This window comes from Endozoicomonas sp. SCSIO W0465 (assembly GCF_023716865.1).
Classification (GTDB): Bacteria; Pseudomonadota; Gammaproteobacteria; order Pseudomonadales; family Endozoicomonadaceae; genus Endozoicomonas.
This window is the reverse complement of the sequence record NZ_CP092417.1, coordinates 1,597,132-1,654,399: the sequence shown is the minus strand read 5'-3', so window position 1 is coordinate 1,654,399 and position 57,268 is coordinate 1,597,132. Positions and strand designations below refer to the sequence as shown.

General features: G+C 48.8%; 56 protein-coding genes, 2 other RNA genes, 1 pseudogene and 1 riboswitch (2 of these 60 running past the window's edge). Of the genes and pseudogenes, 35 read left to right on the top strand and 24 right to left on the bottom strand.

The window, feature by feature from the left end:
• Positions 1-1,752: pseudogene (locus MJO57_RS07040) on the top strand (host specificity factor TipJ family phage tail protein); it begins 1,323 nt to the left of the window's first position.
• 54 nt (positions 1,753-1,806) lie between these two features.
• Here MJO57_RS07040 and MJO57_RS07035 read toward each other — a convergent pair.
• Positions 1,807-2,121, bottom strand: a complete 315-nt coding sequence (locus tag MJO57_RS07035; protein ID WP_252024039.1) for a helix-turn-helix domain-containing protein — start codon at positions 2,119-2,121, stop codon at positions 1,807-1,809.
• 605 nt (positions 2,122-2,726) lie between these two features.
• Here MJO57_RS07035 and MJO57_RS07030 point away from each other — a divergent pair.
• A complete protein-coding gene (locus tag MJO57_RS07030) occupies positions 2,727-3,002 on the top strand; it encodes a hypothetical protein (protein ID WP_252024037.1) in 276 nt (91 codons plus the stop codon).
• Positions 3,003-3,161: 159 nt separating this feature from the next.
• On the opposite strand, the gene ssrA (MJO57_RS07025) is transcribed toward MJO57_RS07030, so the two are convergent.
• The 3 genes from ssrA (MJO57_RS07025) to MJO57_RS32665 form a co-directional block, all read right to left on the bottom strand.
• Positions 3,162-3,527, bottom strand: a transfer-messenger RNA (tmRNA) gene (gene ssrA, locus MJO57_RS07025).
• Between the two features lie 197 nt (positions 3,528-3,724).
• Positions 3,725-4,204 (bottom strand): SsrA-binding protein SmpB, encoded by a 480-nt coding sequence (gene smpB, locus MJO57_RS07020; RefSeq protein ID WP_066014543.1) that lies wholly within the window; start codon positions 4,202-4,204, stop codon positions 3,725-3,727.
• Between the two features lie 409 nt (positions 4,205-4,613).
• Positions 4,614-4,736 carry a hypothetical protein gene (locus MJO57_RS32665; RefSeq protein ID WP_256493244.1) on the bottom strand — a complete coding sequence of 41 codons (123 nt, stop codon included), beginning with the start codon at positions 4,734-4,736 and terminating at the stop codon, positions 4,614-4,616.
• 80 nt (positions 4,737-4,816) lie between these two features.
• On the opposite strand from MJO57_RS32665, the gene MJO57_RS07015 reads away from it, so the two are divergent.
• The 3 genes from MJO57_RS07015 to MJO57_RS07005 all read left to right on the top strand — a co-directional run bounded on the left by MJO57_RS07015 (position 4,817) and on the right by MJO57_RS07005 (position 7,009).
• Complete coding sequence (locus MJO57_RS07015; protein WP_252024035.1) at positions 4,817-6,175, top strand: sodium-dependent transporter; 1,359 nt, start codon at positions 4,817-4,819, stop codon at positions 6,173-6,175.
• A 68-nt stretch (positions 6,176-6,243) separates the two neighbouring features.
• A complete protein-coding gene (locus MJO57_RS07010; protein WP_256493243.1) occupies positions 6,244-6,681 on the top strand; it encodes a type II toxin-antitoxin system RatA family toxin in 438 nt (145 codons plus the stop codon).
• Positions 6,674-7,009, top strand: coding sequence for an RnfH family protein (locus MJO57_RS07005; RefSeq protein ID WP_252024031.1), 336 nt, complete (start codon positions 6,674-6,676; stop codon positions 7,007-7,009). The genes MJO57_RS07010 and MJO57_RS07005 overlap by 8 nt, the downstream gene beginning before the upstream one ends.
• Positions 7,010-7,050: 41 nt before the next feature.
• Here MJO57_RS07005 and MJO57_RS07000 read toward each other — a convergent pair whose 3' ends face one another.
• Positions 7,051-7,425, bottom strand: coding sequence for an outer membrane protein assembly factor BamE (locus tag MJO57_RS07000; protein WP_252024029.1), 375 nt, complete (start codon positions 7,423-7,425; stop codon positions 7,051-7,053).
• Positions 7,426-7,545: 120 nt separating this feature from the next.
• Here MJO57_RS07000 and fur point away from each other — a divergent pair, with 120 nt between their 5' ends.
• The 3 genes from fur to MJO57_RS06985 all read left to right on the top strand — a co-directional run bounded on the left by fur (position 7,546) and on the right by MJO57_RS06985 (position 9,371).
• Positions 7,546-7,956 carry a ferric iron uptake transcriptional regulator gene (gene fur, locus MJO57_RS06995; RefSeq protein ID WP_305881909.1) on the top strand — a complete coding sequence of 137 codons (411 nt, stop codon included), beginning with the start codon at positions 7,546-7,548 and terminating at the stop codon, positions 7,954-7,956.
• Between the two features lie 390 nt (positions 7,957-8,346).
• The gene (locus MJO57_RS06990) at positions 8,347-8,631 is read left to right on the top strand and encodes a DUF2158 domain-containing protein (protein WP_252024027.1); all 285 of its coding nucleotides are present in this window, start codon (positions 8,347-8,349) and stop codon (positions 8,629-8,631) included.
• Between the two features lie 455 nt (positions 8,632-9,086).
• On the top strand, positions 9,087-9,371 hold the full coding sequence (locus MJO57_RS06985; RefSeq protein WP_252024025.1) for a DUF2158 domain-containing protein: 285 nt from the start codon (positions 9,087-9,089) through the stop codon (positions 9,369-9,371).
• Positions 9,372-9,433: 62 nt separating this feature from the next.
• Here the strand turns inward: MJO57_RS06985 and recN are convergent, their stop codons facing one another.
• Entirely contained in the window at positions 9,434-11,143 is a 1,710-nt protein-coding gene (gene recN / locus MJO57_RS06980) for a DNA repair protein RecN (protein ID WP_252024023.1), read from the bottom strand.
• A gap of 235 nt (positions 11,144-11,378) precedes the next feature.
• On the opposite strand from recN, the gene grpE reads away from it, so the two are divergent.
• The 8 genes from grpE to uvrA all read left to right on the top strand — a co-directional run bounded on the left by grpE (position 11,379) and on the right by uvrA (position 22,215).
• Complete coding sequence (gene grpE, locus MJO57_RS06975; protein WP_252024020.1) at positions 11,379-11,996, top strand: nucleotide exchange factor GrpE; 618 nt, start codon at positions 11,379-11,381, stop codon at positions 11,994-11,996.
• A gap of 184 nt (positions 11,997-12,180) precedes the next feature.
• A complete protein-coding gene (gene dnaK / locus MJO57_RS06970; protein WP_252024018.1) occupies positions 12,181-14,115 on the top strand; it encodes a molecular chaperone DnaK in 1,935 nt (644 codons plus the stop codon).
• A 324-nt stretch (positions 14,116-14,439) separates the two neighbouring features.
• Positions 14,440-15,582, top strand: coding sequence for a molecular chaperone DnaJ (gene dnaJ / locus MJO57_RS06965; protein ID WP_252024016.1), 1,143 nt, complete (start codon positions 14,440-14,442; stop codon positions 15,580-15,582).
• Positions 15,576-15,845, top strand: coding sequence for a hypothetical protein (locus MJO57_RS06960; RefSeq protein WP_371924867.1), 270 nt, complete (start codon positions 15,576-15,578; stop codon positions 15,843-15,845). The genes dnaJ and MJO57_RS06960 overlap by 7 nt, the downstream gene beginning before the upstream one ends.
• A 102-nt stretch (positions 15,846-15,947) precedes the next feature.
• Complete coding sequence (locus MJO57_RS06955; RefSeq protein ID WP_252024012.1) at positions 15,948-16,985, top strand: CNNM domain-containing protein; 1,038 nt, start codon at positions 15,948-15,950, stop codon at positions 16,983-16,985.
• 323 nt (positions 16,986-17,308) lie between these two features.
• A complete protein-coding gene (locus tag MJO57_RS06950) occupies positions 17,309-18,373 on the top strand; it encodes an IS630 family transposase (RefSeq protein WP_252018707.1) in 1,065 nt (354 codons plus the stop codon).
• Positions 18,374-18,454: 81 nt separating this feature from the next.
• The gene (locus tag MJO57_RS06945; RefSeq protein WP_252024010.1) at positions 18,455-19,315 is read left to right on the top strand and encodes a hypothetical protein; all 861 of its coding nucleotides are present in this window, start codon (positions 18,455-18,457) and stop codon (positions 19,313-19,315) included.
• Positions 19,316-19,353: 38 nt separating this feature from the next.
• The gene (uvrA, locus tag MJO57_RS06940) at positions 19,354-22,215 is read left to right on the top strand and encodes an excinuclease ABC subunit UvrA (protein WP_252024008.1); all 2,862 of its coding nucleotides are present in this window, start codon (positions 19,354-19,356) and stop codon (positions 22,213-22,215) included.
• 80 nt (positions 22,216-22,295) lie between these two features.
• Here uvrA and MJO57_RS06935 read toward each other — a convergent pair whose 3' ends face one another.
• Positions 22,296-23,810 (bottom strand): IS66 family transposase, encoded by a 1,515-nt coding sequence (locus tag MJO57_RS06935; protein ID WP_252024006.1) that lies wholly within the window; start codon positions 23,808-23,810, stop codon positions 22,296-22,298.
• Here MJO57_RS06935 and MJO57_RS06930 point away from each other — a divergent pair.
• The 10 genes from MJO57_RS06930 (at position 23,809) to modC (ending at position 29,709) form a co-directional block, all read left to right on the top strand.
• Entirely contained in the window at positions 23,809-23,967 is a 159-nt protein-coding gene (locus tag MJO57_RS06930; RefSeq protein ID WP_252024004.1) for a hypothetical protein, read from the top strand. The two genes, MJO57_RS06935 and MJO57_RS06930, sit on opposite strands and share 2 nt — an antisense overlap.
• A gap of 35 nt (positions 23,968-24,002) precedes the next feature.
• On the top strand, positions 24,003-24,458 hold the full coding sequence (locus MJO57_RS06925) for a YcgN family cysteine cluster protein (protein ID WP_252024002.1): 456 nt from the start codon (positions 24,003-24,005) through the stop codon (positions 24,456-24,458).
• A 135-nt stretch (positions 24,459-24,593) separates the two neighbouring features.
• The gene (locus MJO57_RS06920) at positions 24,594-25,172 is read left to right on the top strand and encodes a molybdenum cofactor guanylyltransferase (RefSeq protein ID WP_252024000.1); all 579 of its coding nucleotides are present in this window, start codon (positions 24,594-24,596) and stop codon (positions 25,170-25,172) included.
• A gap of 76 nt (positions 25,173-25,248) precedes the next feature.
• On the top strand, positions 25,249-25,785 hold the full coding sequence (gene moaB / locus MJO57_RS06915; protein WP_252023998.1) for a molybdenum cofactor biosynthesis protein B: 537 nt from the start codon (positions 25,249-25,251) through the stop codon (positions 25,783-25,785).
• A 2-nt stretch (positions 25,786-25,787) separates the two neighbouring features.
• Positions 25,788-26,345: a cyclic pyranopterin monophosphate synthase MoaC gene (gene moaC, locus MJO57_RS06910; RefSeq protein WP_252023996.1), complete on the top strand. Its 558-nt coding sequence runs from the start codon at positions 25,788-25,790 to the stop codon at positions 26,343-26,345.
• Entirely contained in the window at positions 26,342-26,593 is a 252-nt protein-coding gene (locus tag MJO57_RS06905; RefSeq protein WP_252023993.1) for a MoaD/ThiS family protein, read from the top strand. The genes moaC and MJO57_RS06905 overlap by 4 nt, the downstream gene beginning before the upstream one ends.
• A 32-nt stretch (positions 26,594-26,625) precedes the next feature.
• Positions 26,626-27,069 carry a molybdopterin synthase catalytic subunit MoaE gene (gene moaE, locus MJO57_RS06900; RefSeq protein WP_256493242.1) on the top strand — a complete coding sequence of 148 codons (444 nt, stop codon included), beginning with the start codon at positions 26,626-26,628 and terminating at the stop codon, positions 27,067-27,069.
• A gap of 34 nt (positions 27,070-27,103) precedes the next feature.
• Positions 27,104-27,943 carry a molybdate ABC transporter substrate-binding protein gene (gene modA / locus MJO57_RS06895; protein WP_252023991.1) on the top strand — a complete coding sequence of 280 codons (840 nt, stop codon included), beginning with the start codon at positions 27,104-27,106 and terminating at the stop codon, positions 27,941-27,943.
• On the top strand, positions 27,944-28,636 hold the full coding sequence (gene modB, locus MJO57_RS06890; RefSeq protein ID WP_252023989.1) for a molybdate ABC transporter permease subunit: 693 nt from the start codon (positions 27,944-27,946) through the stop codon (positions 28,634-28,636).
• Positions 28,636-29,709 (top strand): molybdenum ABC transporter ATP-binding protein, encoded by a 1,074-nt coding sequence (modC, locus tag MJO57_RS06885; RefSeq protein WP_252023979.1) that lies wholly within the window; start codon positions 28,636-28,638, stop codon positions 29,707-29,709. Before modB ends, modC begins: the two co-directional genes overlap by 1 nt.
• Before the next feature lie 270 nt (positions 29,710-29,979).
• On the opposite strand, the gene MJO57_RS06880 is transcribed toward modC, so the two are convergent.
• The 7 genes from MJO57_RS06880 to MJO57_RS06850 all read right to left on the bottom strand — a co-directional run bounded on the left by MJO57_RS06880 (position 29,980) and on the right by MJO57_RS06850 (position 36,097).
• Entirely contained in the window at positions 29,980-30,510 is a 531-nt protein-coding gene (locus tag MJO57_RS06880) for a general stress protein (protein ID WP_371924794.1), read from the bottom strand.
• A 425-nt stretch (positions 30,511-30,935) separates the two neighbouring features.
• Positions 30,936-31,145 (bottom strand): cold-shock protein, encoded by a 210-nt coding sequence (locus MJO57_RS06875; RefSeq protein WP_101745061.1) that lies wholly within the window; start codon positions 31,143-31,145, stop codon positions 30,936-30,938.
• Between the two features lie 315 nt (positions 31,146-31,460).
• Entirely contained in the window at positions 31,461-31,991 is a 531-nt protein-coding gene (locus MJO57_RS06870) for an NYN domain-containing protein (RefSeq protein ID WP_252023975.1), read from the bottom strand.
• On the bottom strand, positions 31,984-32,664 hold the full coding sequence (locus tag MJO57_RS06865; RefSeq protein ID WP_252023973.1) for a TVP38/TMEM64 family protein: 681 nt from the start codon (positions 32,662-32,664) through the stop codon (positions 31,984-31,986). The genes MJO57_RS06870 and MJO57_RS06865 overlap by 8 nt, the downstream gene beginning before the upstream one ends.
• 169 nt (positions 32,665-32,833) lie before the next feature.
• A complete protein-coding gene (locus tag MJO57_RS06860) occupies positions 32,834-33,397 on the bottom strand; it encodes a response regulator transcription factor (RefSeq protein ID WP_252026970.1) in 564 nt (187 codons plus the stop codon).
• A 2-nt stretch (positions 33,398-33,399) separates the two neighbouring features.
• Complete coding sequence (locus MJO57_RS06855; protein ID WP_252023971.1) at positions 33,400-34,524, bottom strand: sensor histidine kinase KdpD; 1,125 nt, start codon at positions 34,522-34,524, stop codon at positions 33,400-33,402.
• A 400-nt stretch (positions 34,525-34,924) separates the two neighbouring features.
• Positions 34,925-36,097: a Na/Pi symporter gene (locus MJO57_RS06850; RefSeq protein ID WP_252023969.1), complete on the bottom strand. Its 1,173-nt coding sequence runs from the start codon at positions 36,095-36,097 to the stop codon at positions 34,925-34,927.
• Positions 36,098-36,386: 289 nt separating this feature from the next.
• On the opposite strand from MJO57_RS06850, the gene MJO57_RS06845 reads away from it, so the two are divergent.
• Positions 36,387-37,697 carry an AAA family ATPase gene (locus MJO57_RS06845; RefSeq protein ID WP_252023967.1) on the top strand — a complete coding sequence of 437 codons (1,311 nt, stop codon included), beginning with the start codon at positions 36,387-36,389 and terminating at the stop codon, positions 37,695-37,697.
• 13 nt (positions 37,698-37,710) lie between these two features.
• On the opposite strand, the gene moeA is transcribed toward MJO57_RS06845, so the two are convergent.
• On the bottom strand, positions 37,711-38,949 hold the full coding sequence (gene moeA, locus MJO57_RS06840) for a molybdopterin molybdotransferase MoeA (protein WP_252023965.1): 1,239 nt from the start codon (positions 38,947-38,949) through the stop codon (positions 37,711-37,713).
• Positions 38,950-39,393: 444 nt separating this feature from the next.
• Between moeA and MJO57_RS06835 the strand changes: the two genes are divergently transcribed.
• On the top strand, positions 39,394-40,674 hold the full coding sequence (locus tag MJO57_RS06835) for a hypothetical protein (protein ID WP_252023963.1): 1,281 nt from the start codon (positions 39,394-39,396) through the stop codon (positions 40,672-40,674).
• Between the two features lie 32 nt (positions 40,675-40,706).
• Here MJO57_RS06835 and mobB read toward each other — a convergent pair whose 3' ends face one another.
• Positions 40,707-41,258 carry a molybdopterin-guanine dinucleotide biosynthesis protein B gene (gene mobB / locus MJO57_RS06830; protein WP_252023961.1) on the bottom strand — a complete coding sequence of 184 codons (552 nt, stop codon included), beginning with the start codon at positions 41,256-41,258 and terminating at the stop codon, positions 40,707-40,709.
• A 426-nt stretch (positions 41,259-41,684) separates the two neighbouring features.
• Positions 41,685-41,829, top strand: a riboswitch (molybdenum cofactor riboswitch).
• On the opposite strand from mobB, the gene moaA reads away from it, so the two are divergent.
• Positions 41,818-42,810 carry a GTP 3',8-cyclase MoaA gene (moaA, locus tag MJO57_RS06825; RefSeq protein ID WP_252023960.1) on the top strand — a complete coding sequence of 331 codons (993 nt, stop codon included), beginning with the start codon at positions 41,818-41,820 and terminating at the stop codon, positions 42,808-42,810. (Overlaps the previous riboswitch by 12 nt.)
• Before the next feature lie 284 nt (positions 42,811-43,094).
• On the opposite strand, the gene MJO57_RS06820 is transcribed toward moaA, so the two are convergent.
• Positions 43,095-44,153 carry an aldose epimerase family protein gene (locus tag MJO57_RS06820; RefSeq protein WP_252023958.1) on the bottom strand — a complete coding sequence of 353 codons (1,059 nt, stop codon included), beginning with the start codon at positions 44,151-44,153 and terminating at the stop codon, positions 43,095-43,097.
• Between the two features lie 148 nt (positions 44,154-44,301).
• Between MJO57_RS06820 and MJO57_RS06815 the strand changes: the two genes are divergently transcribed.
• The 3 genes from MJO57_RS06815 to MJO57_RS06805 all read left to right on the top strand — a co-directional run bounded on the left by MJO57_RS06815 (position 44,302) and on the right by MJO57_RS06805 (position 46,912).
• Positions 44,302-44,529, top strand: a complete 228-nt coding sequence (locus tag MJO57_RS06815; protein WP_252023956.1) for a hypothetical protein — start codon at positions 44,302-44,304, stop codon at positions 44,527-44,529.
• A gap of 93 nt (positions 44,530-44,622) precedes the next feature.
• Positions 44,623-45,012: a transfer-messenger RNA gene (gene ssrA, locus MJO57_RS06810) on the top strand.
• Positions 45,013-45,478: 466 nt separating this feature from the next.
• The gene (locus tag MJO57_RS06805) at positions 45,479-46,912 is read left to right on the top strand and encodes a hypothetical protein (RefSeq protein ID WP_252019822.1); all 1,434 of its coding nucleotides are present in this window, start codon (positions 45,479-45,481) and stop codon (positions 46,910-46,912) included.
• A 58-nt stretch (positions 46,913-46,970) separates the two neighbouring features.
• Here MJO57_RS06805 and MJO57_RS06800 read toward each other — a convergent pair whose 3' ends face one another.
• The 4 genes from MJO57_RS06800 to MJO57_RS06785 form a co-directional block, all read right to left on the bottom strand.
• A complete protein-coding gene (locus MJO57_RS06800) occupies positions 46,971-47,240 on the bottom strand; it encodes a hypothetical protein (protein WP_252023954.1) in 270 nt (89 codons plus the stop codon).
• 102 nt (positions 47,241-47,342) lie between these two features.
• Positions 47,343-48,200, bottom strand: coding sequence for an IS3 family transposase (locus MJO57_RS06795; protein WP_252026969.1), 858 nt, complete (start codon positions 48,198-48,200; stop codon positions 47,343-47,345).
• Between the two features lie 11 nt (positions 48,201-48,211).
• Complete coding sequence (locus MJO57_RS06790; protein ID WP_252023952.1) at positions 48,212-48,514, bottom strand: transposase; 303 nt, start codon at positions 48,512-48,514, stop codon at positions 48,212-48,214.
• Between the two features lie 432 nt (positions 48,515-48,946).
• Positions 48,947-50,077, bottom strand: a complete 1,131-nt coding sequence (locus MJO57_RS06785; protein WP_252023950.1) for a hypothetical protein — start codon at positions 50,075-50,077, stop codon at positions 48,947-48,949.
• Between MJO57_RS06785 and MJO57_RS06780 the strand changes: the two genes are divergently transcribed.
• The 3 genes from MJO57_RS06780 (at position 50,067) to ilvD (ending at position 54,937) form a co-directional block, all read left to right on the top strand.
• Positions 50,067-50,900, top strand: a complete 834-nt coding sequence (locus tag MJO57_RS06780; RefSeq protein ID WP_252023948.1) for a hypothetical protein — start codon at positions 50,067-50,069, stop codon at positions 50,898-50,900. The genes MJO57_RS06785 and MJO57_RS06780 overlap by 11 nt on opposite strands.
• A gap of 477 nt (positions 50,901-51,377) precedes the next feature.
• Complete coding sequence (locus tag MJO57_RS06775) at positions 51,378-52,598, top strand: hypothetical protein (RefSeq protein WP_252023946.1); 1,221 nt, start codon at positions 51,378-51,380, stop codon at positions 52,596-52,598.
• A gap of 497 nt (positions 52,599-53,095) precedes the next feature.
• Positions 53,096-54,937 (top strand): dihydroxy-acid dehydratase, encoded by a 1,842-nt coding sequence (ilvD, locus tag MJO57_RS06770; RefSeq protein WP_252023944.1) that lies wholly within the window; start codon positions 53,096-53,098, stop codon positions 54,935-54,937.
• A gap of 166 nt (positions 54,938-55,103) precedes the next feature.
• Here ilvD and MJO57_RS06765 read toward each other — a convergent pair whose 3' ends face one another.
• From MJO57_RS06765 to MJO57_RS06755, 3 genes are all read right to left on the bottom strand, one after another.
• Complete coding sequence (locus tag MJO57_RS06765; RefSeq protein ID WP_252023942.1) at positions 55,104-55,460, bottom strand: hypothetical protein; 357 nt, start codon at positions 55,458-55,460, stop codon at positions 55,104-55,106.
• A 211-nt stretch (positions 55,461-55,671) separates the two neighbouring features.
• On the bottom strand, positions 55,672-56,721 hold the full coding sequence (gene holA, locus MJO57_RS06760) for a DNA polymerase III subunit delta (RefSeq protein ID WP_252023940.1): 1,050 nt from the start codon (positions 56,719-56,721) through the stop codon (positions 55,672-55,674).
• Positions 56,718-57,268 carry the 3' portion of a hypothetical protein gene (locus MJO57_RS06755; RefSeq protein WP_252023938.1) on the bottom strand. It continues 28 nt past the right edge of the window, so only the last 551 of its 579 coding nucleotides appear in the window; its start codon lies beyond the right edge, outside the window; it ends in the stop codon at positions 56,718-56,720. The genes holA and MJO57_RS06755 overlap by 4 nt, the downstream gene beginning before the upstream one ends.

Below are 57,268 nucleotides of genomic sequence, written 5' to 3'. Positions count from 1 at the left end.
CTGATGACCATGCACAAGCTATGGGAGCAGCGGGGCGATAAGTTCTCTATGGTGTTTGATACCCGTGGCTCGCTGCTGGATACCCTGAAAACCATTCTCGCCTGTGGCCGGGCTACGCCAGTGATGAGTAATGGGCAGCTGCTGATTATTCGGGATCAACCGGCAGTGGCCAGGCGGCATTTGTACTCACCGGCCAATATGACCGAGGGCGGGGTGACGGTTGAACGGTAGTATCGCAAACCGTTGGATACGGATTCGGTGATTGTTGAGTACACCGATACCACTACCTGGAAGCCTGAAGAGGTGCTGTGTCAGTTACCGGGGCAATCCGCTAATAATATTGAGCGGGTGAAGATGACCGGGATTCAGGACCGGGCTCAGGCGTTTCGGGAGGGGTGTTTTCTTTCGGCTAAAAAGCTGTATCGGAATGTGCAGGTGAAGTTTTCTACTGAGTTGGATGCTTTGAATTCGGATTTTGGGGATACGGTGGGCGTTGCCTGGGAGATACCTGGGTGGGGCCAGTCCGGTTCTATTGTTGCCAAAAACGGGATGACGTTAACCACGTCTGAGCCCGTGGTGTTTGGTGCTGGCCAGCACTATGTCAATCTTCGTCGGGCTGACGGAACGGCTGCTGGGCCTTATCGGGTGATGCCCGGCAGTAATGACTATGAGCTGGTATTGCAGCAGTCTCCGGATTTTACGGTTTATACCGGGACGGAGATGGCCAGAACCATCTATCAATTTGGCACTGCCGATACGCTCTGCAAAAACTGTGTGGTGACGAACATCAGCCCCAGTTCCAACAAAGTTGGATTAATAGCCTTTATTGATAATCCGAAAGTTCATTCCTATGACGGGCTGGAAGTGCCTCCGGTTGATCTGCCCAGTGATTCTTTGATTCGGCCTGTGTTGCCTTCTATCAAGTCGTTTGTGGTGCTGCAGTCTGCTGAAGTGAAAACGGATTTGATTTTGTCTTGGTTGCCTGAGCCCGGGGCGCGGTCGTTTGTTGTTGATCAGTCGGCGGATGGTTCTAACTGGTTTCGGTTGGCTACTCCGGTTTATAACACTATGACGGCCAGTAATATTCCTGCTGGGTTGCATTACTTCCGGGTAGCGGCGATTGGCGGCGGCCAGGGGGCCTGGTCGGAGGTGTTCAGCATTGAGGCGGGTAAGTGGGCGCTGCCGCCTGAGCAGGTAACGGACCTTATTCTGGCTGAGCCGTTTGCCGGTTCACTGATTCGCCTGCGCTGGGTGGCCAGTGAGAAGGCCGACAAGTATCGGGTTGACCTGCTGGCCAGTGGCGTTGTCACTGAATCGGTTGACACCGTGCACCCTGAAGTGATGATGGATACTACTCTGGCCGAATACGATCTGAACAACCTGACAGCCCGTGTGTATGCCGTGAATACCGTGGGAGAATCCGCAGGTCTTGAGGTAGCGGTGCCACTGGTAGACAGTAAACCGGATGCCATTACCGGGTTAACGGTCACTGAACCGTTCACTGGTGACGCGCTCAAGCTGGCCTGGACCGACAGCACCAGAGCCGATGGGTACCGGGTTGAAGTACTGACTGAAGGCGCGAATATTCGCACCAGTGAAACGTCTGTAACCAGTGCGATGATGGACCTGAGTCAGTTTACCGGTGATAAAGCCGCGCTGGTGGCGAAGGTGACGGCATTTAATGCAGTGGGTACTTCGGTGGGGGTAGAGATTGCCATTCCGTATCAACCCCCCGCACCTGATGTGGCTTAACGATGGCGCCCATCATGGCCTGAAGGTATAAAGCGGCCTACCCTCTCAGCCGCTTTACGTCCCCCGGTAGTCCTCCACCAGCTTCTGCAGCCTGGACAACTCCACCTGCCGCAAATCCTCTGGCAACTGCCTGAGCAGTTCCACAATCTGGCTGATCTCATGACCGGCCAGCCCCAGCAATTCATCCGTCGTTACCTGCAGGGCTTCGGCAATATCCACCAGCTCCTGCAGGTTTCTCAGTTCCTGTTTGCCATTGAGCCAGCGGGAAATGGTTGATCTGGACACGCCTACCTCTTCTGCAATTCGTCGATCCTGCCAGTGGTTGCGTCTGAGTATAGCTCGCAGTGCAGCTGCAAATGGCTGATACATTCATGGCTCCACCCCCGTATTTTCTTATTCATAAAATTCAATGGTCGTTATTGATCAACGTCACCCTTTTTTAAAAAGTTGCGACCCTCGCAACTATTTTTTCCTGATTGATTCAGGTCAGGTTTTTATCTGCCCAAATGGTGACACTGTTACCAGGCTGTAAGGGGAACAGGTGTCGTATGTTGCAGACAGAAAAAAACCGCAACTTCCTGGAAAGTGCGGTTCAGAACTCCATTTCATACTGGAGCCATGACACAGGCGCAGGCCTGCATCGAATGGGGTTGGGTGCCGGGGCATTGATAAGAGTTGCTAGCACTCCCCACTGCTTCCCGCCTTCAGGCAATACCCAAAGGCACGGCTTGACCCACCGTTCACGGTTTTTTATCCATGGACGCCCGGCATAAGTGCCGTTTGTCCTGATGGGTGGCTCCCACCTAACAACTGTTATCAGCAGCGCAGATGATGGGAGCCAGTCTGGCCTATTGGCCGGACACCCGTCAAGGTAGACCAGAAAATATATCCCGCCTAACTGGCAGAAGCCCAAACTTGCAAGATCTGTAAATCTGGCAAAATGGACAAAAGAAAGAAAAACCCCGGGGGAATGGATGGACCATCCAACGTATCAGCAATACCTGGTGACAGGAAAAGCAAGGCTGGACAGCTCAAAAGACACCATCATGCTGGTGGATCCAAACACCCCCATCCAGAACCGTTCGACTGTTTTGCTGGCAGTGGAAGGCCATCTCATGATCGGCGAATACCGCCACGACAATGGCCAGTACATATTCAGGCCAGAAGGGGAACCCAATACCGATATCCAGCTACCGGATCTCGCTTCAATCCGGGGTCGAGTGGTCGGCCGGTTTGAACCGGAAGAGTGAGGGAGAGCAGGAAGAAATGAGCACAAAAATAACAGCATTCTTGAAAGCCTGAATTCAAAAGGCTGTCAAAAATGCTGTCATTCTGTTACCAAATGTGGGCATTTTAATGCAGCTTAAGACTATCGTACTTCTGTAACTTCTTGATTTTAAATGAATATTTGGTGGAGACGGCGGGACTTGAACCCGCGTCCGCCAGCTCTACGCCTTCGGCTCTACATGCTTAGCTTCCGTTATTAAGTTAACGCAGAACGACCCAACGGTCAGGGTGACACTGCGCGATCCTGTGAATTTAACCCACCGGCTCCAGGATGACCGATGTGGCGATTCTATTTTCGGTAACGATCAATTTCCACCCAACAGACAAGACAGAGTGATCGGGAGAAGGCTGTTATTAGGCAGCCATTGCTCCGTTGAAGCTATTATCGTTAGCAACTATACGTTTGTAGCGTTTTGATTTACGAGAGCCGCTACGCCCTCGACATGCACCTTGGGTTTCGTAACCGTCGTCGAATCCTGATCGTCCCCAGTAACAAAACTCGGAACTATTTATGCCAAAAGCAAGTAGCAAATGCAACTGTGTTTAGTACATAGGTACTGTTGAGCTATAAAAAATACCGCTGTCGTTAAATATTTCCGAAAAAAGGCGAGATGCGATAGATATCTGACTCGTATCGGGAAAGAGAAGGTAACGCACACAGAGAAGCTGTGTGCCACAGGGTTTATCAGCCGCGGTGCATGACCCGCTGCTTTTCAATATTCCATTCACGCTCTTTGGTGGCGGCTCGTTTATCAAACTCTTTCTTACCGCGGGCCAGCGCAATCTGGCACTTGACCAAATGGCCTTTCCAGTAGAGCTTGGTCGCGATACAGGCATGGCCTTTTTGCTGAGTTACCGAGAACAGGTTTGCCAGCTCTCTGCGGTTCAACAGCAGTTTACGGTCACGCAAAGGATCTGCCACAACATGGGTGGATGCGGTGATCAGTGGTGTAATCTGGGCGCCAATCAACCAGGCTTCGCCATCTTTCAGCAGGACGTAACTGTCTATCAGCTGGACTTTGCCCTGCCGGAGACTTTTCACTTCCCATCCTGCGAGGGAAATTCCTGCTTCGAAAGTCTCGTCGATGTGGAAATCGTGACGAGCTTTCTTGTTGACGACGATGGATGAGTCGCCCTGTTTGCCTTTCTTTGAACTTTTTGCCATGGCACGGATTATAGGAGCAGCTAAACGTAAAGTCACTAATTCTGGGGCATACAGGCTGGTTTCGACAATAGTCTTGAATCAGTCAATTTTTAGCATGGTGAATATTGCTATTTTTATAACAAATAATAATTAAAACACTCTTTTTTTATTGATTAGATGGTAAAAACGGTTGAGACGTAATGTCTGGCCGGTACAATAACGGCCAGCCCTGCTTGATCTCCTCCGCTCTGCCATTAGCAGGCTGTTTTACCCGGGTTTATTGACATGTTGTCACGTGACTCAGCGACCCTGAAGATGGCCTTTATCGCAGATGGTTTGGTTTGGAGGTTTGTCGGGATTGTGCTGCACCCGTAAAAAGTGCTGCACCCGTAAAAAGTGCTGCACCCGTGAAAATCTTGCGTGCAGTTGTTCAAGAAGCAAGAAACTGTTTGACATGCAGCGTGACTATTTTGGTTTTCGATATTTCCGGGTTTTTGACGACAGGCCATGATTGATCAAGATGATCTCTGCTGTACCACAGCGTGTGATCCATAATAATTATTCTGTGTTGTCTGACTTGACCTGCCTTTTAAACGGTTTCTGAGTACAATAATTCGACTCATAGGGAAACTCATGTCTGGACAAAATCCAACGACATCGACAAAAACCTGGGCTAATCGCTGGACCTTTCTGCTCGCTGCTGCCGGCTCTGCCATTGGCCTCGGCAATATCTGGAAATTTCCGTACATCGCCGGGCAATACGGTGGCGGTCCTTTCGTTATGCTTTATCTGCTGTGCATCGCCATTATGGGTGTCCCACTGCTGATGGCAGAGACGGCTATTGGCCGTCATACCCGCCTTAGCCCCCTTAATGCCATTCGCAAGCTGACCAGTGACCTGGGTGCATCCTGGTTGTGGAGCATTATCGGCTGGATGGGCATGCTGGCCGGCTTTCTGATTCTCTCTTTCTACAGTGTGATTGCTGGATGGTCCCTATCTTATGCTTGGGATATTGTGACCGGCGCCTTCAGTGGTATGACCGCCGATCAGGTCGGTGATGCTTTTGCCGGACTGGTGTCGTCTGTGCCACGGCAGATCTTCTGGCACACTGCATTTATGGTGATTACTCTGGTGATTACGGCACGCGGCATTCACAAAGGCCTTGAGAAAGGTCTGCAGGTAATGATGCCGGCGCTGTTTGCGTTGCTATTGATTATGCTGGGCTATAGCATGCTGGAAACCGGACAGTTTGTGCGTGGCTTTGACTTTATGTTCTCTGTCGATTTCTCCAGGGTTACCGGTGAAGCCTTTGTTGCTGCCTTAGGGCAAGCGTTCTTTACCCTGAGCCTGGGCATGTGCTGCCTGATGGCTTATGGTGCCTATATGCCTGCCAATGACTCTATTCCAAGAACCGCGATTAACGTTGCTGCGCTGGATACGCTGATGGCCATCATCTCTGGCCTGATTGTATTCCCGATCGTATTTGCCTATGGACTGGAACCATCTGCTGGCCCGGGCCTGCTGTTTGTCTCTCTGACGGCTGCCTTTGTTCACATGCCCATGGGTGAGCTGTTTGGATTCCTGTTCTTTGTTCTGGTGGGCATTGCCGCGCTGAGCTCCGCCATCTCACTGGTTGAACCGGCCCTGGCCTGGCTGATTGAGCGCACACCACTGAGCCGAACTGTTGCGACCGTGATTCTCTGTGCTGCCATCTGGTTTGTTGGCTTGGGTACGGTGTTTTCCATGAGTGGTGAGCTGAACTTCACACTGTTCGGCAAGAATTTCTTTGATCTGCTGGATTACTTTACCAGTAATATCCTGCTGCCTGTGGGTGGTCTGCTGATCTCTATCTTCGCAGGCTGGGTAATGAAACGCTCAATCATGATGAAAGAACTGGGTTTGAGTGTCGGTGTATTCAACCTGTGGCGAGCCATGATTCGTGTGATCGTCCCACTGTGTGTGTTGACGGTGCTGATCACCACCCTCTTCTAAGCCCTGTCTATTAATCCATGGGCCGGAATGGGTTATCCTATCCGGCTTTTTTATGAAAGGCTTTTTTTATGCCAAGGATTTCCCGTTCCGCACTGGTCATGTACTCCGCTGAACAAATGTATGATCTGGTCAGCGATATTGGGTCGTATGCCGAATTTTTGCCAGGGTGTGTCGGTGGCCGTATTGACCATCAGGAAGGCGAACAGCTGGAAGCTACCCTGATAGTGGGCAAAGCCGGGCTCGGGCTGCGTCATAGCTTTTCGACAAGGAACAAAATGATCCCGGGGAGGTCTATAGAAATGCAATTGTTGGAAGGACCCTTTAAGTATTTATTCGGTATCTGGACATTTCAGCCCTTGACCGGGGATGGATGTAAAGTTTCCCTGGAGCTGGAGTTTGAGATGAGCAACATGCTGACTCAGGCCACACTGGGAATGATGATTGGTGAGATGATGAATGCCATGGTGGATGCCTTTGGCAAGAGAGCGAAGCAGATCTATGGCTAAGATGTTAATGGATGAGCCCACTATCCGTGTTGAAGTGGCTTATGCCAGAGCTCATGAGCAGAAGATTATCGCACTGAAGGTAAAAGAGGGAACTACGGTACTGGATGCAGCCAAAGAGTCCGGCATTGTTGATTACTTTCCAGAGATTGTCATGGATGATGCGAAACTGGGCATCTTCGGCAAGGCTGTATTAAAACCTGGAGACCAGGTACTGAGAGAGGGCGAACGGGTCGAAATTTATCGCCCTTTGATTGCCGACCCCAAGGAGGTTCGCAAACGCAGGGCAGAGCAGATGAAACAGAAGAAATCAGGACAGGGTAATGAATGAGAGCTGAGGACGTTTTCCCGGGTAAAGTGGCTCAGCAGAGATCACTGCTGATCACTGCCAAGTTTGAGATCGCTCTGAATAGATCGTAACTGGTCGTTCTCAAAAAACAGAGTTACTGTTTTCTGCTCTCGGCTCTTGCCTCCAGGTTGCACACTATGGATGTAATCCCAGCGATTGCTGTTAAAAGTATCTTCCAGCAAGGGAGTACCCATAACATACTGTACTTGGGCACGGGTCATCCCCGGGCAGAGCTGGTCAACCATTTCCTGGGTAATGACATTTCCCTGCTGAATATCAATTTTATAGGCACCGGGGAAACTGATAAGCTTTGAACCACTGTCTGTGGAGCTGGCGCACCCTGTCAGAAGGGTGATTGAAACAAGTGAGGCGGCCAGGGCGATCGTGGTTTTTTGCATCGGTTTCAGACTTCCACTATCTTGCTCAGAAATGACTAGCAGCCTGCTCACAGAGCAAAATGAAAAAGCTGCACGAAAATGTGATAATAGCAGGATTATCTTGCAAAGGGTTAGGGAAACGTGTTGGAAAATCAAGAGTTACGCAAAGCAGGGCTCAAAGTTACCCTGCCTCGAGTAAAGATTCTACAGATCCTTGAATGCGCAGAAGACAAGCACATGTCTGCAGAAGATGTTTACAAGGCTCTGCTGGAAGCGGAAGAGGATGTGGGTCTGGCCACTGTCTATCGGGTGCTGACCCAGTTTGAGAGTGCTGGCCTGGTGGTTCGTCACAATTTTGATGGCGGTCACTCAGTGTTTGAGCTCTCCCGCGGAGAGCACCATGACCATATGGTTTGCATGGAGAGCGGAGACGTTATCGAGTTTATTGATGAAGAGATTGAAAAACGTCAGCACGCAATTGCTGAAGAGCATGGTTTTGAAATTGTGGATCACAATCTGGTGATCTATGTACGTCCAAAAAAAAGTAAGTAGCGAAATAAGTAAGCAGCAGAATAAGACGACAATACGTACCGGGATTTTCTAACCTGTGAGATTATTTGCTCCCCAGCTTTTCGGGGGGCAATTAAAATGCTTTTGTTTTCTTCTGATTAAGTCCTTGGTCATTTACTTTTCAGGATGATGGCAAGGTGCCGTGAAATTTGATTACAGGAAAATATAATATTTCATTTCGTCAGGAAATTAGTATTTATTGGAACGAACAGTTTATAGATTGTTTTTAATCATGCTCTTTACTTTATCAATATATCAAACTGGTAATTTAACTCTATTACCAGGGAATAAAATTGAAATAAAGAAATGGAACTAATGCCATAGAGAAATGTCTATTATAAGGATAATTAAACAAACAAAAGGATTTATCACATGAAGACGAGAGCTAAAATCGGCCAACTTGTCCGCTTTAGAGCAGGTGGGCCAGTACTGAGTATTGCGTATGAAAACTTGCTGGATGATGGATCTTATAGTTATGTCTGTCAGTGGTTTGAATATGAAACACTCAGATATGCAACCTTTCCAATCGTAGCTCTTGAACCTGAGGAAGGTGAGTTTGAAGCTATTGACGAGGAGCTACCAGACAACGAAGTTGATACTGATGCAGATGTGGAAGCTGAAGCAAAAGAGGGCGATACGGGTAAAAATTATCACTAAACTCGCTGCATTTTCGTACAGAAGATCTCTTTATTCACTCAAGGAACTTTACCAAGTAATACTTTTGACAGTTTTTACTCGGTAACCCCAAGGCTCGTATGATGCTTCTTAAGTTCTTTGGCAACTCAGGAGCATCCCAGGCTTGCCAACAAATAGCTGATTCAACCCTTGAGCTACCGATACTGAGTATTTGAAAAACTGTCAACAGTATTGATTAAACGATTTATAGTGATTGCTTCTGAGCCTGAAAGAGCATTTCCCTGACAATGGCTTGGCATCAGTGATTTTAGTTAAACGGCATCCAGCATTCAAACATTTTCGTGAGATATTTGTGACAAACTAAGCGGTAATTACGACTCTACCATCAAATTACTCTGTCAAAAATAAAATGGTCGAATCTGATATTTATTTAAAAATATCTATTTTAAAGATTACAAAACAAAGGGTTCAAGCATATGGTAAAGAGAGCTAAAATCGGTCAACTTGTCCGCTTAAGAGCGGGAGGCCCGGTACTTAGTGTTACGCAGGAATACCTCTTGGATGATGGATCTTACAGCTATTGGTGCCAGTGGTTTGAACAAGAAACACTTAGAAATTCAACCTTTCCAATTGTAGCCCTTGAGCCTGTGGAAGGTGAGTTCGAAGTTGATATCGAGGTTCAGCTCGGTGCTGAAGCAAAAGCAGATGCAGAATCGAAAGCAGATTCAGAAGAGCGCAAAGATGATAAAAAATATCATTAACCTTGGTGCTTCGACGTGTATCAGGTTGTTTTAATTCTCTATAGAATCTTTACCGGGAGTATTTATAAGGCTTGCAACTGAGCTTGAAACAGCATCTCTTGAGCATGACTTAATGTTGGTGCTGTCAGCTCAATACCACCCAGCATTCGGGCAATTTCGTGAACGCGATGCTCGCCATCCAGTTTGAGAATACGAGTACTGGATGTTTTACGGCTGACTTTCTTACTGACATGAAGGTGCTGATGAGCCTGGGACGCCACTTGAGGCTGATGGGTAACACACAACACCTGTCCGCTATTACCCACTTCTCTCAGCATACTGCCCACAATCTCTGCTGTGCCACCACCAATGCCTACATCGACCTCATCAAACACCAGCGTTGGTGTTGACGCGGTTTGCGCAATAATCACCTGAATTGCCAGGCTAATACGGGAAAGTTCTCCACCAGAAGCCACTTTGCCCAGAGGGCGTGGAGACTGCCCCGGGTTGGTGGTCACCAGAAATTCGATGGATTCATAGCCCTGGGAAGCAATCATACGATCAGGAATGTTTGTCAGCTCGACACAGAACTTACCTTTGGGCATGCCCAACAACGCGATACGTTCAGACACCTGTTTTTCCAGTTTTCGAGCAGCTGTTTTGCGCTTGGCAGACAGCTTATCTGCTAACTGATTGTGTTTTTCTTGCAGATGCTCCAGAGAAAGCTCAAGGTCGGCTACTTGCCCGTCATGACACTGAGCTTTTTCCAACTCTTCACTGATCTGTTGTTGTTTCTCCAACAACGATTCTGGCTGGACACGGTGTTTCCTGGCCAGATCAAAAATGGCACTGAGCCGATCTTCAATGTCGCGGGCTCTTTGTGGATCGGCATCAAAGTGATCGATAAAATGATTCAGCTCACCAACCGCTTCCTCTACCTGAATCTGAGCGGATGACAACATCTCCAGAGAATTATTAATTGCAGCGTGTTCAATCTGTAGTTCACCAAGGCGATGCAGGCAGAAAGTGAGCTGCTGAAGCAGGTTATCACCGTCATCACTGGTACAAACTTGAGTCACCTGATGACAGGCTGATAAAGTTGCACCGGCCTGAGACTGCTGACGATGCTCCTGCTCCAACTCCCCAACTTCACCCGGTTGAAGGCCTAACTGTTCCAACTCATTCAACTGATAACTCAGCAGCTGAACCCGTTCTTCCCTGTCCTGCTGATCCGACAATAATGTGAGCAGCTGTTCACGGGTCTGGCGATATTTCGCAGCAATACCCGCAACCTCCCGGGAAAGTCCTAGCGAGCCGGCGAATTCATCCAGCAGCGCTGAGTGATTGCTCTTTTTCAGTAATGATTGGTGGGCATGCTGGCTGTGAATATCGATTAACAGCTCCCCTAGCCCCTTCAACTCGGACAGTGTTACCGGAATGCCATTGATGTAGCCTCGGGAACGACCTTCACGGGTAATCACGCGACGCAGAATACATTCCGAAGCCAGTGTTTCAGTTCGACTACTACTGCTACCCTCGTAATCCCGCTCCAGTAGCCAATCTCTGGCAGCGGGTATGCGCTGAAGGTCAAAGCAGGCGCGTATGTCGGCTCGATCAGCGCCATCACGCACACAGTCACTGTCAGCACGGCCGCCCAGGGCCAGTCCAAGGGCATCCAGCATGATGGATTTACCGGCACCGGTTTCCCCGGTGATGGCTGTCATCCCGGGATTAATGTCCAGGTTCAGGTGGTCAACGATGGCATAATTGCTGATGGAGATTTGGTTCAGCATGGCAGTTCTCACGATCCCAACTGATTATCGAGTTACTGTTTATTTATACAGTAAACTTAAAACCCGAATTGGTAAAGAGAATTTCCCCTTGAATAAGCTGCCATGACCCCCATATTAGGCAATCAGTTGATATTTACTTTAGCCTCAAGGCTGCCTATTAGCGCCCCGGCCCATCCCATGAAGACACATTCCAGCCAGCATTTCAGGCTGGATTAACATCCGGAGAAACGTTGGAATGACTGCAGAAAACACCAAAGGAGAAGATCAGGTCGAGAAACCTGAAGCCAATGAGGCTGAAATCTCGGCAGATGCTGAAGCAGCCGCCGTTGACCCCATTCTGGAAGAAGCGGCTGTTACAGAAGAGCAACCCGAAAAACAGGACAACGATGATAACGCCAGACGTATTGAAGAGCTGGAAGCGCAACTTGCACAAGCCAAAGACCAGACCTTGCGCGCCCATGCCGAAGCCATGAACACCAAGCGCCGAGCTGAGCAGGACGTCGAGAAGGCCCATAAGTTTGCCCTGGAGAAGTTCGTCAACGAACTGATTCCTGTGGTTGAGAGTCTGGAAAAAGGCATTGAAAGCGCAGAACAGGGTGAAGGTCAGCACGAGACCATGCTTGAAGGCATGCGACTGACCCACAAACAGTTGCTGGATGCCCTGGCAAAATTCAATGTTGAACAGGTTAACCCTGAAGGCCAACCATTCGACCCGAATTTCCATCAGGCTATTTCCATGGTGCCCAACCCGGATATGGAACCCAACACCGTGATGAATGTCTTCCAGAAGGGCTACACACTGCACGGTCGTGTTATCCGCCCTGCCATGGTTGTGGTTTCCAAAGGGGCCTAAGGTACGAGAATCTTGGAGGCGCCCCTTGAAAATGAAAATGCCGCTCCCATATAGCAAACCAAGATCGTGGTAATCACCACCTAAGTGCTGTTTCACCAGACTCAATGTCTGGTTGAAACCATTGGGAAGCGAACAAAGATTTCAAAGTTTTCCGCCCTGACCATGGGCAATGGAGAGACTCAAAATGAGTAAAGGCAAAATTATCGGTATTGATCTGGGTACCACCAATTCCTGTGTGGCGATCCTGGACGGTGAAAAATCCAAAGTTATTGAAAACGCTGAAGGCGCGCGTACTACGCCTTCCATCATTGCCTACACTGACGATGGTGAGATTCTGGTAGGCCAACCGGCCAAACGTCAGGCGGTGACCAACCCTGACAACACCCTGTTTGCCATCAAGCGTCTGATTGGCCGTCGCTTCAAAGACGACGTCGTGCAGAAAGACATCAAGATGGTGCCTTATAAAATCGTCGAAGCAGACAACGGCGACGCATGGGTTGAGGTTAAAGGCGACAAAAAAGCACCACCTCAGATCTCTGCCGAAATCCTCAAGAAGATGAAGAAAACGGCGGAAGACTATCTGGGCGAGCCAGTCACTGAAGCGGTTATTACCGTTCCTGCTTACTTCAACGATTCCCAGCGTCAGGCTACCAAAGATGCGGGCCGTATCGCGGGTCTGGACGTTAAGCGCATCATCAATGAGCCAACGGCTGCAGCGCTGGCTTACGGCATGGATAAGAAAAAAGGCGACCAGACCATCGCGGTTTATGACCTGGGTGGCGGTACCTTTGACGTATCCATCATTGAAATCGCTGACGTTGATGGCGAGCACCAGTTTGAAGTACTGGCCACCAACGGTGACACCTTTCTGGGGGGTGAAGACTTCGACCTGCGTCTGATCGAATACCTTGCTGACGAATTCAAAAAAGACCAGGGCATTGACCTGAAAGGTGACCCACTGGCCATGCAGCGTCTGAAAGAAGCCGCTGAGAAAGCCAAGATTGAACTGTCTTCCACTCAGCAGACCGACGTCAATCTGCCTTACATTACCGCCGATCAGACAGGCCCCAAGCACCTGAACGTTAAAGTCAGCCGTGCCAAACTGGAATCACTGGTAGAAGACCTGGTTGCCCGATCCCTGGAACCATGCCGCATCGCGGTTAAGGACTCAGACCTGGACCTGTCTGATATCGACGAAGTTATCCTGGTGGGTGGTCAGACCCGTATGCCACTGGTTCAGAAGAAAGTGGCCGAGTTCTTTGGTAAGGAGCCTCGTAAGGATGTTAACCCTGACGAAGCGGTTGCCATGGGCGCTTCCATCCAGGCTGCGGTTCTGGCCGGTGACGTTAAAGACGTTCTGCTGCTGGACGTAACCCCGCTGACCCTGGGTATCGAAACCATGGGTGGCGTCATGACGCCACTGATCGAAAAGAACACCACCATCCCGACCAAAAAGTCCCAGGTGTTCTCTACGGCTGACGACAACCAGGGCGCAGTTACCATTCACGTGCTCCAGGGGGAGCGCAAGCAGGCGACTCACAACAAGTCCCTGGGCCGTTTTGACCTGGCCGACATTCCTCCGGCACCCCGTGGCATGCCACAGATCGAAGTCAGCTTCGACCTGGACGCTAACGGTATTCTGAATGTTTCTGCAAAAGACAAGGCAACTGGTAAAGAACAGTCTATTGTCATCAAGGCATCTTCCGGTCTGTCTGACGAAGAGATCGATCAAATGGTCAAGGATGCAGAAGCCAACGCGGCAGACGACAAGAAGTTCGAAGAGCTGGCTGCGGCCCGTAACCAGGCTGATGGTTTGGCTCACGCTACCCGCAAGACGCTGGAAGAAGCCGGTGACAAGGCCACTGAAGAAGAGAAGGCTGCCATCACCAAGGCTATCGAAGACGTTGAAGCTGCTGTCAAAGGTGACGATAAGGAAGAGATCGAAGCCAAGACCAAGACCCTGTCTGAAGCATCTGCAGGTCTGGCCCAGAAGATGTATGCTGAAGCTCAACAACAGCAGGGCGAAGCCCAGGCTGACGCCAGTGCTGGTCAGAAAGCTGATGCTGCTGACGACGCGGTTGACGCTGAGTTTGAAGAAGTAAAGGATGACAAGAAGTAAGACCCAATTGATCATCAATGACTGATGATCTGGTCACAACGCGGGATTATACCGATCAACTCTTCTAACCTCGTGATGAGTACGGTCAGCTGAATGGAAAGACAACGAAGCGACGAGTCATAGCAGTCACTATGGTAAGTAGCATTAACGATGGATTTCAGTTCAGGTTACCAGTGCAATACGGTTCCGGAAGACTCGATGGGTTTAACTCCCGCGTTGTCGTATATATCAAAAATGATGGCTTTGTCAGACTTGACCATGAATCCAGTTAGCTCTGTGTTTTCATGCTCGACTGGTGAATGCAGCTAGCTCAGGATTTTTCTGATGTCAAAACGCGACTACTACGAAGTGCTGGGTGTAGACAGGAGCGCTTCGGACAAGGACATAAAAAAGGCCTATCGTCGTATGGCCATGAAATATCATCCGGACCGTAACCCGGGTGATAAAGCAGCGGAAGAGAGCTTCAAGGAAGTTAACGAAGCGTTTGAAATCCTTTCCGACAACCAGAAAAAAGCGGCCTACGATCAATACGGCCATGCCGGTGTTGACCCGAACATGGGTGGCATGGGCGGTGCTGGCGGTTTTGCCGGTGGTAATTTCGGCGATATTTTCGGGGATGTCTTTGGTGACATTTTCGGTGCTGGCGGTGGCCGCAGCCGCAGTTCCGTGCAGCGTGGCGCAGACCTTCGTTATCAGCTGGAACTCAGCCTGGAAGAGGCCGTTCGCGGCGTCACTAAAAAAATCCGGATACCGACACTGGTCAGCTGTACTGAATGTGATGGCTCCGGTGCAAAAAAAGGCACACAGCCTGTCGGCTGTACCACCTGTGGTGGTATTGGTCAGGTGCGCATGCAGCAGGGCTTTTTCTCCGTACAACAGACCTGCCCTGACTGTCGCGGCACTGGCAAGATGATCAAGGATCCCTGTAACGTCTGCCACGGTGAGGGCCGCGTTCAGGAATACAAGACCCTCTCTGTCAAGATCCCTCCCGGTGTTGATACTGGCGACCGTATTCGTCTGGCCGGTGAAGGTGAAGCGGGCGTGAATGGCGGTCCGGCCGGTGACCTGTATGTTCAGGTTAGCGTTGCTGATCATCCGATCTTCCAGCGTGATGGTAAGCATCTGTATTGTGAAGTACCCATCACATTTGTCGATGCTGCACTGGGCGGCGAACTGGAAGTGCCTACCCTTGAAGGCCGTGTGAAGCTGAAAATTCCAGCTGAAACCCAGACGGGCAAGTTGTTCCGTCTGCGTGGCAAGGGGGTTATCCCTGTCCGTGGTGGCAGTGCTGGTGATCTTATGTGCCGTGTTGTGGTTGAGACCCCGGTGAAACTGACCGAGCGTCAGAAAGAACTGCTCAAGGAACTGGACGAAACCTTCAAAAAAGAAGGTGCTGGTCACCAGTCGCCTAAAAAACAGTCCTTCTTTGATGGTGTGAAAAAATTCTTTGATGATATGACATCCTGATCTCAAAGAGTCAGCCCCTGAGTACAGGGGCTATTCAACTGCAGTGGATAGATGCCTTAACACTGAATAAAGTGCGCGGTGTTTTCTCTGATGAAAAGGCAGTATTGAATGCTGAAGAGGTTGGTCAATTCATCGTGGTCAGCGAAACCACAGTCCGCCGATACCTTGAATACATCACCAGTAAGCAGCAGGCTGAAATTGTCTACGGCACTGTGGGGTGGCCTGAGCGGAAATACCTTCTTCCCAAAAAGCAGACTGCTTAAGCGACTGATTATAAATACGGTGTAATGATCGGAAATTTCTATCGCCAAAGATCAAATTCTCAGGCTAGAATACCGTTCCCTTGATTACCTTTGGAGCCATACGTGGTTACGCTTGTTGCGTATATTGTCATCGCTATTGCGGTGTCCTTTATTTGTTCGGTGTTTGAAGCCGTCCTACTCAGTATCTCCCCAGCCTATGTGGTTAGCCTTGAGCAGAAAAACAGCAAATGGGCAAAAATTATTCGGGAGTTGCATGATCATATTGACCGCCCTCTGGCCGCCATCCTCACCCTGAATACCATTGCTCACACCATTGGTGCTGCAAGTGCTGGCGCCCAGGCAGCAAAAGTCTTTGGTGATGCCTCTGTTGGTGTTTTTTCAGCCGTGCTGACCTTACTGATCCTGGTGTTGTCTGAAATTATTCCAAAGACCATTGGTGCCTCCTGGTGGCAATCTCTGGTTCCGGTAATGGCCATTGGTGTGCGCTTTATGGTTAAGCTGCTGCTGCCCATTATCTGGATTACTGAGTTACTGACCAGCAAGCTTGGTCCAAAGGATAAAACGAATCCTTATCTGCGTGATGAGATTCAGGCGATGGCCGATCTCGGCTTCCAGGTAGGTGCCCTTCAGGGTGTCGAGTCTGAGTTGATGAAAAACATGCTGAAGTTTCGTGATCTGCAAATTGTGGAAATCATGACCCCTCGTTCAGTGCTGTTTTCATTGCCAGAATCAACGACCACTGATGCTTATATGAAGGAGTTCACTGGTTCCAGCTTCTCACGTATCCCTGTTTACGGTGAAGACCCGGATGATATCAATGGCTTTGTCATGAGAAATGACATTCTGATCTCCCACCTTCGGGAAGGTGGCAATACAACACTGGAAAGCCTGAAGCGTCCGATTATTGCCATTCTTGAAAAGGAACCATTACCGAAACTGATGGCCACGTTCCTGGAACAACGCAGTCATATCGCCATGGTGGTCACCGAATATGGCGATATTCGCGGTATCGTGACACTGGAAGACATGATTGAAACCCTGCTTGGACGGGAAATCGTTGATGAAAGTGACGAAGTGGTGGATATGCAACAGGCAGCAAAAACCAAGTGGGCTCATCGCCTGACAGCCACGGCTTCCTGATAGCCTCCATTTCCCTGGTACAGTCAGTTCATAACGTATGAACTGACTGGCTCTCCTGTCAAAAGCCCTCAGAATACCTTCTCATACCGGGATCAGCCGATCATTATTCCAGCTACTGAACAACTCTACGATGTCACCCTTGGACTGGGTGCAGCATGCAAGGAAACGTCGATCGACCCTGGCCTCTGCGACAAAATGTCACTGTTTCAACCATGACATGTTGACTATAAGTTAACTCAATCATAAGTAGTTAAAAGTTTGCTTATGGATATTTTGATCGTACTATCAGGCAGACAAAGAAATAGATCCTTAATCTATTATAAGTGGGTCTTGAACTAAAACGTCCCCAACCTATGAAGTATGTCAATATCACTGATGAAGCTGTTGTATTAACTTTGAAATACGCCAAGCACTACGGCCCTCTGAGGTGTATCAGGGAAAGAGCTCATGGTCTTCTATTGAGTAATCGAGGCTTTACCCTTGAGCAAATTGCAGAAATCCTTGAGATTAAATATCAGACCGTTTCCCAATGGATTGATGATTGGGAGGACTATGGTATTCGTGCATTGTATAAGAAACATGGTGGTGGAAGATCTTGCATATATGATGAATCTGAAGTGCAACGCATAAAAGAGTTAGTAGCAGAAGAGCCTCGTCGTTTATCGTATGTAAAATCCAAAATTGAGGATGAGACCGGTAAATCCTCATCAAAACTTACTCTGGCCAACATCGTAAAAAAGTTAGGACTGGTTTACAAAAGACTCCGTAAATCGTGCAAACATAAACGGGACGAAGAGCATTTCCAGCGTTGTAAAACTGCACTGAAAGACGCCCAGGAAGCTGAGCGCAAAGGGTTAATAAACTTGTTTTATTTTGATGAGTCCGGATTTACTCAAGAACCTTGTGTGCCATATGGCTGGCAGGAAAAAGGAAAGCAGCTCAGAATTCCATCAGTCAAAAGTAAGCGCATCAACGTGCTGGGCTTTATGAATCGGAGCTGTGAGCTGTTTCATTACCCTGTTGTGGGCTCTGTGAATAGTGATACAGTGATTGCAGCCTTTGACGACTTCGCAGAGAAAATGGAGGATGAAAAATACAGTTCAAATGACCGCTACACCGTAGTTATGGTGGACAATGCCAGTATTCATACCAGCAAAAAGTTTCGTGACAGAATCGCTGACTGGACTCTTGAGAAAAAGTTACTGATCTGCTTTCTTCCAACATATTCACCTGAACTCAATCTGATTGAGATCCTGTGGAGGAAAGTAAAGTATGAATGGCTCAATCTATTGTCAATCAAGAGTTTCACGGAATTTGAAAAGGAAGTTGAACGAGTGTTCGCTTCATTTGGAGAGAGTCATATGATTTCGTTTGCAAATACTAAATAATCGTTCAGTCAATTTATCCGAAAGCAAATTATCAACTACTTAGCTGTTTAACTTCTTATACCAGAGTTATAAACACTATCCATGTCAAACAATACCTGTGCTGTTGCAAAGAGTGTTAACAGCAAGAGAAGAATACGAAATTTATTAGGGTTTCAGTTTACAGGAATTTTCTACCTTCTACTGACCTGTTCTCTCCCATGTCTGTCCAACACGGTCAAAGAAGAAACTGCAAATGTCTCAATGTCAGCAAGCTATACAACCATCAATGAACATGGAAAAAGCTCCTTCTGCACAATTTCAAGCAAGGACAGCATTGAAAAACTGGAGGCGCTGAAAAACACAGACTGTAAGCTCTCCGGATCAGATGACCATAATGATCCTTCAGTTATTTTGATCTCTCATAGTCCCTACCATGAAACAAAGCAGGTGTTATTAACTACCCGAAATCTGCTGATGTGGGCCTATTTGGCCGTCCATGCATACAAGGTGTGGGATTCTGGCAGCAAACTATTATGGCCCCCCGTTTGTCCATGCTCAGGACAACCTAAAATAGTGACAAACACCCAAATATTTTTCTTCACCTATTATGTTGCCAGCATGCTGCATCACGGATGGAGCTATTTCAGCCCTTATTTTTTCTGGTCTGAGCAAAAAACAAATAAAGACCTAAATGATAAGAGTGACCGCTTTAACCTTTCTTCAAAAGATAGGGAAGAAGGTTGGACGGAAACCCTGACAAACATCATGGCAATGTTGGCTGAACACCCCTATGCCAACCATATCCTGTCACTGGCTCTCGACTCAGCGGCATTGAAATGGGACTGTCGATGCGCAGGCTATTTTTCTGACGCCAACGGTGGTTTTTATTTTAATGGCCATCTCTGGATGCTTTTACTCAATGTAGCGATTTTTGCTACAGACTTGGCGATCGACTATTTATAATACTCCGTTCGTTTCCAAACTGGCACGGAGAAAAGGCTGTGGAAAAGATTACCGTACAGGGCGCCCGTACACACAATCTGAAGAACATCAACCTTGAGGTGCCCCGTGACAGCCTGATAGTGATCACCGGCCTATCCGGCTCCGGTAAGTCATCTCTGGCCTTCGACACACTGTATGCAGAGGGTCAGCGACGCTATGTTGAGTCACTGTCAGCCTATGCCCGCCAGTTTCTTTCCATGATGGAAAAGCCCGATGTAGACCATATCGAAGGCCTCTCGCCGGCGATATCCATTGAGCAAAAATCCACCAGTCATAACCCGCGCTCTACTGTCGGTACTATCACGGAAATCTACGATTATCTCCGGTTACTGTTTGCCCGCGTCGGCATTCCACGCTGCCCGGTACACCACTTGCCTCTGGAAGCGCAAACCGTCAGTCAGATGGTGGACCAGATTCTGGCACTGCCAGAAGGTACGAAACTGATGCTTCTGGCCCCAGTGGTCAGAGGGCGAAAAGGTGAGCACCTCCATGTATTCAACGAACTGAGAAGCAACGGTTTTATTCGTGCCAGAATCAACGGGATTGTCACTGATCTTGATACACCACCAAAACTGGATAAAAAGAAGAAGCACACCATTGAGGTGGTCATAGACCGCTTTAAGGTGCGTGATGATTTACAGCTTCGCCTCTCCGAGTCCTTTGAAACCGCCCTGGAGCTTACCGATGGTCTTGCTACGGTCAGCTACATGGATGATGGCTCTTCAGCAGAGAATTCAACAGAAAAACCAACACAGAAAAAAGACGACATTGTCTTCTCTTCACGGTTTGCCTGTCCTGAGTGCGGCTATAGCCTCAATGAGCTGGAACCGAGACTGTTTTCCTTTAACAATCCTGCTGGCGCCTGCCCGACTTGCGATGGACTTGGAGTTAAGCAGTTCTTTGATCAGGACCGTATTGTACAGCACCCTGAATTGACGCTTGCAGAAGGCGCCATCCGTGGCTGGGACCGCCGCAGTGTATATTACTTTCATTTGCTGAAATCACTGGCCGCTCACTATGACTTCAGTATTGATACCCCCTTTGACGATTTAAGCCCGGAACAACAAAACATTATTCTGCACGGTTCCGGTGATGAAGAGGTCAATTTCAGCTACGTGAATGACCGGGGTGATGTCTATAAAAAGCGGCATATTTTCGAAGGCATTATTCCCAACTTTGAACGACGCTTCAGGGACACTGACTCGCAATCCGTCCGGGAAGAGTTGACCAAATACCTGAGTACCCAGCCCTGCCCATCCTGTAAAGGTACTCGTTTACGGAAAGAGGCACGGAATGTATTCATTCAGGATGAAAGCCTTCCGGAGCTGGTTAAATTGCCCGTTGAAAAGGCCCTGACCTATTTTCAAGACCTTGACCTGCCGGGGCGCCGTGGAGAGATTGCCAGGAAAGTGCTTAAAGAGATCTGTGAGCGCCTCAGTTTTCTGGTCAATGTTGGCCTGAACTATCTGACGCTGGATCGAAGTGCAGATACCCTCTCCGGTGGAGAGGCCCAGAGAATACGACTGGCCAGCCAGATCGGTGCAGGTCTTGTCGGGGTAATGTACATTCTTGACGAACCCAGTATCGGATTACATCAGCGTGATAATGAACGTCTTCTGAACACGCTGACCCGTTTGAGGGATCTGGGTAATACAGTCATTGTCGTAGAGCACGATGAAGATGCCATTCGCTGCGCTGACCATGTCATTGACATTGGTCCCGGTGCAGGTGTTCATGGTGGAGCCATCGTCGCACAGGGCACACCTGAGCAGGTAATGGACACTCCAGCGTCTTTAACAGGCCAGTACCTCTGCGGTATTCGCAAGATTGAGATACCACCAAAGAGAACCCCGATAGACGCCAAGAAAACGCTCAAGCTCAGCGGTTGCACTGGCAACAATCTGAAAAATGTTACGCTGGAAATCCCGGTTGGCCTGATGACCTGTATTACCGGGGTGTCCGGCTCTGGCAAGTCCACATTAATCAATGGAACGCTGTATCCGCTGGCGGCCACAGCGCTTAATAAGGCAACAACGTTAACCGCTGCCCCCTATAAAAAGCTGACCGGCATCAATCACTTTGATAAGTGCATTGATATTGACCAGAGCCCCATCGGCAGGACGCCGCGCTCGAACCCGGCCACCTATACCGGGATTTTTACTGCCATTCGTGAGCTATTTGCCGGCACTCAGGAAGCCCGCTCACGAGGATATAAGCCTGGCCGTTTCAGTTTTAATGTAAAAGGCGGGCGGTGCGAAGCCTGTCAGGGCGACGGTGTTATCAAGGTAGAGATGCACTTTCTGCCCGATATCTATGTGGCCTGTGATGTCTGTAAGGGCAAACGTTATAACCGTGAAACCCTGGAAGTAAAATATAAAGGTAAGAGCATTCACGAAGTACTGGAAATGACGGTAGAAGAAGCCCTGCAATACTTCGACCCAATACCAGCGGTCCGGCGTAAGCTGCAAACCCTGATGGATGTCGGACTGTCCTATATTCATCTTGGGCAGAACGCGACGACCTTGTCCGGAGGTGAAGCACAGCGGGTGAAACTGGCTAAGGAGCTGTCTAAACGGGATACCGGTAAAACACTCTATATTCTGGACGAGCCAACCACAGGGCTGCATTTTCACGACATTGAACAGCTACTCTCCGTCCTTCATCGTCTGCGAGATCACGGTAACAGTGTTGTCGTCATTGAACACAACCTTGATGTCATTAAAACGGCCGACTGGATCATTGACCTGGGCCCTGAAGGGGGCGATGGCGGAGGCCAGATTATTGCTGCTGGCACACCGGAAGCCGTATCGGCTGTGCCCGGGTCTCATACTGGCCGCTTCCTGAAACCAATGCTTGCATGACACTCTGCAATATCACAACAGGATCAGGGAACAAGTCCCATCTGTACCAATTGATTCTGCTATTGGTTCAGATATTGTAACTATTCAGCACTGAGCAAAGGCATATTACAGTAATTCCGAACAGCTCTATGAAGTGATTGATATATGTCCATTCCCTGTTTTCTGGCAGACGACAAATAGCTGCGAATCCGTGCAAACATAGAACCACCGTCTGCACTCCTGAAGCAGCCTGAGATTTTCTGCTTTAACTTGGCCATTCGAACATCCCGCTCACTGCCATTGTTATCGAAGGGAATGGTAAAATCTGACATGAAGCGCAGTGTCTCAGCCTTGAACTCAGTGAGTCGTTTGAAGAGATTGTAAGCTTTAGTATTCTTGACTTTCTTGCGCTTAAGCTCCTCTCGTTGCTTCTCCATATAGACGACTTCTTTCATTAGAGCCCGCTGAAGCAACCGGTCATAAATCTTCTCGATTCGTTCACAGACAACACTTGGCATCTGTAGCATACCTATGGTCTTAAAGCCCTTGCAGTAATGCCAGGAAAGCCTCAGTAGCTTCATCAATCGCAACGCCAGTTGATTGCTGTCCCTATCAACAACACCCAAAAGCTCCCTCAGGTGATGGGCATTGCAAAGTACGTGAGTTGCCGCATATGCAAAATAGGATTTCCAATGATCATGAACCAGAACGCCTGCAAATGTTAGCAGTATGCCCATCGTGTCCATGGCCTCACGACCTCGCTTTTCAGACAAGTAGTAGAGCGTCCATTGTTCATCCCGCATAACGTGTAGCCAGTGCAAAGAGCCCTCGGCCCGCATACCCGTTTCATCGGCTCCGGCAACAGACGATTCCCGCAAGGCGTCACGAATAACCTCTTCAGTAGAAGCCAGATTTTCATAGGTTCTGGCCACAAAATTGGCGACAGTGCCTGCACTTACACTCATTTTATAGAGAGTATTAAAATACTCTGACACGCGCTTAAAAGGCAGGAAATGGTATTGGTTAAGATAGACGGCCATAGCCTGTGTGGCTGAGCCATATTGTGCGGCAGCGGTAACACCTTCCGGGAATTCAGCCTGATTCCGACAACCACAAGTGCAGATTTTTACTTCAGCTCTATGGGCCGTTACTTCAAATTCACCCGGTCTCCCTGGTTCAAACACCTGTCGTTCAATATATTTGACCGGCTCACTATCAAGAAGAGACGCCTGACATTTATTGCATTCTTTAACCGGAAGGTACTCAATATAGTCAGGGATATCGACCTGTTTAAGACAAGTGCCCTGATGCCCTTTCTTTCCACCGGCTTTATTACCAGAAGACTGTCTCAGACTTTTAGGATTGGGTTTTTCATCCGATGGATCGGTACCTTTATCTGCGGAAAGGTCGTCAGAATGATCTGGAGAATTACTGTTTTTACAAGGTTTTTGATAACCATCAGACGATGGCGGCTTGCTGCTGTTTTGAGTGTTCTTGCCAACCTTTTCTTCCAATTCTCGACATCGCTCTTCCAGACAGGCAACTCTCATCCGCAGCTCTGCATTCTCTTTCAAGAGAATCTCAGCCGACATAGTTGCGGGTAGTTCTGGAATCATGCTGGCGAATATTGTGGAAAAATGGTGCTTAAGAGGATGGTATAAAAATCAGAAAATTCCAGATTTATGTGGGGGTGCTGAACAGTTACCAGATATTGATGTGCAGGGAGCATATGACTATCGCGTATTGTCATCTTTTGAAGTGATAGTATCCTGACGTAAATCCAATGATATACCATATTCAGGTGTTTGATGAGTGAGCAGAAACCTGCGTTCTGGCAGGTAAAATCGTTAACCGAGATGACGCCTGAAGAGTGGGAGTCGCTCTGTGATGGCTGTGGTCGCTGCTGCCTCAATAAGATAATTGATGCCGATACCGATGAAATTCACACCACAGCGTTAGCTTGTCGGCTGCTGGACCTGGAGACCTGCCGTTGCAGGCATTATAAACACCGTCGTAAGTATGTGGATGACTGCATCAAATTCACCCCGAAAACGCTCCATGAGCATTTGTCTTGGTTGCCGGACAGCTGCGCTTATAACCTGCTCTATCATGGACATGATCTACCGGAATGGCATCCTCTGAATACCGGGAACCCGGAATCTGTCCACGCATCCGGTTACTCAATCAAGGACAAGGACATTGCTTCGGAAGAGGAGGTTCCGAACCCTTCGGACTGGTTTGATTATATCATCCGGGTGAAATAAGGCAGTTTGTGAATGTTTCAGATGACTGCTGAATGCTTTTCTGCATGATAATTGATCTCAGGGCTTGTCAGAGGGGCGGAAAACCTTAAACTACCGGCGTGAATTTGCATACAGAAAGAAAGAGTCTGCGATCGAATGACGGCTCACGGCACCCTTTACGGTCTGGTTCTCGCTGGAGGTCGTTCCTCCCGAATGGGACAGGACAAGTCACGAATGAGCTGGTTTGGCAAACCGCTTTACCAGCATATGGCTTCTCTGCTGACTCAGGCCGGGATTGATCAGGTTCTGATCAGTGGATCCGGTTTTTCCATTAATGATTCTGTTATTGAAGATGTTGTGCCCGGAAGAGGCCCTGTCAGTGGCATTCATTCTGCTTTAAAGCGACTGCACAACGGCGATCGTCTGCTGGTGATTCCTGTGGATATGCCACTGATTCCTGCGGATGCGATCCGAATACTTGGCGATCAACAGCGGGTATGCTGTTTCGAAGGCTTTAATCTGCCGGTGGTTTTGCCGGTAACCACTGAATTACGGCAAGCCGTGGATACCTCTATAGCGAGTGACAATCCGGGAGACTATGCCCTCTGGCGCCTGTATCAACGGTCAGGTGGGCAGACCATACCGCTGCCGTTAGCTATGGCAGATCTTTTTGTAAATGCCAATACGCCAGGAGACTGGTGTGATCTGGTCAATAAGGAGGTGGTTCAGAAATAGCCCGCCGTCCACATAATGGACGCTGGTCATGAACACCCCGCCGAATCGTTTAAAATAGACTGGAGCAAAAATATCCATGGCTCATAATCAGTTTGATGAGTTTATTCCTGTCAATATTGCTGTGCTAACGGTGTCCGATACTCGCACCGAAGAAAACGATACATCCGGTCACTTGCTGGTTGAGAGCCTGACTGCCGCTGGCCACAACCTGGCTGACAAGGCCATAGTCAAAGACGATATCTATAAGATCCGGGAAGTGGTGTCCCGCTGGATTGCCACTGATGCCGGTTCACCGAACAGCGTGCAGGCAATATTGGTCACCGGCGGTACCGGATTCTCTGGCAGAGACAGTACACCCGAAGCCCTGCTGCCCATTTTTGACAAGCAGATCGATGGCTATGCTGAGCTGTTCCGTCAGCTTTCCTATGAGCAGATCAAAACCTCTACCATTCAGTCGCGTACTGTGGCGGGCATGGCCAACGGAACGGTTATTTTTGTTATGCCTGGCTCCAATAATGCCTGCAAAACCGCCTGGGAAGGCATTATCAGTGATCAGTTGAATAGCCAGCACCGGCCATGTAATTTTGTTGAGCAATTGAAAAAGGCAGGGTAATCATGTCTTTTACCAATATTGCCCTTAGCCATATTGATCGTGATGGCAAGGCCAGCATGGTAGATGTTGGTGAAAAAGATATCACGCGTCGTGAAGCCAGGGCCGAAGGTTATATTTACATGTCGCCTGAGACACTGGCGCTGGTAAAACAGAATGGCCTTAAAAAAGGCGATGTACTTGCTGTGGCGAGAATTGCCGGCATTCAGGCTGCCAAGCAGTGTAGCCATCTGGTGCCACTTTGCCATCCGTTAATGCTTAACTTTATCGGTGTTGAATTTCACCTTGAAGACGGGCTTTCAGCAGGCGGAGAAGCAAGCATCCGAATTGAAACCTGTTGTCGCTTGAATGGTAAAACCGGTGTTGAAATTGAAGCGCTGACTGCCGCATCGGTTGCTGCCCTGACGATCTATGATATGTGCAAGGCGGTGGACAAAGAGATGCATATTGAAGGCATTCGGGTTCTGGAAAAAAGTGGCGGTCGAAGTGGTCACTATATTCATGGTTCAGCGGCTTCTGTTTCAGGTGCTGCATCAGGAGGTGCATCAGGAGGTGCAGCATGATTAAGGTGCGGTTCTTTGCCAGCTTTCGGGAAAAGCTTGACTGCGAGCAACTGACCCTGGAAGAAGGGGAGTACGCATCCTCATTGTTTGCATTAAAACGTCAGTTGGCTGAAAACGGCGAAGACTGGCGTGAAGTGATGATGAGTGACCGTACACTGGTTGCCATTAATCAGAATATGACTCGTCAGGATGTCGTATTGCACTGTGGTGATGAAGTTGCCTTTTTTCCTCCGGTCACTGGTGGGTGATTTTTATTTGAAACACAAACAGGATCAGAGCCTTGATTTCCATTCAAGTAGACGACTTTAACCCTGGCCAGGAATATGAACGCCTGGAAGGTAATACGTCATCCGGTGCCATAGTTACGTTCACTGGCACGGTTCGGGATATGAACCTTGGAGATGAGGTGGGTGGTCTTTTTCTGGAGCATTATCCGGGGATGACCGAAAAAGCCCTGCAGGAAATTATTGATGAGGCCGTGCAGCGTTGGGAGCTTCAGGTTGTTCGGATCATCCACCGCATTGGGCAATTGCATCCTGGTGATCGCATCGTCTTTGTGGGTGTCGCCAGCGCCCATCGCAAAGAGGCGTTTGCGGCTTGTGAGTTTATCATGGATTACCTGAAAACCCGTGCTCCGTTCTGGAAGAAAGAAACAACGCCAGAGGGAGATCGCTGGGTAGACGAGCGTGGGTCTGATCAGGAAGCGGCTGATCGCTGGCTTTGACCTCCAAAGTAAACTCTGAAATAACGGCTGTTGCATGTTAAGAAAAATATTTTTAGCGGTTGTACTCTCTTTTTTCAGGGCAGCTTGTCTCGGGGCGGCTTGTTTGGAGTCATCAGTCTACGCAGCAGAGCTGAAAGTGGCCGTTGCTGCAAACTTTAAACCGTCGCTGGAAAAACTGGCAAAGGCGTTTGCAGCAGAAACCGGACACCGGTTGTTGATCTCCTCGGCCTCAACCGGAGTGCTGTATAATCAGATCACCAATGGTGCACCATTTGATGTCTTTCTGTCAGCAGATAGTCTCAGGCCTGAACGGCTGGAACAGCAAGGGCTGGTTCTGAAGGGGAGTCGGCATCCTTATGCCCTGGGAGAACTGGTTCTGTGGAGCCCTGGTTTTTCCGGAAAGGATGGGAAAAATAACCCAATGACACTGGAGGATCTGGCTGTTTATCAGGGGCGCCTGGCCATTGCCAATCCAGCAACGGCACCCTATGGTTTGGCTGCACAGCAGGTTCTGGAAAAGCTGGGCTTCTGGTCACCATTCCGTTCTCGTCTGGTTCAGGGAGCCAGTATTCAGCAGGCCTGGCAATTTGTGGCCAGTGGGAATGTTCCCGTTGGACTGGTGGCTAAAGCGCAGCTGGTCGGTGATAAAAACAACGATGGTCATATTTTTCCGATTCCTGCGACGCTGTATGATCCGATTCGGCAGGATCTGGTGATATTAAATCGAACCAGTCAGCCTGAAGCGGCAAAGGCATTGGTGGCATTTATTTTATCGCCGTCGGTTCAGAATACCCTTGCAAAGCAGGGCTACATACCTGTATTACCGAAAATGGCCGGTAAAGCAACGTCCGAACATCGAGGGGAAGCACTCTGAATGCTGCTCACCGCTGTCTGGGTAACGCTGAAACTGGCAACCATTACCACCATTATTCTGATGTTGCTGGCGATTCCCATGGCGTGGGGGCTGGCTAACATGCAGAGTCGGCTGAGACCTGTATTGGAGGCTCTGGTGGGCCTGCCAATGGTATTGCCGCCAACCGTCCTTGGCTTTTATCTGCTTCTGCTGTTTTCTCCTAATCATTCGGTCGGACAGTTTTGGCTTTATCTCACTGGTACAACGCTGGCATTCAGTTTTACCGGACTGGTGATTGCCTCTGTTATCTGCTCAATGCCGTTTGTTGTGCAACCACTTCAGCGGGCATTTGAGCAGCTTGATAAAGGCCTTCTTGAGGCAGCAGCCATGATGGGCGCAGGGCGACTGGATCGTTTTTTCAATGTGGTACTTCCCTGCACCCGAAGGGCCATGATTCTGGCGGCCTGTATGGGCTTTGCCCATACCATTGGAGAGTTTGGTGTGGTTCTTATGATTGGCGGCAATATTCCCGGGGAAACACAGGTGCTGTCTATTGCCTTGTTTGATGCCGTTGAATCACAGCAGTTTGCTGAGGCCCATCGGATTGCTGCAGGACTGATGGTTTTTGCCATGATGCTTTTGATTACCCTTTACGGTCTTGATCGTAAGTCGGCGACGCAATTACCCCTCAAATCAATCCCTGGTCGTCGTTAATGCTAAGCGTTGATATTCAGCTTCCCCGGGACCGCTTTGTTCTTAATGTTGATGAATCACTGGATGCCGATAGCACCTGGGCCATTATGGGGCGCTCTGGTTGTGGTAAGACATCGCTGCTGCGAACCATTGCCGGTTTGGAAACCCATGCCCGGGGGAGAGTCCAGTTTAATGATGAAGTCTGGCAGGACTCCGAAAAGGGAATATGGATACCGCCGGAGCAACGGGGCATTGGCTATATATTCCAGGAAGCCAGACTGTTTCCCCATCTGGATGTTATGGAAAACCTGCTGTTTGCGCTGAGGCGGGCCAGAGCTGATGCTAACATGCCATCACTGGCAGAGGTTGTTGATCAGCTTGATATTGAGCATTTACTGGGACGTTCTGTTGATAAACTGTCCGGAGGCGAAAAGCAGCGGGTTGCTATTGCCCGAACCCTATTAAGTGTGCCTCGTCTTCTATTAATGGATGAGCCTCTGGCTTCCCTTGACTGGTCTTCCAAAACAAGAATTTTTCCCTGTTTGAGGAATATCCATCAGTACTTCGGGATACCTGTCATCATGGTAAGCCATGCACGCGAGGAGGTGGCACGGCTGGCCGATAAGCTGGTGCTGATTGAACAGGGTCAGGTTTTATCCTGCGGTGAGTGTCGTCAATTACTCAGTCGGCCAGGTTCTTTATTAACCAGGGATGACTGTGCGCTTTCAATTCTCGAAGTCAAGGTAGGAGGCCATGACCAGGAGTATGGCTTTACAGAACTGCAGTTTGGTCAGCAGAAGTTATTGGCGAATCAAATTTCAGCGATACCGGGGACAGAACTGAGGGTTATATTGCCTGCGCAGGAAGTCAGCATTGTTGTGGAAGAGATCCACTGCACAAGTGTTCAGAATCGAGTGGCGACAACGATTCGGGCCATTCAGGAACTTGATTCAAATAATGTCATGCTGTTTATGGAAGCAGAAGGGCAGACACTGCTGGCGCTGGTCACCAGGAGGGCGTTGGGGTTATTGCATCTGTCAGTGGGACAGCGTGTTTTTGCCCATTTTAAAGGATCCTGCCTGGATGTTATCTAGGAGGCTGACCGAGAATAGTCTGCCCTACTGCGGTGGCAGCAAATTGGTCTAAAAAATCGGAAATTTTTAGCAAATAGAACCACTATTCACTAAAAATTTCCGGCTTTTTATCCTCAATTTTCTGCCATCCTCGCTACGGGCGCTATTCTCGGTCAGCCTCCTATGAGGCTTTTTATGGACTTGTTCCCACCCACGACCCATAGGACCTGAAAGCATGGGAACGAGGGTGGCTGTAGAGGTCTTAGCACTTTTCTGCAGTTATACCTTTGTTTACTTGCCACTGTTGTCGTTATGAGTGTCCACGCCATCATGCCCGGTGCTTTCAAGCAAGAACTTTGCTGCCGCAGCAACATCTTCTTCTGTGCTATTGTATAGCAACAGAAAATTACCTGCAGACAGAGATTCTTCATAACGTACAACACTGTTTTTGGGGATTCCCATACTGGCAAGGCCTGCACCCAGCGCCGATAAACCGCCAACGATCACCGCGCCTTCAAGACCGCCAACAATGGCAGATACCAATGGTCCGGCAATAACCATTGGGCCAACGCCGGGGATTACAAAAAATGCAGCACCAAACAAAATGCCCCAGAGTCCACCCCAGAAAGCCCCCATTTTTCCCCAGGCTTTCATTTTATCACCCGTATTGTAATAACCAACGACATGTTCTTCTGTATGGTAATCCTTACCAATGACCGATATTTTTTTCATATCAAAACCCGCTTTTTGCAGGAGCTTAACCGCATCATCAGCAGCGTGATGGGTTTTATAGACGGCAACACAGGTGTTCGGAGTTTTCATGGTCATGCTCCAGAAAGAGGCTGAAACCACTCTTTGACTCATTCGGGGTATCAGGAGTTTGAGAGGTTTTCAGTTTTATACGTCAGTTTCGTACAATAGGTAGCGTGCAACGGTGTTGGGTACGCATTGGCTGTGCTTGGAAATATACGAGTTGTTTGACAGAAAACGGATAAGTATTCACGAAAGCCAAAAAGCGAATCGCTGCTAAAAAAATAGATGATTCTAACTGTCAGTCAAACTGTTGGCAGGTTTCCCGGGATAACTGAAAGGGTGAACAGAAGAGGATATTTACGTAACTTTTGAAAGCAGATTAAAGTAGAAACCGTAAAACGATTTGATCAGGTTTTTCTCTGGTGGGAAAGTATGGCGCATAAAAAAAGAGCACGTTACCGTGCTCTTTTTTTGTTTTCCCGAAAGGGAAAAGCTTATACTTTCTCTACGTTGGCAGCCTGAAGGCCTTTCTGGCCCTGCTCAACGTCAAAGGTCACAGCCTGACCTTCAGCGAGAGTTTTAAAGCCGTCGCCAATGATGGCACGGAAGTGAACGAAAACGTCTGGACCGCCGTTATCCTGAGCGATAAAGCCAAAGCCTTTCTCTTCACTGAACCACTTTACCGTTCCGGTCGATTTAGACATGGAATGTCTCCTGAATATTTCTATAAAAATGCGTTGTACACGCGTTAAGCCAATGTGCAGTCACATCTTCATATAACTATTTAAGAGTAAAGCAATCAAAGCAGCATAACTTAAACTAAGAAGTGGTGTGACGATCAGGAAGTACTCAAAAAGCGATTTTTCGTTCTTCTCAATAATGGCCAATAGGAACTCTAATAGCTGTCCGAGGGGATGTCAAAGATTTTATCAAGTTTGTTAAAAACAAATCCCCGCATGAATTTTAACCGGAAATCAGGGGTTGGTACACCTTGTAGGATTAGAAATTAATGTTCTGATTTATATAGTATTTGTTACATCTTCCTGGCTGTTCTTTTTCGTTTTCCTGATTGGCAGTAACAGGTCATGGGTAATCGGAATAAAGTGGTCGGAAACTTGAATCAAAGAAGATGCTGTCAGAGCCTCAACACCGTATACCTCAGTATGCAATCCAAAATCCTGTCGGACCTTCTGCAATAGCAGATCAAAGTCGCCATCACCGGAAGCGAGGGCAACCATATCGACCTTGGGGGCCCAGCTCATGACATCCAGCGTTATGCCAACATCCCAGTCACCTTTTGCGGTTCCGTCGCTTCTTTGAATGAAGGGTTTCAGCTTTACTTCAAAGCCAATGGCTCGAAGAATGTCCTGGAATTGCCGTTGCCGGGGGTCCCCACGATCAATAGCATAGGCGATGGCTTTGGTAACCTGCCTGCCTTTACTGACAAGAGCCCAGAATGCGTTGTAATCGAAGTGACTGTTAAAAACCTGTCGTGTGGTGTAATAGATGTTTTGCACGTCAACAAAGAGTGCAACACGCTTTTCATCCATAGGTTTTGCTCTCCCTGAGCCTGGCTGCTTGTCTCATCAAGATGGTTGTTGATGCTTTCCGGGCAAGATAAAGCAGGCCGCCAATGGAAAGAATCGAAACCATCACCATGAAAATGATGGACAGATTATCTTGCGTTGGGTTTTTCAGTAACGATATCAGGTCTCTTGCCTGCATGCCTGCCCAGAGGGCAAACAGTGTTCTCGGTAACATGCCAATAAAGCCGGCAAGCAGAAATGTCTGGAGGCGGATACCAATCGCGGGTAGCACCAGATTCATTAATGAAAAGGGCAGGATCGGGGATATCCGGGTCAGAATGACCAGCGGCCACTGATGATGTTTCAGCTCGTCAAGCATCAGGTGTATTCGGGATGTGGGAGGAAGGGTATTCATCAGCTTCCCATGATCCAGTGATTTTCCGACGGTATAACCGATGGCAGAGGCGACCGGGTATGAAATCAGGATATAAAAAAACGCGGCCCATCCGAGAAAATAACCACTGATCAAGGCGATAAGCGTAGAGGGTGTCAGCGCCAGGGCCATGGTCAGGGAGCTGGCCGTAAAGAGCCAGGCCCACTGGCCGGTGGATAGCGTATAAAGCGTGTATTGCCAGGTAATTGCGAGCGTAGTGATCAGGGTGCTGCCAAAGAGGGACGTGATACTGAGCAGACCCATCAATGAGAGTATCTGACGGTTCTTGCTGAAAAGGTTCTTGCTGAAAAAGAAGCCTCGCAAGAAAGCGCTACGAAGAAATAAGCAATTCACCGTAAATAAGTGACCGTTGCATATAAAACCAACAATCGTAATCGTTGCCGGGGAGAGAGGCAATAATACTTACATAATATCAGCGCGAGCCTGACCGTTTATTGAGTTTTCGCTGAAGTGTTCTGCGATGCATGCCGAGGCTTCGGGCAGCGGCAGAAATATTGCCATTGTGCTCCAGAAGCACTTTCTGCAGATACTCCCATTCCAGCTGGTAAACTGGCATCCTGTTTTGCGGGATGACCGTGCATGATTCATGATCTGCTGCAAGCTTGCTGATATTGAGTGCTGAGAGTATTTGTAAAGTGTCTACCGGCTTGCAGAGATAGTCTCTGGCACCCAGTTTAATGGCGCTAACAGCAGTAGCAATGCTGGCATACCCTGTTAGTACGATAATATCAATATTTGGATTGACGTTAAGTAAAAGTGGAATCAGCCTGAGACCGCTCTCACTGCCTATTTTCAGGTCAACAACAGCACTTGCCGGTCGGTGTTTTTGTTGCAAGGCTGTGGCTTTGCCAATGGTGTCTGCCGTAATGGGGATAAATCCCTTTTTTCTGAGTGAGGTAGCGAGCGTGTGTAAAAAGACCAGGTCATCATCGGCAATCAAAATAGCCGACAGCTCAAGGACTTTTCCGGGGCTCATCGTCACTTTATTATTTCCCGTGCGCTTTTGCTGATGATGGGGAGTTGTACTTCAACCAGGCTACCCCTGCAGGTCAGACTGGTAATCTGTATCTGACCTCCCAACCGCTCAATACTGGCCTGGCTGAGTAATAAACCAATCCCGAGGCCATCTTCTTTTAAGCTACCGGGTCTCCTTGATAAGGCTTCCCGGTTCTTCTTATTTGTACTGGCTGAGCTTTTCAGGGGCAGGGGAGAGTTGGTTTCGGTGAAGCCTGTGCCTTGATCCAGGATCTGTATTGTCAGGTTTTGGCTATTGTGCATCACGTTTAGCGAAACCTGACCCGGACTCGCATCTTCTGCATTAGCCAGTAATGAAGTCATGGTTTGATACAGTGTCAGATCGCAGGGAATAGCTATTGCGGCCGGCCATTGAGAAGCGTTGTAATGCAGCCCGGATTCTGGTCGGAAAAGTTGCCATTGTTGAATGACCTCTGAAAGAAAATCCTGACTATCGATACTTTCAATACCCTTAGATTGGTTTTGGGTTACTAACTGTTGAAGCCTTTTCTTGCATTCATCAACCTGGTCCCTGAGAAATTTCAAGCGTTCAGCCAGTGCCTTGTTCTGATATTCGTCCTGAAGATCCTGTAGAACAATGGCCATTGTCGTTAATGGCGTTCCCAGTTCGTGGGCTGCCCCGGCGGCTTGGAGGGCAATGGCCAGAATGCTTTCATCTCTCAGCTGAAGCTCTCTACTGATGGCAGTGTCTCTTTGTTGTTTTCTCAGGGCTGATGCCATCCGCTCGACGAAGTAATTGATAAGGCATGCGCTGACAACAAACGCCAGCCACATGCCAAGCAAATGAATGTCAATCATTAGCTGGTGTTCTGGCACGTAAAGTTCCGAACCAGACGTGGCTGGCACATACCATTTCATCAGCAGGGTATAGAGTAAAACCGCACTGAACGTCGCCCACCAGCTGTATTTCACCGGGAGCAGTGCTGCGCCAATACAGACAGTTATCAGGCAGGTCGATACCAGTGGATTGGTATAACCACCGCTGAAGAATAAGAGCGTGCTCTGGGAAAGCAGGTCCAGCAATAGTTGAACAAAGAACTCCTGATCGCTGACATTCCTTTTGAACACTTGTAGCCGAAGGATTGTGCCGGTGATCAGGAGAACGTTCATTAAACCGGTCAGGACAAGCCCGATTATCGGGATCTCAAAATAAAAACTGGCCAGGAAAAAGACGATACATTCAAAAGCAATGAGGGTTCCACGCAGCCAGCACAAGCGCTTGAGGTTATCTGCACCGGCTGAGAGGTTCAGTGTTTTGTTCTGGAGCGTTTTGTTCTGAAAAGTCATCATTGAGGCTGCACTGTGCTCACGTATCTGACACTTTAGACTCGGAAGTGCGTTTTTTTATCCCGATCAGTTAATTGAATGTTGAGTAATAACTCTGTTTCAAGGCGTTAACCGATAAAAAAAGACCTGCAATGCATTCAAAGCAGAGCAGGTCCTGTGGTATGTAATGCTATCTCTGCAATCAGGCTGTCAGAAAAATGATGATGCCTGGCAAAATGAAAAAGGCAATGAACAGATAGGCAAAAGCGTAAATTCTGTTCTTAACGGCCAGATCAGAGAGTTTGTCTGCCATAAACAGCGGTATTTCTCTCAGCCACTTGATACCGCAAATCAGAACAACAGCACAGAAGTTGAAGAAGAAATGCACCATGGCGATGGTCAGTGCTGGCAGGGCCGCAGGACCGGTAATGGCGGTGGCAGCCAGCAACGCCGTGATGGTTGTACCGATATTAGCGCCCAGGGTGAAAGGGTACATCTGCCGTACAGTAAACAGGCCATTGGCCACCATCGGTACCATCAGGCTGGTAGTGGTTGATGAAGACTGAACCATCACTGTCATGGTCATACCGGACAGAATGCCGCTGATTGGACCACGGCCAATAGACCTGTGCAATGCATCCTTGGCTTTACCCACCATCACTTTCTTAAGCAGCTTGCCCAGGCGAACCACTGAGAAAAAGATCAGCACAATACCAATAGCAATCATGGCAACGCCAGAAAGCGTGCTGTCCGGCAATACCGATACAAAACCTTTAATAATGTCTTCTGCCGGAGAGGTTAACGGGTCAATAAAGTTCAGGCCTTTCATTGACATATTCTGACCGCCAACCAGCATTCCTGCGACGGAAGAGGAGAGCTTGCTGAGGAAGCCTGTGAACAGTTCCAGAGGCAGAAGAATCAGAACCGCCAACCAGTTGAAGAAGTCATGAACCGTAGAGGCTGCAAACGCCTGCTTGAACTCTTTATGGCAGCGAATATGGCCCAGGCTAACGATGGTGTTGGTAATGGTCGTGCCGATGTTAGCCCCCATAATCATCGGGATCGCCATATGAACAGGCAGGCCACCGGCAACCAGGCCGACAATAACGGAAGTGACGGTACTGGAGGATTGTACGAGCGCTGTCGCCAGTGTGCCCGCCAGTAGCGCCATGATGGCATTGTTGGCAAAGCTGAACAGCTGTGCTGCCGCTTCAGTGCCACCCACCGCCATTTTAAAGCCGGAGCCGATGACACTGACAGCGACCAGCAGAGCATAGATCCACAGAACAACGCGCAGCCAGATACGACCGTAATGGCGCGTGGTCATGGTTTCGAAATCAGCGCCCTGTGAAGAAACGGATGTCATTTCAGACATAGAGAGTGCACCCTGGTGCTTAAAAGTTGATGATAAAAATATCCATTCTTTATGACAGTTTTATGACAGTTTCTTCACAAAACTGACATATGTGCGTCTCATTATGTCAGCAGACATAACCAGTCAGTTTGTTTGACTAACAAATCGTTTAACGAGAGGAGTTTTTTCGCTGAACTGCTGTCCGAATTACCATAAGTATGCATTGAAAGTCAGCGCAGAATGTGAGCCGTTGAATGCAAAACTTATCGCATTAAAAAACCAGAGTTGATTATCTTAAAAGCAGGTCATTATGTTCACACTTTCTTGGCAGTTTGGTTCTGAATGGACCCAGTCTTCACCCCAGACATTTGATCAGACGGTGGATGCCCTGGAAAAACAAATCAGTGAAACGTCTCTGACTAAATGGTTTCTTCGCTCAGTTTCCCTGGTAGCCAGCCTGGAAGCATTGAGAATCAGCAGGCCCTATGTTGGTGATGGCGGAGCGGTAGCCATAACGTTGGGTACTATAGTTTTAAGTCGCGTACTGACCCACAAACTGCTGGTGCAACCAAAAATTAACCGGTTGCGCCAGGAGTATCGCCTGTTAAGCGATCAGCTTGAAAGGCAACAACAGGCCGACTCTGACTCGCTCCAAGAGTTGCGCAATATGAGCGGTGTGGAGAACTTGAAAGCACACGCCGAAAAATTGCAACAAAAAATGATCGTTCGAAAAATGCGAAAAAAAGCCGGCCTTAAGTGCGATGATTTATCCCGGGGTCATATGCTGTTTACCGGCAATCCGGGTACGGGAAAAACCATGTCTGCTCAGATGATAACGCATATTTTGTATGAGCTTGGAATAATTAAGGAAGACAAAATCGTAATGGCAGACCGATCCGGGCTGATTGCGAAGTTTATGGGGGAAACCGCTCTCAAAACCGAGCAGCTGGTTAATTCAGCGAAAAATGGCGTATTGTTCATCGATGAAGCATACAGCCTCATCCAACCTGGTTCTGCTGGGGACTTTGGCCCTGAAGCCCTTGCAAAATTGTTGCTCATGTTGGAAAAACCCGAGGTCAATACCGTCGTCATCATGGCCGGATATCGAAAGCAAATGGAACAATTGATGGCGTCTAATCCGGGTCTTAGATCCAGAATTCCGGTAAAGATCCATTTTGAGGATTACAGTGACGAGCAGTTAATTAAGATATTCCAGTTTATGTGCGTTAAAAACGGTTATCAGCTCGCTGAAGATGCCTTCGATGTTTGCAAAGAAAAATTATCAGATATCCAAAAATATGAGGGTGACCACTTCGCTAATGCCCGGAGTGTCAGGAATTTTTTTGAGCGCGTCCAATTGATTCAGGAGTGTCGGCTCGCTAAAGAAATCGGCGAGCAATCTGATGGTAGCCATGGGACTCCACAGGAGGACTCTTTGACTCCTCAAGGCAACAGCTCTGTCGATCCCGTTGCCGACGATCCCGCTGCCGACGATCCCGCTGCCGATGGTGTTAAACCATTAATGGAGTTGTCAGTATCCGATTTGGAATTGGCTGCAGCGGATTATCAATCTCAGTCTGTATCCCGGGATTCAGGTGACTGGAAAGGCATGTTCTACTGATCAGTTGTTACAATCACTGCAGAAGTTCATCAAACAGCTGCACCTTGACCCGTTCCCCGGCCTGTTTATCGCCATCTTCCTCTGCCAGCACGATATAGCAGTCAGACCCGCTCATCGTGCTGAGCACACCGGACCCCTGATGACCGGTCGACAGGACCTGAAGTTCACCGGATTCATGGTAAACCAGCCTTCCTCTCTGGAAATCCCGACGGCCCGGTCGCTTCCTGAGCTGGGTTTCAGTGGTCAGTGTGAGTTCAATTTTTTGTTCCGGCTGCTGGTTCATCATATGGCGCAATGTTGGCGCAGCCAGCTGCTGAAAGGTGACGGTAGCCGACACGGGGTTGCCGGGCAGGCCAAAGAAGACACTGTTCGGAAGCTGCCCAAAGGCAAAAGGCTTGCCCGGTTTGATGGCCAGTTTCCAGAAGCCGGTTTCCCCCAGCTCATCAAGAATGTCTTTGGTGTAATCGGCATCTCCGACAGAGACACCGCCGGAACTGATCACCGCGTCAGCTTCTCGATCGGCCCTCAGGAAGGCTTCTCGCAGGGCCGCTTTATCGTCAGGAATCTTGCCAAGGTCGATGATGTCGACTGCCAGTTTTTTTAGCATGGCTTTGATAACAAAACGATTACTGTCGTAAATATCGCCCGGTCCCAGTGGTTCACCCGGGAGTTTCAGCTCATCACCTGTTGAAAAAACTGCAACTCTGACTTTTCGATATACTTTGACCTGAGCAATACCCAGTGAAGCCAGCAGGCCAATATCCTGAGGGCGTATTCTCCGACCTGGTGTGAACACCTGAGCGCCTGCCGGAATATCTTCTCCCGCTTTACGGATATTGTTACCCGACTTGACCGGTTTCTGAAGAAAACGAATGCCTTGCTCCGTGGCCTCAGCCTGCTCCTGCATGATAACCACATCGGCACCCGGCGGAATGCTGGCCCCCGTCATAATACGGATACACTGTCCGGCAGGAATCTCCCCCGAATAGGGGTGTCCGGCCAGGGACTGTCCTGCCAGAGGTAAGGTGTCACCGCTTTGCAAATCCTTCACAGCCAGGGCATAACCGTCCATGGCCGAGTTATCATGGGCGGGGACGTTGATAGGGGAGATGATCTGTTCAGCAAGCACCCGGCCCAGGCTCGACTCAAGAGCTACTGTTTCCGTGCCTGATACCGGATTAGTGTCGTTGATTAGCCGGGACAGCGCGACCTCCAGCCGCATTAGCCCATCGGTTGCACAGCAATCACTCATTGTTGATACCACCTGGTGTGAAATGAATAAAAAAACATAAAAACTTTGAGCGGGGAATCTACACTCTTAGTGTTTTCTATGAAAGGTGTACTTATGTTCTCTTCATTCAGATCGGTGGTCATCTCTCTGTCCTGTTTGCTGCCATTGTCTGTACAGGCAACGTGCGGGTCGGACAATAGCTTGGGTTGTAGCGGTTTCGAGTCAGCTGTCGGGGCAACTGCTTCCCACTATCGATGTTCGGATGACGTAGCAACGGGTACGCATGTCTCTGCTTATCAAGATCCTGAGCACCAGTTTTATGGTATGAAGGTTCCACGGGAACACCTGCGTTATCTCAATGAACTGCTGGACTGGGTTGACCGGACAGGGTTGTCTGATCAGCAAACCCGGGCTGCCCAACAGTTCTGAGCTGAACTCGGTGAGCGGGAAAAAGAGGTGCTGGCCATGCTCAATGATCAAAATAGCGTGGCACCGGAAGACGGCAGTTTGCTGCTGTTTTTCTTGAATCATCATGATTCAGCCCTGACTGAACGGCTTCAGCAGCGGCTTGGCCTGCCAGATTCAAGCATCAGTACCGATGACTTTAAACGTCTTTTGCCGTCTTTAAGTGGCAGCAAGAGCGATAACGAAAGCTATAACTTAAGCGGCGATAGCATGTTATTTGAGGTCCCGATCGAAGGCAGGCTCGACAGCGGTGGCAACCTGTACAATTTCACCAAGTATGCACAGCTGGACCCGGGCTGGAGTACCAGTCTGGCTTACTATCTGGGATACCGGATGGGACATATCACGCTGGCACCAGTAGGTGAGCCGGTCACCGTGGATTTCAGTGACCAGGATGATGTATCCGTTCTGGTGGTGGGTGACTGGGGTACCGGCTACTGGGATGACGGGAGCAATCCGTCACCGGCACAACAGGTCATGTTGTCCATGCAACAACACCCGGCAGAAATCACCATTCACCTGGGCGATGAATATTATGCCGGTACCGAGAAAACACTGACTGGCCAGCCTGGTGAAGAGGCCTTTAACTTTACCAGCATCTGGAATCCCGGAACTCCTTACTCATTTGCCCTGGGTTCCAACCATGGTATGTACGATGGTGAAAACGGTCTGCGCTACATTACGCTCAATTCAACCAAGTTCGCCAGCCAGAAGCAGGCCACTACCTTTGCCATTCTGTTGAAAGACTGGGTAATAGTCGGGCTTGATAGTGCCCGCTATGACAATAGTGACCTTTTTCTTAAAGGCGCATTGAACGAAGCCCAGGGCAACTTCCTCCATCAAATGGGGCAAACCGGAAAAAAAGTGATGGTGGTCACCCACCACAACGGCCTGACTCTGGACGGCACGGAACAAAATAATCCGCTCTGGGGTCAGGTTCATGACTACCTGGGCAGAGATCCTGACTACTGGATCTGGGCACACATTCATCAGGGCGCTGTTTACTCGAACCAGTCTGCCGCCGGTTCAACCGTTGCCCGCTGCTGGGGCCACGGCGCCATTCCGGTGGGACGTGCTTCGGTAATGTACCAGTCCGATGGTTCGCTGGTTCCTGAGGTAGCCTACTACAGTGACACGCCTTATCCTGATCCCGATAGAGAACAGGAGCTGCGTATTCTTAACGGCTATGGGCTACTGAAGTTTTCCGGTACCTCTGTAACCGAGCAGATGTTTGATCAACACGGTACGTTACAATGGCAGGATACGCTCAATTTTGATTAATGGTCTGATCCGGTTTTGCTGGCTACAGTCTGTCAACAGCTTGCCGTGTAACTGATCATATAGTCAGCAATATAGTCAGCAATATTTGCCGGGTTGTTGATATCCAGCTCGGCCAGATCCTCTGGCAGTGTGATGCCCGGATTGCCATCCCAGGCGATGGCGATAATATGGGGGTCATCGGTAAACAGGAACGGCTTTTCATAATCACGGCGATGAAGCTCGATTTTAGGGATGGGAGCATCTCGAAAACCTTCCACCAGGATTAAATCCAGCTGATCCTGGTTGAGCAGCTGCAGTTGCTCCTGTAGTTGTCGCTGGTAACCATTTGGGTACTCGGTATAGCAAATAGAGCGGCCAGGCATGCTCAGCACCAGCTGGCTGGCACCGGCATGGCGTAAACGATAACTGTCTTTTGCTGGTGGATCGGGTTCTATTGTATGGTGCGAGGCTTTGACCAGACCCGTTCGCAGCCCTCTGCTACCTAAAATTGGCAGGAGTTTCTCAATAAGCGTTGTCTTACCAGTACCGCTGAAGGCAGCGATACCTATCACCGGGACGGTGGCACTGATTTTTGGGGTCATCATAGAAGGAGTCTTTCGTTTTCTGCTACCTGCTTCTGGCAGGATTCAGGACATGCAATTTCCACAGCCATTGTGCATATGTTTTGCCAGTAAAAAACGATCCAGGGTGCATGCAGCGTAACGTCAACAGGCCATAGTATCTCGGTCGGCCTGCATTTGACCGGTTCAGTGGCTCGCCAATCCGCTAAACGCCGGTAGGACACCGGTGACTTTCATAAAGCAAAAAGTTCATCAGGATAGCAGATTTACTTATGAATCCAAGCAAACAATAGTGTCTGATGTCATGGTTTTTCGAGAAATAAGCAGGTAGGATTCACTTGACTGTTGATAAAACGATCTCAATAGTCCCATAAGCAATATGACTTTTATTTTTTTTAAACAGCCACTTTAACAGCCACGAGAGGCTGGTTAACGTTGTGATTAATTGAATCAACAAGCGAGCGCCGACTTCGGTACCTAATGGGTGTCACCCTATGGACCGGAAGCCGCAGTCAGAGCATGTCACTGGCTGCCAGGGTTGCAGAAGAAATTCTGTGGCCTCCCGCGATTGGAAAGGTGTTCTATGCATTCTTATTTACAAGAGCTGCAGGATCTTCAGGGACGGAAATTCCCTTACTTGCGGCTGTCAGTCACAGACCTGTGCAACTTCCGTTGTAACTACTGTTTGCCTGACGGCTGCCTTGACCATCATCACAGTAAAGCCATAACGATTGACGAAATACGTCGTCTGGTCACCGCTTTTACTGCGGTCGGTGTGGAAAAAATTCGCCTGACCGGTGGGGAACCTACCTTACGTCAGGATTTTTCCGACATTGTCAGAACCATCAAGCAAATCCCCGGCGTAAAGAAGCTGGTCATGACCACCAATGGCTACAAAATGGATCAGCGGGTCAAGGATTGGCTGGATGCGGGTATTGATGCCATCAACGTCAGTGTCGACAGTCTTGACCCGCGAGCCTTTGAGCTGATTACCGGTCATAACCGGCTGCGGGAAATTCTGACCGGTATTCAAAACGCTTTTGATCATGGTCTGCCATCCATCAAGGTTAATGCAGTGGCAATGAAAGGCATTAACGATGATGAACTTGATGCTTTTCTTGGCTGGGTCCGGGACTATCCCATCTCTATTCGCTTTATCGAGTTGATGCAAACCGGGAACAACCAGGATTTTTTTCAGAAGCACCACTTCCCGGGAAAAAAGATTCAGGAACTGCTACTGGAACGCGGTTGGGTAAGAAAAATGCGCCTGGCCGATGCCGGGCCTGCCCAGGAATATTGCCACAGTGATTATGAAGGTACTGTTGGGTTGATTATGCCTTACAGCAAGGATTTCTGTCACGATTGCAATCGACTGAGGGTGACCAGTCTGGGGCAGCTCCAGCTATGCCTGTTTGCTGAGTCCGGCATTGATCTGAGAGATCTTCTGCAAAGTGATGATCAACAGGAAGTGCTGGTGGCTCGAATTCGAGATTCGCTCCGGCTTAAAGAAGACAGTCATTTCCTTGAACAGGGCTGGACTGGCGGAACTCAAAATCTGTCTCAGATGGGAGGCTAGTTAATGCCAGCAGAGCCAGGTAATTTCATTAAACGAAGACTGAGTTAAGGTTTTAGCAAACCGTTACACGGATACAGCACAAACTGGGGCAAATGGCTCAAACGGGAAGATGGAACGTGCCCAATGGGAAAGTATGACAAATAGATTTCCCGGCTATAAACGATCCATTGATGACATCAAGGTTCAGGTCAGACACGTCATATCGAAAAAAATGGAGATTCTTTAAAGCCAGTTGCTGCAGACTTTGATTGCCTGCAGTACCTGACCCATTGCTCAGCACAAAGTTAGATCAAACCAAACCGGAACACCGTTTTTTCCTGATACGTTTCACCAGGATTCAGCTGAGTTATTGGAAACTCAGGACGGTTTGGCGAATCCGGAAAATGCTGGGTCTCCAGACAGAAACCTGCCCGCATGCCATATTGGCGGCCACCGCGTGCAGGCTCACCTGCCAGATAGTTGCCGGTATAGAACTGGACCCCCGGCTGTGTGGTAAGCACTTCCAGGGTTCGGCCACTGTCTGGCTCTTCTACCCGGGCGACAGGTCTCATAGGCCGTTCACTACTTCTCTCCGTCCAGATAACCCAGTTATGATCATATCCTCTGGCCTGCTTCAGCTGCACAAAGTTCTGGTCAATATCCTGGCCAATGGGCTTCATGCACGTGAAGTCCATGGGGGTATTATGAACCGGCTCAATCTCGCCGTAGGGAATGGACGTTTCATCCGTCGGCGTGAACTGGCTGCAGTGAATCTGCAGCTGGTGGCTCAGGCAGTCGTCACTGCCGTTGAGGTTGAAATAGGTATGGTTGGTCAGGTTAACCACGGTGGGGGCATCCGTCGTTGCCCGATACTCAATACCAAGTTCGTTCTGGTTATTCAGGGTATAGGTAACCGCAGCATTGAGTTTGCCGGGGTAACCCTCTTCACCATCTTCTGATTCATAGTAGAGGGACAGTGTACAGAGGCCATCTTTCGTATGTGCTTCTGCCCGCCAGAGATGATGGTCAAACCCAGCTTTACCACCATGCAGATGATTCGGTATATCGTTGCAGGCCAGCTGAAACACTTTACCCTTGAGTTCAAATTCGCCTTTGGCGATACGGTTGGCATAGCGGCCAATAATGGCACCGAAATAAGCGCCGGATCGCTCATAATCCGCCACCGAATCACAACCCAGGGTAACCTCGCCCATATTTCCCGCTTTATCCGGAACACGAATGCTCTGGATAATTCCCCCCATGGTCAGAATGGTGACTTCCATGCCTTGCTGGTTACAGAGCCGGAAGGCATAAACGGGTTCACCGGAGCGAGAGGCTCCAAACACTTCCTGAAAAATCTTCATAAATACGCCATTGCTCTGAAAAACAAATTTCCAACTTTCACGGCAACTTTCACGGCAACTTTCACGGCAACTTTCACAGAAAGTTGAGTGAGGCCTGAGGGCACATGATTATTTGTAACCCTTCGATACGTAAAGAAAAATTTGCATAGTGAGTGGTATCACCAAAGATAGTTATAGTATCAAGAGCTGGTACATCAATTCACTGTCAGACATCATGTTTGATGAGTGTGCATGGAAACTTCGGCTGGAAAGTCTGTCTGCTGGCCTGATGTTTGACGGAATTTGCTCATCCACCCCGGGCCGAATCGATCTGGACGGAAACAAGGCAGAAGAGTGCGGCTGGCTGAAAACGTGGTCGGCTTTATTATCAAATTGATCCGTCTTGTGGTGAATAGAAAGCGTGCTTTAGCCACTGATTATTGTCCAGATATTGCGACGCAGAGCTCTATGCTCTATAAATGTAAGATCTGGGGGCGATTCGGATTCGACGACGGTATCGAACCCTGAGGTGCATGCCGAGGACGTAGTGGTTCTCGTTAATCAAAACACTACAAACCTATTAGTTGCCAAAACTGCAGCTAACGATAGTTCTTACGCTCTTGCAGCGTAATCGTAGCTAAACCCTACGAGCTATCCAGTCTGTCCGGCTCGTCTGCTGGCTGGTTTTTCAGACTGTCATCGTAAGCAGACTCGCCACGATCAGCAGGTCTCTGGCTGACGGGCTAAAACCTGTGGGAATCGCATTGCAGAACCCCGACCACTGGGTCGCTGCAGTGTTAAATATAAAGGTGGATCTAAGCATGTAGAGCCGAAGGCTGAGAGCTGGCGGACGCGGGTTCAAATCCCGCCGCCTCCACCACCAAATCTGACTCAGGCCGACACAGGCAGAGCCAGGCAGATTAAAGGGCGTAAATTCAAAAGTTTACGCCCTTTTTCTTTTTAGGGTTGGTCTGCCTGAGTCTGCCTCAGTCTGCTCAGAAAAGCCCCTTAAACGCCCCCCACCACCCCTCAAACGCCCCTCAAAGTGAAAAAAACACCCCTCAAACACCCCTCAGGATTGGTAGCGACAGACCAGAAAACCAGAATTTGATATAGCCAGAAAGAGCCACAATTTGATATAGCCAGAAAGAGCCACAAAAGAGAGCAGCCACCCAACCAGGGCAGCCCAAAAAGACATGGGTGAAAGTCTCATATTGATCACACCCACAGGCCTTGAGCTACAGCAAACAGACGTAACACCAAATTTTTCAACCTGAATGGAGAGCAGCCAAACACAGCTATGATTCTAACAGCAAACAAAGAGTCAACTGTGAGAGGCCGCTCCGATGGAAGTATGTCAGCCACTAACCAAAGTCGCCAATGATTCCTGTCCTGCTATTGACCAACTGCAGCAAAAACTGACCCTCCTTCGTCAGTCCAATAATCCAATCCAGCATTTTGAGGATCATGAAAACGAGATTCACTCCCTCTTTATTCAGGCGGAGCGAGAAATACTGGCAGAAGAACTGCAAAAATTAGACATCAATAAAGCTTCTATCGAAGTGAATGGGGTCGTGTATCACCAGGCATTACGCAGCTATCAAACCTACCAGTCAGCAGCAGGACCTGTCCGGGTATTGCGCAGCCTCTACCGCAATGCCGGGGATAAGTGCATTGTCCCTTTAGAGCTCAAGGCTGGCGTTGTAGAAGGCTACTGGTTACCAAAGGCTGCGAAGCAAGCAGCATGGATGGTTGCCCAGTTGCCGCCCGCGGACGTAAAAAGCTTACTCGATCTAATGGGGAATATGTCACCCTCAACCAGCTCTCTGGCACGTCTTCCCAAAAAACTCAACGAACAATGGGAGCAGCACCTTGACCCTTTCGAGACCCTTCTCGCGGAGAATCTCACAGTACCGCCTGACGCGGTGACGGTAGCTGCTTCCCTTGACGGTGTGATGCTACCAATGAAAGACGGCAAGCGTCAGGAGAAACGTGAAAAGAGTGTTGCTGATGGCAAACGTACCCGAGGGCCAGCAGGTTGTCAGGAGGCCAGTTGTGGAACACTGTCGTTTTACGATGACCAGGGAGATCGCCTCTCTACGATCAGGATGGGACGAATGCCTGAAAGCAAGAAAGCGACATTGAAAAAATCCCTTTCAAACCTTCTGGATAAGGTGCTTCAGCAAAAGCCAAATCTGACTCTGGTCAAAGTGGCAGATGGAGCCCGGGACAATTGGACATACTTCACCAAAGAGCTACCGGAGGGAGAAGAAATTGTTGATTATTACCATGCGGCAGAACACCTGAAGAAGGCATTTGACCTGGCTTACGGTGAAAATAGCGCGAAGTCCAAAGAGAAATTCAGCACCTACCGACATATCCTGAAGGAGGAGCCGGGTGGGGTTGAAAAAATAATCAAGGCACTGGCTTACCAGCATAGCAAGCATCCCCGCCGATCGAAATTAAAGACAGAGTTAAAGTACTTCAGAAAAAACCGGTTACGGATGAATTATGCAGAACACCTGTCGCGCAACCTGCCCATAGGCTCAGGGGTCATTGAGGCGTCCTGTAAAACGCTGGTTACACAGCGAATGAAGTGTTCGGGAATGCGTTGGCGGTGTCCCGGGGGGCAAGGCATTCTGACACTCAGGTCACTAATTCAAAGTGGTTGGTTCGACTGTGGCTGGATGCTGCTGTCGGTAACGTACCGGGCTAAGGTAAATATGGTCAGTGATAATGTGATTCCATTTTCATCAGGGAAGGGTGATCTTGAACGTTAGTACTCATCAATATGAGACTTTCACCCAAAGACATGGTGAGTGAAACAGAAAGGAAGGATTACTGAGCAGCAGAAAGAGGCTGGTCACCACTGAAGCGAGATTTGGGAACATACTTCTCAGCGGACTTTTCCAGCCAGCCACCATAGTGACGGTTAAGCATCTCTATCCCGGTATGTCCCATCTGATTCGCAATCCACCAAGGATTCTCATTATCCTTGATCAACATATGGGCATAGGTATGTCGGGTTTGATAAGGGTTTCGGTAACGCAGGCCTGATCGCTTGATGGCAGGATGCCAGGCAAACTTGCGAACTTCCGAGTCATTCATCCAGTGTCTTGCTTTCAGCGGGTGATGAAAAACGAAATCACCTTCAAGGAAAGTATGTGCTTTCTGACGCTGTGTAGTGGTCAAGTAAAAATGGACACCTGATTAAGCCGCTTTCCTGAGTTCTTGTTGTTCAAAGTCCACAGGGCTCATGTAACCAAGATAAGAGTGAAGTCTGCGGTTGTTGTAGAACAAAATATAATCAACAACTGTCGCCTCAACATCTGCCCTTGTTTCGAAAATATAATGGTCAGTCCTTTCTCGTTTCATACTGCCAAAAAATCGCTTCGTTACCGCATTATCCCAGCAATTTCCCTTACGACTCATACTGCATATCATGCCGTATTCCCTGAGCTGAGCCTGATAGTCCAGCGAGGCGTACTGGCTTCCCTGATCTGAGTGGTGAAGCACTCCCGAACCAGGCTTACGACTCCACCACGCCATTCTCAAGGCTTCCAGCGGCAGCTCTGTGGTCATGCGCTTGTCCATTGACCAGCCTACTATCTTCCGGGAATAGAGATCCATAACCACTGCCAGATACAGCCAGCCTTCGCGAGTCCATAGATAAGTGATATCAGTCGTATAGACCCTGTTTGCCTCTGTGACAGCAAACTCCCTGTTCAGAAGATTTTCTGCTACCGGAAGCTTATGCTTGCTATTCGTCGTCACCTTGAATTTTTTTGCATACTTCACAACCAGTCCCAAGCGCTTCATCAGTGTTGCTGCTTGATAGCGGCCAATATTGTAACCCTTGCCTTGCAGGGCTTTTGCCATTCTCCGGCTGCCATATGAGCGATCGGAGTCGATAAAAATTTGTTGTGCATCAGAATCCAGGCGGAACTGCTTGGCCAGAGAGTCCTTCTGATGTTCCTGTTGATTCTGCCAGCGATAAAAGCCACTGCGCCCAACCTGCATTACTTTACAGAGCACCTGCACCGGATAGGCCTCCTTCTCCTGTTGTATAAATGCAAATCTTACAACAGGTCTTTCGCGAAGAAGGCCGTCGCCTTTTTTAATATTTCCTGTTCCATTTTCAACTGGCGGTGTTCAGCTTCCAGCTCTTTTATTCGCTGCTGATCAGGCGTCAAAGCTTGCTGCCCTTTGCCTGGAAAAGACATTTCCTTTTTTTCATCCTGTTCCCGTATCCAGCGTCTCAGGTTGCCATCATTGATACCAAGACTTCTGGCAACCTCTGTTACAGCCTGCTTCTGCTCCACTACCATGGCAATGGCTTTACGCTTGAATTCCGGAGAATAATTTTTACGCTGCTTTGTCACTTTCTACCTCGTCACTAACTGCACTATTGTGCTTAACGAGGTGTCCTAAGTCATTAAACCACTTCAAATTGCCTGATGCCAATGCCTTTTTGGAACTGAATGGTATTTTTACACATCAGTTTTACCTCCAAAAAAACATGACTATCGACGTTTATTATAGCTGCTGGCTCATAACGTACGATCAGTGGTAATCAGGATGGAATTTGAGGTGTTGAGAGGCAGCAGCATTGGCGGTGTTGGCATGTCGCAGTTTATGAAAGTGGTGCAAGCTTTATAGCTTGAAACAGATATTAAGCAGTAGTTTTATAAGTAAATTGATATCTGATACCCCCCCGCACATATCATATGTGCGGGGGGATAGTACATTCCCATCTTGCAGAGGCTGATCGCATAAACGATGCCTTCACTTTGGCATCTTCATTCATCAAAAATTTAAGATAGCCGACATTCAGTAGGTTGTTCTTCTGATATTGAGCTTGATAACTGCGAATCATCGCTTGTTCTCGATATTACCTCACGGGCCACATCCAAAGCACTTTTGTTTTCACGGCGGAACTGCTCTAATTCTGATAAACTATAACCGAAGTCACTACAAGCTATTTGAAGGCGGCGAGTTCGATCGCCAGAATCTAAAAAGATAGCAATGTGCTTAAATGTTGAATTTTCAAGTATACCCAGCTCAGGGTTATTAATGTATTGCTCAAGAATTTTTACCTGCCTATCAGGCATCACTCTCTTAGTATTAATTCCTTGAGCAATAAGCTGATCATATCCTGATAGTGAAAGAGCAAAATTTCTACCACTAAATGCATGAATTCGGGCTGCAGATGAGTCAATCGAGTCAAATGTTCTACTGTTGCTAGATTCTTCATTTGCTATCAACTGAACGATAGGTAGGTCGACGAAACCATGCTCAGCTTCACCAACGACTTTAACAATATTATTCTTTGTTAGAAAATCCAAACATCCTATGTTTTCAGTATAGTTTTTGATTAGCATTAATGTAGTTATTTGTTTGTTTTCATCGAAGTCAGGCTCAGTATAGGTACGTCGACTTCTATCTGTTGTAGAAAATGGTAGTGAGCACTGCATAAATTCTTCTCCATTTTCTTGATTTAATCTGAGTCCGGAAGAACCATCATGGTGTTTAAATTGCTCAGTTACCACTTTGTAAGTTTTATCACTGTAAGGACATACGTAATCAAACGTGGCTGGCTTTGTTGAAATACTGGCTGATCTGTCACTAATATTAACTTGTTGTGGCTGGCTACTTGTGGCTGGTTGATTGTTGTCGCTTTTTATGTGGCTGGGTAAATCTTGTTCTTCTGCTAACCTACAGCCATTACTTGACTGTGTATTTAGTGAACTTGTCTGTTCATATGCAGGTATATGCCCAGAAGTATTCTGTATTGGATTCATGGTAAAATCTCCTTTAGATTGCACAAGTTTGTCCGTTTTTATTTTAAAAAGTTCCATTTGCGGAAATTTCCTGCCTGCTAAACAATAAATAATTTCCCCATGCTGACCGGGTACCCATACAGGAACCCACACCATGGCCAGCAATAACAGTGTACTCAATATCGTTATCCGGGCTCGGGATTTAGCCAAGGGAGCCCTGCAGAAAATAACCAAGAGCATCCGCAGAGTCGGCAATGCCAGCGACAACACCAGTGAAGACCTGCAGCAGATGGGGAGCGTCAGCAAGCACACCTCTGCTGACATGAAGAAGATGGGCAAAGCAGGCAACCAGCTGAACAAAAGTTTTACCAGGCTCGGGAACAGAATTCGAAATTTGGTCGCTGCCAGCCTCAGCTTTTACGCCCTAAAAAAATCCGTGCAGGGCGTCCTCGAAACCAGTGACCAGTTTGAGCGCCTGCAGATTCAGATGAACGCAGTGATGGGCAGCGTGGCGGGAGGCGAGCGAGCCACCGAGTGGATCAAGGAATTCACCAAAGCGACACCGCTGCAACTGGATCAAGTAACAGAAGCCTTCAACACAGTAAGCACCGCTCTCGGTCAGCTTCGATCGACCTTTGAGTTCACCGGCAATTTTATCAAGGTGGTGTTCAATACTTTTACCATGAGCGTGAAAGGTTTTGCAGCGGGCATCCTGTCGGTATTGGCAGAGATCATTTACGGCTGGCAGAAAATCTTTGAAGTGGCCGGTCTGGTTACCCTGGAAGAAAAGTTTACCAGTGCCACCAACCTGATGCGGGATCAGGCAGCCGCTTTTAAAAAAGAAATGATGGTCGATGCGAAGGACATTAAAGATGCGATGGCTGGCATGTATCAGTCTTTCGAGACTTCCAGCAAAACCGCCAACGCCAACGTCCGCAACGACAGAAAGATCACCTGGAAGATGATCCAGGAGGAACAGAACCGCTAAAAGAAGCACTGGATGAAACCAGCGACAAACTCAAAGAGACCGGCGACACCGCCAAACAGGCTTTCAAAGATGCTGCCGATGCCATGGCACAGATCAGCAGCGCCGAAACCCGAACCGAGCTGGCTGCGCTCGGAGTGGCTTTAGCTGAGTCATTGCAAGCCGGGATTATCAGTGAAAAACCGGGGTGATATAGGGTCCGCCCCGCTTTGCAAGGAAAACTTTTCCATCATGACTAAAGAGTAAGGGAGGAACTATTATAGGAAGGTATGGTCTCAAGCCGTAATTAGATAATTCAATAATTCAATGGCTGATCCATATTTTAACCGACACTCCTCGTATTCGGATGTCCAGAAAGCATACGAACCCGAACCTGTTGTGCCCAGCAGTGATTCCGTTTTGAATGACTGTCCGCAACGGAATAGCGTAGCGTTCGGGCTGGAAGTTCAGCAAACTGCACCAAACAATCATCTAAACACCATGAGTCCATATGGTGAAAACTTCCATAATCCATTCAATGATTACCGCTTTCCAAAAGTGCTAGTGAGGGTTGTTTATCATCAAGAACCTGAGCAAAGTGGGCCGTTAGACTTATCAGATAAAACCAAGGCATATCAACAAAGCGACGAAAATATTCTATTTCAAACCGGCCAATCAGAATTGAGAATCGATCGCGTTTGGAGTGTGGCCGTTGAAGCGAGCTCTCAGTCACGCTCTATTAATGCTAATCATTCTCCAATTGATTCAACGTTAAAAGGCTCTGCTGGAAGTGGCTTTTCAGGTATGGGGCAATCCACCTTGCAAATCTCATCAGTTGATGATTGCAACCTTCATCAACTTGGATATATTCCTGATCAAGATTGCATTGATACATTTTCCAGGCTTGAAGCCCCCATTGCAATTATTACCCCGCAACTCGATAGTGCACAGCTTCAACAAAATACGTCTTCTGCTAGAAATGTGTTTAAGTTTAATGCTTCTGCTTCCGTTTCTGGCGAATCTCTGACTATCTCTCCTGATAAAGCTTCCCAGAAGTTTTATCGTGAATCTGATAAAGGGAAGGGTTCCCGGAAGGCTTCCCAGAGGGCTTACGCACAGTCTGATAAAGGGAAGGCTACCCGGAAGGCTTACCGTGAATCCGATAGAGGGAAGGCTTGCCAGAAGGCTTACGAACAGTCCGAGAAACGGAAGGCCGGCCAGAAGGCTTATCGTGAATCTGATAAAGGCAAGGCTTCCCAGAAGGCTTATCGTGAATCTGATCGAGGCAAGGCTTCCCAGAAGGCTTATCGTGAATCTGATCGAGGGAAGGCTTCCCGGAAGGCTTATTGTGAATCCGATAAAGGGAAGGCTTGTCGGAAGGTTTACGAACAGTCCGAGAAACGAAAGGCTTACCAAAAGGCTTACCGTGAATCCGATGAAGGGAAGGCTTACCATAAGGCTTATCAGAAGGCTTATGCACAGTCCGAGAAACGGAAGGCTTCCCGGAAAGCTTACCGTGAATCTGATATAGGGAAGGCTTACAATAGGGTTTACCATAAGGCTTACCTTAAGGTTTTAAGGAATACCGGTGATAGGGAACAAGCAAAAACCGCTGGTAGGCAAGCTGCCGCTTTCATAAAAGAATCAAATAAAGCCAAGAATAGTGAGCTTGAATCAACATCCATTTCTCCTCTCCCATCCCTTGCTCCTCAAGTGGACTGAAAATTCAACAATAGAAGGGTAAGGTTGCTTTCAAACAATCAGTTTAAAGTTTGCCAGTCGGTAAAGGACAAGCAAGAGCGGGAGCACGTTTATGAAATATCCGGGTTGGAGTAGCTCACAAAAAACGAGTTAGGTGATTTGGCTATAAGTAGCGGAGTCAGACAAATCGTCTGAATTTTGATATTCTAACCGACCGCCATCAGATGGCGATGGAAACCCCGTCAGCAAAGGATTGTGATGATTTCCCAGGAGGCTGACCGAGAATAGCGCCCGTAGCGAGGATGGCAGAAAATTGAGGGTAAAAATTCGGTTTTGTGAGGAGAATTGCGCGCTATTTGACGAACAAAAGTGGATTTTTAGACCAATTTGCTGCCACCGCAGTAGGGCAGCCTATTCTCGGTCAGCCTCCTGGTAAGTCACCGTACACAGACAGATACAAGAACAATTGTTATCAGATCGAGAGCCTTGCGATTGACCGTTAGTAGAGGGACTGTTTCATGCCAGCTTATCGCTCCAGAACATCAACCCATGGTCGTAATATGGCCGGAGCCCGTGCGCTATGGCGGGCAACGGGAATGAACGATGGGGATTTCAACAAGCCCATTATTGCGGTTGCCAACTCATTTACCCAGTTCGTGCCTGGTCATGTTCATCTGAAAGACATGGGGCAACTGGTTTGCCGTGAAATTGAGCAGCATGGTGGTGTTGCCAAAGAGTTCAACACCATTGCCGTGGATGATGGTATCGCCATGGGCCATGATGGCATGCTTTATTCGTTGCCCAGCCGGGACATCATTGCTGACTCGGTTGAATATATGGTCAATGCCCATACTGCCGATGCGCTGGTCTGTATTTCCAACTGTGACAAAATCACGCCGGGCATGCTGATGGCGGCCATGCGTCTGAACATCCCGGTGGTTTTCGTGTCCGGTGGCCCGATGGAAGCGGGAAAAACCCGGCTGGCTCAGCACGGACTTGACCTGGTCGATGCCATGGTGATTGCGGCTTCGGATGCGGATGATGAAACCGTTGCAGAATATGAGCGTTCAGCCTGTCCGACGTGTGGTTCCTGCTCAGGCATGTTTACTGCCAACTCCATGAACTGCCTGACGGAAGCCCTTGGCCTTTCCCTGCCGGGCAATGGCTCCATGCTGGCGACTCATGCTGACCGTAAACCGCTGTTTTTGCAGGCGGCTCGTCGTATTGTTGAGATTACCCGACGTTATTATGAACACGACGACGACCGTGTTCTGCCAAGATCCATCGCCAGTTTCAAGGCGTTTGAAAATGCCATGAGCCTGGATATCGCCATGGGGGGATCGACCAATACCATCCTTCACCTGCTGGCGGCGGCGCAGGAAGGTGGCATCCCGTTCGATATGCGCAATATTGATGAATTATCCCGGCGGATTCCCCAGCTGTGTAAGGTGGCCCCGAACACCCGGAAATACCATATGGAAGATGTTCACCGGGCGGGCGGTGTGATGGGGATTCTTGGCGAGCTGGATCGTGCCGGACTGCTGCATAATGATATTCCCATGGTGCACAGTGACACGGTCAGTGACGCTCTTTCCCATTGGGATATTATGCAAACCCGTGATGAGTCCGTAAAAACGTTCTTTAAGGCGGGTCCTGCCGGTATTCGTACTACAGAGGCATTCAGCCAGGATTATCGCTGGGCAACGCTGGATGATGACCGGGCTGATGGCTGCATCCGCTCACTGGACCATGCTTTCAGTACCGAGGGGGGGCTGGCTGTTCTTTATGGCAATATTGCCGTCGATGGCTGTGTTGTCAAAACCTCCGGTGTGGATGATGACAACCTGGTTTTCGAAGGCCCTGCCCATGTCTGTGAAAGCCAGGAAGATGCGGTGAGCGATATTCTGGAAGATCGGGTGAAGCCGGGAGAAGTGGTGATCATTCGCTACGAAGGGCCAAAAGGTGGTCCGGGTATGCAGGAAATGCTCTATCCCACCAGTTACCTTAAATCCAGAGGGTTGGGCAAGGCCTGCGCGTTACTGACGGATGGACGCTTCTCCGGGGGGACTTCCGGTTTGTCCATTGGCCATGCTTCTCCTGAGGCTGCATCCGGAGGTGCCATTGGACTGGTAGAGAATGGGGATGTTGTCCGGATTGATATTCCCAACCGAAGCATTAATGTCCAGTTGACCGAAGAAGCACTTGCCGGGCGACGGGCAGCAATGGACGCGAAGGGAAAAGGTGCCTGGCAGCCGGTTAAACCTCGGCCACGAAAGGTCTCTACTGCACTTAAAGCCTACGCGCGAATGGTAACCAGTGCGGATAAAGGTGCCGTTCGGGATTTGAGTCTTTTCGACTGAGCCTGTTAACGAAGCAGAACAGCTGACTTCAATAGACGTCAGCTGATTAGCTTCTTACATACACAAAATCCGGGGTTGATCAGCGAGGTTCTTTTTCGCAGATCTGTAAGGTGTTGTTGTAAGAGTCGCCCCGTATAACGCTTTGCTGTTCGTTGCATACGGGGTTTTAATTCACTTTGCTGGTTCTGTCCGGTTTGGAGAGCACATCCCTGGCCTTTTCCAGGGCAACATACTCGTCAACAAACCAGCCTACACACCGCTCAGTGCTGATCGGTACCCTTAAATCATTTACGGGCTGGTAAACAATCCACCATCGCTCTTCCGGTCGGGGATCGTTATACACGAAGACATATTTCATATCGCTCCGGTCGGTAATGGAGACCGTTACCTGATCGTATGGCGTATGTGGGCATGTGTCTTCCATCAGAAACACATAAGTAGGCCTGCCCTGATTAAACTCAATGTATTGGAACTCCTCCATCTGGCGAAAGGTATTGAGTGCCTGCTCGATGTCAGCATTCATAAGGTGGGTGGGAATGTTGTTATCCCGCGAAAATCTGCCGTTCAAAAACGGCTTTTCAAAAAGGAAAGGTCTGGTCATAGTGCATAGTCCATTAAACATTATTTTAATATTTGACCGTGCGTACCAGATTAGGTTCCATGATCATGCTCAACGACCGTACTCAGGGGCGTGTTATTGATGAAATGAGCCCGGAAGTCGCAGCGTTTGTGATTCAGGTAATGGCGTTTATGGGCGACAAGCCTGCCAGATTCAGAGTCAGGGTCAGCAGCCCATCCCAGGCGTTACCTTTATCCAACCCTTTGATACAGCGATCAATCTTTCCTGTATACAGCAGCATTTGCCGCAGGTTCCGTTCGCTGCTCCGGCGAATGGCCTTTTCCAGCAATGACTTTCTGCGCTTGAGCATAAATGGCGCAAACCCCAGTGCTTTAGCGGATTGTTCAATGGCCAGATCACTGGCAAGCCCCCGGGATAGCTGGCGACTCAGGTGGCTGAGCAAGCGGATCTCCCTGGCCAGGGCCCACAGAATGATCGGAGGCTCGATGCCTTCACCTTTCAGAATGCCAAGGATGCGCACACACTGTTTGATATTTCCTTCAAGGGCCGTATCCAGCAGTTGAAACACATCATATCGGGCATTATCCGAAACCGCTTCACGGACGGTAGCTTCATCGATGGTTTTGTCCTTTGCCAGAAGCTTGAGCTTTTCCAGTTCCTGGGATGCCGCCAGAAGGTTACCTTCCACACGCTCGGCAATCAGGCTCAGGGCGTCCGGGGTTGCCTGGTAGCCAGCCATTTTCAGCTGTTGATTGAGCCAATTGGGTAACTGTCCGGATTCGATCGGCCAGATGGTGATAAAGACGCCGGCATGCTCCAGGGCTTTGAACCATTTTGATTTCTGCAGGGTGTTATCCAGACGCTCAGTTACCATCAATAGCAGGTTATCGGGTGAGGGATGGCTGATGTATTCCAGCAGCGCTTTACTGCCTGAATCTCCGGGCTTGCCATTGGGTATCCGCAGTTCAAGAATCTGCTTCTGGGCAAACAGGGACAGGCTGTTGGCCGTGCTGAGAAAATCCCCCCAGTCAAAGCCGTTTTCCACATGATAAACATGGCGTTCAGAAAAGCCGCTGTCCCTGGCATATTGGCGAATCTGATCACAGCACTGGGCAACCTGAAGCGGTTCATCACCACTGACAATGTAGACGGGAGCCAGCTGTCTCTTCAGCTGTGCGCCCAATTGGTCAATACGAAGCTTCAAGGTTGGGTATTCCGGTTCGGTTCACTGTTTTCCATCTGTACTTTCAGCGCATCCCTGGCCCTTTGGGCTTCCTCTGACAGCTCTGCCTCTGAGAGGTTGTGGATACGGCGCAGGGTGGTGGCAATCAGTTCCTGTTGCAATTCAGCAAGGATAATCGATTGCTCTGATTCGGCCGCATTCGGTGCGTCCTGATTCTGGGTAATGTAGCGTTCACGGCTTAACTGAACCGGAGAGAACAGGGGAAGGCCAGAGGAGGTCTGCAACTGGTAGACCACATTCATGGCAATTCTCTGCTCAAAATAGCCGGCACTGGCAACGGTTTGTTGATCAACCTCACGTTCGACGTTGACGATGTTGATTTGCCATGGCGCGGTCTGGTCGCTGATATTAATGCCACTGCGCTCCATGGCTCGGGAAAGGTAGCGCTGATAGACAGGGTCATTACCCGTGACCGACAGTTGCCTGATCTCACCACCAGTACTCATTGCACCTCTCAGGTGGAAGCCACAGGCCGCCAACAGGCTGGTTAACAGCAGCAGAGCCAGTA

What these genes read in the sequence shown, in the direction of transcription:
- MJO57_RS07035 (WP_252024039.1), bottom strand. Translation starts at nt 2,121, where the DNA reads ATGTATCAGCCATTTGCAGCTGCACTGCGAGCTATACTCAGACGCAAC.
- MJO57_RS07030 (WP_252024037.1), top strand. Translation starts at nt 2,727, where the DNA reads ATGGACCATCCAACGTATCAGCAATACCTGGTGACAGGAAAAGCAAGG.
- smpB (WP_066014543.1), bottom strand. Translation starts at nt 4,204, where the DNA reads ATGGCAAAAAGTTCAAAGAAAGGCAAACAGGGCGACTCATCCATCGTC.
- MJO57_RS32665 (WP_256493244.1), bottom strand. Translation starts at nt 4,736, where the DNA reads ATGGATCACACGCTGTGGTACAGCAGAGATCATCTTGATCAATCATGG.
- MJO57_RS07015 (WP_252024035.1), top strand. Translation starts at nt 4,817, where the DNA reads ATGTCTGGACAAAATCCAACGACATCGACAAAAACCTGGGCTAATCGC.
- MJO57_RS07010 (WP_256493243.1), top strand. Translation starts at nt 6,244, where the DNA reads ATGCCAAGGATTTCCCGTTCCGCACTGGTCATGTACTCCGCTGAACAA.
- MJO57_RS07005 (WP_252024031.1), top strand. Translation starts at nt 6,674, where the DNA reads ATGGCTAAGATGTTAATGGATGAGCCCACTATCCGTGTTGAAGTGGCT.
- MJO57_RS07000 (WP_252024029.1), bottom strand. Translation starts at nt 7,425, where the DNA reads ATGCAAAAAACCACGATCGCCCTGGCCGCCTCACTTGTTTCAATCACC.
- MJO57_RS06990 (WP_252024027.1), top strand. Translation starts at nt 8,347, where the DNA reads ATGAAGACGAGAGCTAAAATCGGCCAACTTGTCCGCTTTAGAGCAGGT.
- MJO57_RS06985 (WP_252024025.1), top strand. Translation starts at nt 9,087, where the DNA reads ATGGTAAAGAGAGCTAAAATCGGTCAACTTGTCCGCTTAAGAGCGGGA.
- recN (WP_252024023.1), bottom strand. Translation starts at nt 11,143, where the DNA reads ATGCTGAACCAAATCTCCATCAGCAATTATGCCATCGTTGACCACCTG.
- grpE (WP_252024020.1), top strand. Translation starts at nt 11,379, where the DNA reads ATGACTGCAGAAAACACCAAAGGAGAAGATCAGGTCGAGAAACCTGAA.
- dnaK (WP_252024018.1), top strand. Translation starts at nt 12,181, where the DNA reads ATGAGTAAAGGCAAAATTATCGGTATTGATCTGGGTACCACCAATTCC.
- dnaJ (WP_252024016.1), top strand. Translation starts at nt 14,440, where the DNA reads ATGTCAAAACGCGACTACTACGAAGTGCTGGGTGTAGACAGGAGCGCT.
- MJO57_RS06945 (WP_252024010.1), top strand. Translation starts at nt 18,455, where the DNA reads ATGTCAAACAATACCTGTGCTGTTGCAAAGAGTGTTAACAGCAAGAGA.
- MJO57_RS06930 (WP_252024004.1), top strand. Translation starts at nt 23,809, where the DNA reads ATGCTGGCGAATATTGTGGAAAAATGGTGCTTAAGAGGATGGTATAAA.
- MJO57_RS06935 (WP_252024006.1), bottom strand. Translation starts at nt 23,810, where the DNA reads ATGATTCCAGAACTACCCGCAACTATGTCGGCTGAGATTCTCTTGAAA.
- MJO57_RS06925 (WP_252024002.1), top strand. Translation starts at nt 24,003, where the DNA reads ATGAGTGAGCAGAAACCTGCGTTCTGGCAGGTAAAATCGTTAACCGAG.
- MJO57_RS06920 (WP_252024000.1), top strand. Translation starts at nt 24,594, where the DNA reads ATGACGGCTCACGGCACCCTTTACGGTCTGGTTCTCGCTGGAGGTCGT.
- moaB (WP_252023998.1), top strand. Translation starts at nt 25,249, where the DNA reads ATGGCTCATAATCAGTTTGATGAGTTTATTCCTGTCAATATTGCTGTG.
- moaC (WP_252023996.1), top strand. Translation starts at nt 25,788, where the DNA reads ATGTCTTTTACCAATATTGCCCTTAGCCATATTGATCGTGATGGCAAG.
- MJO57_RS06905 (WP_252023993.1), top strand. Translation starts at nt 26,342, where the DNA reads ATGATTAAGGTGCGGTTCTTTGCCAGCTTTCGGGAAAAGCTTGACTGC.
- modA (WP_252023991.1), top strand. Translation starts at nt 27,104, where the DNA reads ATGTTAAGAAAAATATTTTTAGCGGTTGTACTCTCTTTTTTCAGGGCA.
- modB (WP_252023989.1), top strand. Translation starts at nt 27,944, where the DNA reads ATGCTGCTCACCGCTGTCTGGGTAACGCTGAAACTGGCAACCATTACC.
- modC (WP_252023979.1), top strand. Translation starts at nt 28,636, where the DNA reads ATGCTAAGCGTTGATATTCAGCTTCCCCGGGACCGCTTTGTTCTTAAT.
- MJO57_RS06880 (WP_371924794.1), bottom strand. Translation starts at nt 30,510, where the DNA reads ATGAAAACTCCGAACACCTGTGTTGCCGTCTATAAAACCCATCACGCT.
- MJO57_RS06875 (WP_101745061.1), bottom strand. Translation starts at nt 31,145, where the DNA reads ATGTCTAAATCGACCGGAACGGTAAAGTGGTTCAGTGAAGAGAAAGGC.
- MJO57_RS06870 (WP_252023975.1), bottom strand. Translation starts at nt 31,991, where the DNA reads ATGGATGAAAAGCGTGTTGCACTCTTTGTTGACGTGCAAAACATCTAT.
- MJO57_RS06865 (WP_252023973.1), bottom strand. Translation starts at nt 32,664, where the DNA reads ATGGGTCTGCTCAGTATCACGTCCCTCTTTGGCAGCACCCTGATCACT.
- MJO57_RS06860 (WP_252026970.1), bottom strand. Translation starts at nt 33,397, where the DNA reads ATGAGCCCCGGAAAAGTCCTTGAGCTGTCGGCTATTTTGATTGCCGAT.
- MJO57_RS06850 (WP_252023969.1), bottom strand. Translation starts at nt 36,097, where the DNA reads ATGTCTGAAATGACATCCGTTTCTTCACAGGGCGCTGATTTCGAAACC.
- MJO57_RS06845 (WP_252023967.1), top strand. Translation starts at nt 36,387, where the DNA reads ATGTTCACACTTTCTTGGCAGTTTGGTTCTGAATGGACCCAGTCTTCA.
- moeA (WP_252023965.1), bottom strand. Translation starts at nt 38,949, where the DNA reads ATGAGTGATTGCTGTGCAACCGATGGGCTAATGCGGCTGGAGGTCGCG.
- MJO57_RS06835 (WP_252023963.1), top strand. Translation starts at nt 39,394, where the DNA reads ATGCTCAATGATCAAAATAGCGTGGCACCGGAAGACGGCAGTTTGCTG.
- mobB (WP_252023961.1), bottom strand. Translation starts at nt 41,258, where the DNA reads ATGATGACCCCAAAAATCAGTGCCACCGTCCCGGTGATAGGTATCGCT.
- moaA (WP_252023960.1), top strand. Translation starts at nt 41,818, where the DNA reads ATGCATTCTTATTTACAAGAGCTGCAGGATCTTCAGGGACGGAAATTC.
- MJO57_RS06820 (WP_252023958.1), bottom strand. Translation starts at nt 44,153, where the DNA reads ATGAAGATTTTTCAGGAAGTGTTTGGAGCCTCTCGCTCCGGTGAACCC.
- MJO57_RS06805 (WP_252019822.1), top strand. Translation starts at nt 45,479, where the DNA reads ATGGAAGTATGTCAGCCACTAACCAAAGTCGCCAATGATTCCTGTCCT.
- MJO57_RS06800 (WP_252023954.1), bottom strand. Translation starts at nt 47,240, where the DNA reads ATGAATGACTCGGAAGTTCGCAAGTTTGCCTGGCATCCTGCCATCAAG.
- MJO57_RS06780 (WP_252023948.1), top strand. Translation starts at nt 50,067, where the DNA reads ATGGCCAGCAATAACAGTGTACTCAATATCGTTATCCGGGCTCGGGAT.
- MJO57_RS06775 (WP_252023946.1), top strand. Translation starts at nt 51,378, where the DNA reads ATGAGTCCATATGGTGAAAACTTCCATAATCCATTCAATGATTACCGC.
- ilvD (WP_252023944.1), top strand. Translation starts at nt 53,096, where the DNA reads ATGCCAGCTTATCGCTCCAGAACATCAACCCATGGTCGTAATATGGCC.
- MJO57_RS06765 (WP_252023942.1), bottom strand. Translation starts at nt 55,460, where the DNA reads ATGAATGCTGACATCGAGCAGGCACTCAATACCTTTCGCCAGATGGAG.